Source organism: Streptomyces sp. NPDC002671 (assembly GCF_053592475.1).
The window spans coordinates 1-56,494 of sequence record NZ_JBSFVU010000034.1 but is presented as its reverse complement, the minus strand read 5'-3'; the positions used below and the strand labels follow the sequence as shown (position 1 = coordinate 56,494).

Annotated in this window: 51 protein-coding genes and 2 pseudogenes (1 of these 53 cut by a window edge); 35 read left to right on the top strand and 18 right to left on the bottom strand. The window is 71.4% G+C overall.

Going from position 1 to position 56,494, the window contains the following annotated elements:
- From alr to ACWD35_RS36455, 4 genes are all read left to right on the top strand, one after another.
- Window positions 1–890, top strand: partial view of an alanine racemase gene (alr, locus tag ACWD35_RS36470; RefSeq protein ID WP_451355655.1) — the 3' portion only. 280 nt of this gene lie to the left of the window's left edge; 890 of the gene's 1,170 nt are visible here — the last part of the coding sequence; its start codon lies off the left edge, out of view; it ends in the stop codon at window positions 888–890.
- A gap of 143 nt (window positions 891–1,033) precedes the next feature.
- Window positions 1,034–2,302, top strand: a complete 1,269-nt coding sequence (locus tag ACWD35_RS36465; RefSeq protein ID WP_451355654.1) for an alpha/beta fold hydrolase — start codon at window positions 1,034–1,036, stop codon at window positions 2,300–2,302.
- Window positions 2,259–2,780, top strand: a complete 522-nt coding sequence (gene tsaE / locus ACWD35_RS36460; protein WP_451355653.1) for a tRNA (adenosine(37)-N6)-threonylcarbamoyltransferase complex ATPase subunit type 1 TsaE — start codon at window positions 2,259–2,261, stop codon at window positions 2,778–2,780. Before ACWD35_RS36465 ends, tsaE begins: the two co-directional genes overlap by 44 nt.
- 127 nt (window positions 2,781–2,907) lie before the next feature.
- Window positions 2,908–3,078: a hypothetical protein gene (locus tag ACWD35_RS36455; protein WP_451355652.1), complete on the top strand. Its 171-nt coding sequence runs from the start codon at window positions 2,908–2,910 to the stop codon at window positions 3,076–3,078.
- On the opposite strand, the gene ACWD35_RS36450 is transcribed toward ACWD35_RS36455, so the two are convergent.
- A complete protein-coding gene (locus ACWD35_RS36450) occupies window positions 3,075–3,635 on the bottom strand; it encodes a hypothetical protein (RefSeq protein ID WP_451355651.1) in 561 nt (186 codons plus the stop codon). The genes ACWD35_RS36455 and ACWD35_RS36450 overlap by 4 nt on opposite strands.
- A 122-nt stretch (window positions 3,636–3,757) precedes the next feature.
- Here ACWD35_RS36450 and tsaB point away from each other — a divergent pair, with 122 nt between their 5' ends.
- The 4 genes from tsaB to ACWD35_RS36430 are packed head-to-tail and all read left to right on the top strand — an operon-like array spanning window position 3,758 to window position 6,261.
- Window positions 3,758–4,414, top strand: a complete 657-nt coding sequence (gene tsaB / locus ACWD35_RS36445) for a tRNA (adenosine(37)-N6)-threonylcarbamoyltransferase complex dimerization subunit type 1 TsaB (protein ID WP_451355650.1) — start codon at window positions 3,758–3,760, stop codon at window positions 4,412–4,414.
- Window positions 4,411–4,920, top strand: a complete 510-nt coding sequence (rimI, locus tag ACWD35_RS36440; protein ID WP_451355649.1) for a ribosomal protein S18-alanine N-acetyltransferase — start codon at window positions 4,411–4,413, stop codon at window positions 4,918–4,920. The genes tsaB and rimI overlap by 4 nt, the downstream gene beginning before the upstream one ends.
- The gene (gene tsaD / locus ACWD35_RS36435) at window positions 4,913–6,007 is read left to right on the top strand and encodes a tRNA (adenosine(37)-N6)-threonylcarbamoyltransferase complex transferase subunit TsaD (protein ID WP_451355648.1); all 1,095 of its coding nucleotides are present in this window, start codon (window positions 4,913–4,915) and stop codon (window positions 6,005–6,007) included. Before rimI ends, tsaD begins: the two co-directional genes overlap by 8 nt.
- Window positions 6,004–6,261, top strand: coding sequence for a hypothetical protein (locus tag ACWD35_RS36430; RefSeq protein WP_451355647.1), 258 nt, complete (start codon window positions 6,004–6,006; stop codon window positions 6,259–6,261). The genes tsaD and ACWD35_RS36430 overlap by 4 nt, the downstream gene beginning before the upstream one ends.
- A gap of 187 nt (window positions 6,262–6,448) precedes the next feature.
- Here the strand turns inward: ACWD35_RS36430 and ACWD35_RS36425 are convergent, their stop codons facing one another.
- Window positions 6,449–7,327 (bottom strand): COG4705 family protein, encoded by an 879-nt coding sequence (locus ACWD35_RS36425; protein WP_451355646.1) that lies wholly within the window; start codon window positions 7,325–7,327, stop codon window positions 6,449–6,451.
- Between the two features lie 289 nt (window positions 7,328–7,616).
- Between ACWD35_RS36425 and ACWD35_RS36420 the strand changes: the two genes are divergently transcribed.
- The 3 genes from ACWD35_RS36420 to ACWD35_RS36410 all read left to right on the top strand — a co-directional run bounded on the left by ACWD35_RS36420 (window position 7,617) and on the right by ACWD35_RS36410 (window position 10,538).
- Window positions 7,617–8,660, top strand: a complete 1,044-nt coding sequence (locus ACWD35_RS36420) for an LCP family protein (protein WP_451355675.1) — start codon at window positions 7,617–7,619, stop codon at window positions 8,658–8,660.
- 164 nt (window positions 8,661–8,824) lie between these two features.
- A complete protein-coding gene (locus ACWD35_RS36415) occupies window positions 8,825–9,181 on the top strand; it encodes a YciI family protein (RefSeq protein WP_451355645.1) in 357 nt (118 codons plus the stop codon).
- 46 nt (window positions 9,182–9,227) lie between these two features.
- Complete coding sequence (locus tag ACWD35_RS36410; RefSeq protein WP_451355644.1) at window positions 9,228–10,538, top strand: RNA polymerase sigma factor; 1,311 nt, start codon at window positions 9,228–9,230, stop codon at window positions 10,536–10,538.
- Between the two features lie 10 nt (window positions 10,539–10,548).
- On the opposite strand, the gene ACWD35_RS36405 is transcribed toward ACWD35_RS36410, so the two are convergent.
- A complete protein-coding gene (locus ACWD35_RS36405; RefSeq protein WP_451355643.1) occupies window positions 10,549–11,712 on the bottom strand; it encodes a class I SAM-dependent methyltransferase in 1,164 nt (387 codons plus the stop codon).
- A gap of 90 nt (window positions 11,713–11,802) precedes the next feature.
- Between ACWD35_RS36405 and ACWD35_RS36400 the strand changes: the two genes are divergently transcribed.
- The 4 genes from ACWD35_RS36400 to groL all read left to right on the top strand — a co-directional run bounded on the left by ACWD35_RS36400 (window position 11,803) and on the right by groL (window position 15,829).
- On the top strand, window positions 11,803–12,738 hold the full coding sequence (locus ACWD35_RS36400; protein WP_451355642.1) for a polysaccharide deacetylase family protein: 936 nt from the start codon (window positions 11,803–11,805) through the stop codon (window positions 12,736–12,738).
- Complete coding sequence (locus tag ACWD35_RS36395) at window positions 12,735–13,559, top strand: polysaccharide deacetylase family protein (RefSeq protein ID WP_451355641.1); 825 nt, start codon at window positions 12,735–12,737, stop codon at window positions 13,557–13,559. The genes ACWD35_RS36400 and ACWD35_RS36395 overlap by 4 nt, the downstream gene beginning before the upstream one ends.
- A 218-nt stretch (window positions 13,560–13,777) precedes the next feature.
- Complete coding sequence (gene groES, locus ACWD35_RS36390; protein WP_055493212.1) at window positions 13,778–14,086, top strand: co-chaperone GroES; 309 nt, start codon at window positions 13,778–13,780, stop codon at window positions 14,084–14,086.
- Between the two features lie 114 nt (window positions 14,087–14,200).
- Window positions 14,201–15,829 (top strand): chaperonin GroEL, encoded by a 1,629-nt coding sequence (gene groL / locus ACWD35_RS36385; protein ID WP_451355640.1) that lies wholly within the window; start codon window positions 14,201–14,203, stop codon window positions 15,827–15,829.
- Window positions 15,830–15,895: 66 nt separating this feature from the next.
- On the opposite strand, the gene ACWD35_RS36380 is transcribed toward groL, so the two are convergent.
- The 3 genes from ACWD35_RS36380 to ACWD35_RS36370 all read right to left on the bottom strand — a co-directional run bounded on the left by ACWD35_RS36380 (window position 15,896) and on the right by ACWD35_RS36370 (window position 18,207).
- Window positions 15,896–16,603 carry an ester cyclase gene (locus ACWD35_RS36380; protein WP_451355639.1) on the bottom strand — a complete coding sequence of 236 codons (708 nt, stop codon included), beginning with the start codon at window positions 16,601–16,603 and terminating at the stop codon, window positions 15,896–15,898.
- A gap of 85 nt (window positions 16,604–16,688) precedes the next feature.
- Window positions 16,689–17,462, bottom strand: coding sequence for an SDR family NAD(P)-dependent oxidoreductase (locus ACWD35_RS36375; RefSeq protein WP_451355638.1), 774 nt, complete (start codon window positions 17,460–17,462; stop codon window positions 16,689–16,691).
- A gap of 76 nt (window positions 17,463–17,538) precedes the next feature.
- A complete protein-coding gene (locus tag ACWD35_RS36370) occupies window positions 17,539–18,207 on the bottom strand; it encodes an MOSC domain-containing protein (protein ID WP_451355637.1) in 669 nt (222 codons plus the stop codon).
- A gap of 80 nt (window positions 18,208–18,287) precedes the next feature.
- Between ACWD35_RS36370 and ACWD35_RS36365 the strand changes: the two genes are divergently transcribed.
- Window positions 18,288–19,187, top strand: coding sequence for a LysR family transcriptional regulator (locus ACWD35_RS36365; RefSeq protein ID WP_451355636.1), 900 nt, complete (start codon window positions 18,288–18,290; stop codon window positions 19,185–19,187).
- 93 nt (window positions 19,188–19,280) lie between these two features.
- Here ACWD35_RS36365 and ACWD35_RS36360 read toward each other — a convergent pair whose 3' ends face one another.
- Window positions 19,281–19,610, bottom strand: a complete 330-nt coding sequence (locus ACWD35_RS36360; protein ID WP_451355635.1) for a WhiB family transcriptional regulator — start codon at window positions 19,608–19,610, stop codon at window positions 19,281–19,283.
- A gap of 381 nt (window positions 19,611–19,991) precedes the next feature.
- Between ACWD35_RS36360 and ACWD35_RS36355 the strand changes: the two genes are divergently transcribed.
- From ACWD35_RS36355 to ACWD35_RS36340, 4 genes are all read left to right on the top strand, one after another.
- Window positions 19,992–20,603: a response regulator transcription factor gene (locus ACWD35_RS36355; protein ID WP_003948568.1), complete on the top strand. Its 612-nt coding sequence runs from the start codon at window positions 19,992–19,994 to the stop codon at window positions 20,601–20,603.
- 647 nt (window positions 20,604–21,250) lie between these two features.
- The gene (locus tag ACWD35_RS36350; RefSeq protein ID WP_365187680.1) at window positions 21,251–21,838 is read left to right on the top strand and encodes a sigma-70 family RNA polymerase sigma factor; all 588 of its coding nucleotides are present in this window, start codon (window positions 21,251–21,253) and stop codon (window positions 21,836–21,838) included.
- A gap of 129 nt (window positions 21,839–21,967) precedes the next feature.
- On the top strand, window positions 21,968–23,470 hold the full coding sequence (guaB, locus tag ACWD35_RS36345; RefSeq protein WP_451355634.1) for an IMP dehydrogenase: 1,503 nt from the start codon (window positions 21,968–21,970) through the stop codon (window positions 23,468–23,470).
- A 126-nt stretch (window positions 23,471–23,596) separates the two neighbouring features.
- Window positions 23,597–24,721 (top strand): GuaB3 family IMP dehydrogenase-related protein, encoded by a 1,125-nt coding sequence (locus ACWD35_RS36340; RefSeq protein ID WP_451355633.1) that lies wholly within the window; start codon window positions 23,597–23,599, stop codon window positions 24,719–24,721.
- 128 nt (window positions 24,722–24,849) lie between these two features.
- Here the strand turns inward: ACWD35_RS36340 and ACWD35_RS36335 are convergent, their stop codons facing one another.
- The 3 genes and pseudogenes from ACWD35_RS36335 to ACWD35_RS36325 form a co-directional block, all read right to left on the bottom strand.
- On the bottom strand, window positions 24,850–25,416 hold the full coding sequence (locus ACWD35_RS36335) for a hypothetical protein (RefSeq protein ID WP_451355632.1): 567 nt from the start codon (window positions 25,414–25,416) through the stop codon (window positions 24,850–24,852).
- Window positions 25,417–25,584: 168 nt separating this feature from the next.
- Entirely contained in the window at window positions 25,585–26,793 is a 1,209-nt protein-coding gene (locus ACWD35_RS36330; protein WP_451355631.1) for a nucleotide sugar dehydrogenase, read from the bottom strand.
- A gap of 188 nt (window positions 26,794–26,981) precedes the next feature.
- Window positions 26,982–28,226 (bottom strand): annotated as a pseudogene (locus ACWD35_RS36325) (RNA-guided endonuclease InsQ/TnpB family protein).
- A gap of 241 nt (window positions 28,227–28,467) precedes the next feature.
- Between ACWD35_RS36325 and ACWD35_RS36320 the strand changes: the two are divergent.
- Window positions 28,468–30,177, top strand: coding sequence for a glycerol-3-phosphate dehydrogenase/oxidase (locus ACWD35_RS36320; RefSeq protein WP_451355630.1), 1,710 nt, complete (start codon window positions 28,468–28,470; stop codon window positions 30,175–30,177).
- A gap of 65 nt (window positions 30,178–30,242) precedes the next feature.
- On the opposite strand, the gene ACWD35_RS36315 is transcribed toward ACWD35_RS36320, so the two are convergent.
- The gene (locus tag ACWD35_RS36315) at window positions 30,243–31,304 is read right to left on the bottom strand and encodes a serine hydrolase domain-containing protein (protein WP_451355629.1); all 1,062 of its coding nucleotides are present in this window, start codon (window positions 31,302–31,304) and stop codon (window positions 30,243–30,245) included.
- A 191-nt stretch (window positions 31,305–31,495) separates the two neighbouring features.
- On the opposite strand from ACWD35_RS36315, the gene ACWD35_RS36310 reads away from it, so the two are divergent.
- The 7 genes from ACWD35_RS36310 to ACWD35_RS36280 all read left to right on the top strand — a co-directional run bounded on the left by ACWD35_RS36310 (window position 31,496) and on the right by ACWD35_RS36280 (window position 44,780).
- Window positions 31,496–33,535 carry a serine/threonine-protein kinase gene (locus ACWD35_RS36310; protein WP_451355628.1) on the top strand — a complete coding sequence of 680 codons (2,040 nt, stop codon included), beginning with the start codon at window positions 31,496–31,498 and terminating at the stop codon, window positions 33,533–33,535.
- A gap of 186 nt (window positions 33,536–33,721) precedes the next feature.
- Window positions 33,722–36,277: a protein kinase gene (locus ACWD35_RS36305; RefSeq protein ID WP_451355627.1), complete on the top strand. Its 2,556-nt coding sequence runs from the start codon at window positions 33,722–33,724 to the stop codon at window positions 36,275–36,277.
- Between the two features lie 162 nt (window positions 36,278–36,439).
- Window positions 36,440–38,158 carry a serine/threonine-protein kinase gene (locus tag ACWD35_RS36300; protein ID WP_451355626.1) on the top strand — a complete coding sequence of 573 codons (1,719 nt, stop codon included), beginning with the start codon at window positions 36,440–36,442 and terminating at the stop codon, window positions 38,156–38,158.
- Window positions 38,159–38,251: 93 nt separating this feature from the next.
- A complete protein-coding gene (locus ACWD35_RS36295; protein ID WP_451355625.1) occupies window positions 38,252–40,129 on the top strand; it encodes a serine/threonine-protein kinase in 1,878 nt (625 codons plus the stop codon).
- A gap of 116 nt (window positions 40,130–40,245) precedes the next feature.
- Entirely contained in the window at window positions 40,246–41,190 is a 945-nt protein-coding gene (locus ACWD35_RS36290) for a serine/threonine-protein kinase (protein ID WP_451355624.1), read from the top strand.
- A gap of 127 nt (window positions 41,191–41,317) precedes the next feature.
- A complete protein-coding gene (locus ACWD35_RS36285; RefSeq protein WP_451355623.1) occupies window positions 41,318–42,931 on the top strand; it encodes a succinic semialdehyde dehydrogenase in 1,614 nt (537 codons plus the stop codon).
- A gap of 43 nt (window positions 42,932–42,974) precedes the next feature.
- A complete protein-coding gene (locus ACWD35_RS36280) occupies window positions 42,975–44,780 on the top strand; it encodes a GMC family oxidoreductase N-terminal domain-containing protein (protein WP_451355622.1) in 1,806 nt (601 codons plus the stop codon).
- 664 nt (window positions 44,781–45,444) lie between these two features.
- Here ACWD35_RS36280 and ACWD35_RS36275 read toward each other — a convergent pair.
- On the bottom strand, window positions 45,445–45,702 hold the full coding sequence (locus tag ACWD35_RS36275) for a chorismate mutase (protein ID WP_451355621.1): 258 nt from the start codon (window positions 45,700–45,702) through the stop codon (window positions 45,445–45,447).
- 355 nt (window positions 45,703–46,057) lie between these two features.
- Between ACWD35_RS36275 and guaA the strand changes: the two genes are divergently transcribed.
- On the top strand, window positions 46,058–47,638 hold the full coding sequence (gene guaA / locus ACWD35_RS36270; protein WP_451355620.1) for a glutamine-hydrolyzing GMP synthase: 1,581 nt from the start codon (window positions 46,058–46,060) through the stop codon (window positions 47,636–47,638).
- 18 nt (window positions 47,639–47,656) lie between these two features.
- Here guaA and ACWD35_RS36265 read toward each other — a convergent pair whose 3' ends face one another.
- On the bottom strand, window positions 47,657–48,145 hold the full coding sequence (locus tag ACWD35_RS36265; protein ID WP_451355619.1) for a pyridoxamine 5'-phosphate oxidase family protein: 489 nt from the start codon (window positions 48,143–48,145) through the stop codon (window positions 47,657–47,659).
- A 139-nt stretch (window positions 48,146–48,284) separates the two neighbouring features.
- Here ACWD35_RS36265 and ACWD35_RS36260 point away from each other — a divergent pair, with 139 nt between their 5' ends.
- A complete protein-coding gene (locus ACWD35_RS36260; protein WP_451355618.1) occupies window positions 48,285–49,079 on the top strand; it encodes a class II aldolase/adducin family protein in 795 nt (264 codons plus the stop codon).
- Window positions 49,080–49,331: 252 nt separating this feature from the next.
- On the top strand, window positions 49,332–49,862 hold the full coding sequence (locus ACWD35_RS36255; protein ID WP_451355617.1) for a DoxX family membrane protein: 531 nt from the start codon (window positions 49,332–49,334) through the stop codon (window positions 49,860–49,862).
- A gap of 20 nt (window positions 49,863–49,882) precedes the next feature.
- Here the strand turns inward: ACWD35_RS36255 and ACWD35_RS36250 are convergent, their stop codons facing one another.
- Window positions 49,883–50,083: a hypothetical protein gene (locus tag ACWD35_RS36250; protein ID WP_451355616.1), complete on the bottom strand. Its 201-nt coding sequence runs from the start codon at window positions 50,081–50,083 to the stop codon at window positions 49,883–49,885.
- Window positions 50,070–51,572: a PspC domain-containing protein gene (locus ACWD35_RS36245; RefSeq protein ID WP_451355615.1), complete on the bottom strand. Its 1,503-nt coding sequence runs from the start codon at window positions 51,570–51,572 to the stop codon at window positions 50,070–50,072. The genes ACWD35_RS36250 and ACWD35_RS36245 overlap by 14 nt, the downstream gene beginning before the upstream one ends.
- 197 nt (window positions 51,573–51,769) lie before the next feature.
- On the opposite strand from ACWD35_RS36245, the gene ACWD35_RS36240 reads away from it, so the two are divergent.
- The gene (locus tag ACWD35_RS36240) at window positions 51,770–53,059 is read left to right on the top strand and encodes an ATP-binding protein (protein WP_451355614.1); all 1,290 of its coding nucleotides are present in this window, start codon (window positions 51,770–51,772) and stop codon (window positions 53,057–53,059) included.
- On the top strand, window positions 53,056–53,769 hold the full coding sequence (locus ACWD35_RS36235) for a LuxR C-terminal-related transcriptional regulator (protein WP_451355613.1): 714 nt from the start codon (window positions 53,056–53,058) through the stop codon (window positions 53,767–53,769). The genes ACWD35_RS36240 and ACWD35_RS36235 overlap by 4 nt, the downstream gene beginning before the upstream one ends.
- A 74-nt stretch (window positions 53,770–53,843) precedes the next feature.
- Here ACWD35_RS36235 and ACWD35_RS36230 read toward each other — a convergent pair whose 3' ends face one another.
- The 3 genes and pseudogenes from ACWD35_RS36230 to ACWD35_RS36220 all read right to left on the bottom strand — a co-directional run bounded on the left by ACWD35_RS36230 (window position 53,844) and on the right by ACWD35_RS36220 (window position 54,931).
- Entirely contained in the window at window positions 53,844–54,152 is a 309-nt protein-coding gene (locus tag ACWD35_RS36230) for a helix-turn-helix domain-containing protein (protein WP_451355612.1), read from the bottom strand.
- A pseudogene (locus tag ACWD35_RS36225) lies at window positions 54,152–54,427 on the bottom strand (type II toxin-antitoxin system RelE/ParE family toxin); the annotation flags it as partial. The pseudogene ACWD35_RS36225 and the gene ACWD35_RS36230, both read right to left, overlap by 1 nt.
- 54 nt (window positions 54,428–54,481) lie before the next feature.
- A complete protein-coding gene (locus ACWD35_RS36220) occupies window positions 54,482–54,931 on the bottom strand; it encodes an ATP-binding protein (RefSeq protein ID WP_451355611.1) in 450 nt (149 codons plus the stop codon).
- Between the two features lie 109 nt (window positions 54,932–55,040).
- Here ACWD35_RS36220 and ACWD35_RS36215 point away from each other — a divergent pair, with 109 nt between their 5' ends.
- Complete coding sequence (locus ACWD35_RS36215; protein ID WP_451355674.1) at window positions 55,041–55,892, top strand: helix-turn-helix domain-containing protein; 852 nt, start codon at window positions 55,041–55,043, stop codon at window positions 55,890–55,892.
- Window positions 55,877–56,125 carry a DUF397 domain-containing protein gene (locus ACWD35_RS36210; RefSeq protein WP_451355610.1) on the top strand — a complete coding sequence of 83 codons (249 nt, stop codon included), beginning with the start codon at window positions 55,877–55,879 and terminating at the stop codon, window positions 56,123–56,125. The genes ACWD35_RS36215 and ACWD35_RS36210 overlap by 16 nt, the downstream gene beginning before the upstream one ends.
- Window positions 56,126–56,494 lie beyond the last annotated feature (369 nt).

Here is a 56,494-nt window from a genome sequence, read left to right as displayed (position 1 = left end):
CGGGCGGGCCCTGGCGGGAGGCCGTCGAGGCGGACATCGACGTCTCGCTCAGCGGTATGTGGGCGCTGCGGGAGGTCATGGAGGCCGCCCGGCAGGCGGGCCGGCCCGCGCGTGTGCAGCTCAAGGCCGACACCGGGCTCGGGCGCAACGGCTGCCAGCCCGGCGAGGACTGGGCCGAGCTGGTCCGTGAGGCGCTGCGCGCCGAGGCCGAGGGGCTGGTCCGGATCACCGGGCTGTGGTCCCACTTCGCCTGCGCCGACGAACCCGGGCACCCCTCCATCGACGCCCAGCTCGACCGCTTCCGGGAGATGGTGGCCTACGCCGAGGGGCAGGGCGTACGGCCAGAGGTGCGGCACATCGCCAACTCGCCGGCCACGCTCACCCTCCCCGGGGCCCGCTTCGACCTCGTCCGCACCGGCATCGCCGTGTACGGCATCTCGCCCAGCCCGGAGCTCGGCACCCCGGCGGACTTCGGACTGCGCCCGGTGATGACGCTCAGAGCCTCGCTGGCCCTGGTCAAGCAGGTCCCGGGCGGGCACGGCATCAGCTACGGCCACCACTACGTCACCCCCGGCGAGACCACCCTCGGCCTCGTGCCCGTCGGCTACGCGGACGGCATTCCCCGGCACGCCTCCGGCACCGGGCCGGTGCTGGTCGACGGCAAGTGGCGGACCGTCGCCGGGCGGGTCGCGATGGACCAGTTCGTGGTGGACCTGGGCGGCGACCGGCCCGAGGTGGGCAGCGAGGTGATCCTGTTCGGGCCCGGCGACAAGGGCGAGCCCACCGCCGAGGACTGGGCGCAGGCCTGCGGCACGATCGCCTACGAAATCGTCACGCGCATCGGAACGCGCGTTCCCCGCGTCTACGTGAACGGGGAAGAACTCGGGTAAGCCCGGTCGCGAGCCGTACGGGTACGACGGCTCTGGAGCCGGACTCAGGCGGCACCTGGTTCAGTCGTGCGGTGCTTCGGCCGGTCGGCGAACTGCGGTGCGGCGAATTCGGTGACTTCGGTGACGGTGAAGAGGAGCGGTACGTGAGCGAGAGCAGCACGGAGGCGGTGGCGGACGTCGCCTCGGCGGCCGTCGCCTCCGCCGCCCAGGCGGCCGGGGGCTGGCGCAGGGCGACCGGCGTGGCCGGTGCCGCGATAGGCGTCCTCGCTGCGGGCGCCGCCGCCGGTGTCGCCATCGAGCGGATGACGGTCGGGCGCGGCATGCGCCGCAAGGCCCGGCTGGCGCTGGACTCCGCGGGGCCGTACGGCACCCTGCGCGGCACCCCGGGCAAGGCGTCCGCCGACGACGGCACCGAGCTGTACTACGAGGTCGACGACGTCGAACCCGACCCGCCCGGCCCGAACGTCTCGCCGCGCCGCCGCCGGCTCTTCGGGCGCAAGGCGCCCGCCCCGGTCACCGTCGTCTTCTGCCACGGCTACTGCCTCAACCAGGACTCCTGGCACTTCCAGCGCGCGGCGCTGCGCGGGGTCGTCCGCGCCGTGCACTGGGACCAGCGCAGCCACGGCCGCTCCGGGCGTGGCGTGGCCCAGAGCCAGGACGGCGTGCCCCTCACCATCGACCAGCTCGGCCGCGACCTGAAGGCCGTCCTCGACGCGGCCGTGCCGGACGGGCCGATCGTGCTCGTCGGGCACTCCATGGGCGGGATGACCATGATGGCGCTCGCCGCCCAGTTCCCCGAGCTGATCCGGGACCGGGTCGTGGCCACCGCCTTCGTCGGTACCTCCTCCGGGCGGCTCGCCGAGGTCGACTTCGGGCTGCCCGTGGCCGGCGTCAACGCGGTGCGCCGGATCCTGCCGGGAGTGCTGAAGGCGCTCGGGCAGCAGGCGGAGCTGGTGGAGAAGGGGCGCCGGGCCACCGCCGATCTGTTCGCCGGGATCATCAAGCGGTACTCGTTCGCGGGCCGGGACGTCGACCCCGCGGTCGCGCGGTTCGCGGAACGGATGATCGAGGCCACGCCGATCGACGTGGTCGCCGAGTTCTACCCGGCCTTCACCGAGCACGACAAGGCCGAGGCCCTCGCCTGCTTCAGGGACGTCCCGGTGCTCGTCCTCGCCGGGGTGCGGGACCTGGTCACGCCCAGCGAGCACAGCGAGGCCATCGCCGACCTGCTGCCGGACGCCGAACTCGTGCTCGTGCCGGACGCCGGACACCTGGTGATGCTGGAGCACCCGGAAGTGGTCACCGACCGCCTCGCCGATCTGCTCACCCGCGCGGGTGCCGTGCCCGCAGGAGCTACCGTTATTGGCTATGGAACATCCGGCAGCACCAGCAGCCCCGCACCGCCCCGCTGACACCCTGCTGACGATCACCTCGCCCGAGCAGATGCGGGAGCTGGGCCGCAGCCTGGCCAAGCTGCTGCGCGCGGGCGACCTGGTGATGCTCAGCGGGGAACTCGGCGCGGGCAAGACGACGCTGACCCGCGGGCTCGGCGAGGGTCTCGGGGTGCGCGGTGCGGTCACCTCGCCGACCTTCGTGATCGCCCGTGTGCACCCCTCCCTCGGCGACGGCCCGCCGCTCGTCCACGTGGACGCCTACCGGCTCGGCGGCGGCCTGGACGAGATGGAGGACCTGGACCTCGACGTCTCGCTGCCCGAATCGGTGATCGTCGTGGAGTGGGGCGAGGGCAAGGTCGAGGAGCTGACCGAGGACCGCCTCCAGGTCGTCATCCACCGCGCCGTCGGCGACACCGTTGACGAAGTACGGCACGTCACGCTGACCGGGCTGGGCGAGCGCTGGGCCGAGGCCGGCCTGGAGACGCTGGACGCCTGAAGCCCGAGGGGCTTTCCGACAAGCCGTCGGCAAGATATTGCGCGGTGCCTCCCGGGCGTGGTCACATGGAACCCAGCCCGTGGTTAGGCGTGCCTAACTGCGACCGCCCCCACCTCAGGAGGCGTCCATGACCGCTCCTCGACCCACGGCTCAGGTCCGGCCGCCCGTGCTCACCGGGGTGTCCATGCGCGACCTGCTCGCGTCGTGCGCGGCAGCGGACGCGGTGTCCAGACCCCCGCGCGAGCCCGATCCGGAGACGCCCCGGAAGCCGGTCCGGGGGAACCGCGCAGCCGCCTAACGGATCACGACCACCCGGACGCCGATCGTCGCGAACTTCCACATCGCGTCCCCGTCGGCCCGGTTCTCCCGGATGCCGCCCGTCTTCACACTCGTGTCCGGCACCAGCCCGGAGTCCTCGCTCATGGCCGCGCTGAAGCCGATCACCACGCCGTCCACGCTGGTGAAGCGCACCACGTGCTCGATGGGGATGCCGTCGGTCCCGGTGACCGCGTTCGAGCGGGAGGTGACCCCGTAGACGCCGGGGACCGGGTCGACGCTGCCGGGCTTCACCCGGAACGTGCGCTGGAGGTCGTTCTTCTCGCCGACGAGCCAGACCCGGTCGTCGTCCACCGAGTACACGACCCGCTCACCCGTTCCGGAATCGCTCGGCAGAGCGGTCGGGTTCCGGCCGTCGCGGGGCGCCTTGGAGACCGCCGGCGAGGGGGACGCGCCCGCCGTGGGCCCGCTGCTCAGGTTCGCCGGCACGGTCGCTTGCGCCTGGTAGGCCAGGAAGCCGACGGCTGCGACGGCCGCCGCGGTCAGGCCGGCCACGATCCCCGAGCTGGTCCCTGCCACGTGCGTTCACCCCTGCCTCATGTACCTCATGCGATATGTCGTACTTCGCACAGACCGTAGCAGTGAGTCATCGTCTGCCCCGGACGGCCATGCGGTGGGCGCGGGCGCCGTAGGCTGTTCGCGTGCTCTTGCTCGCTCTGGATACCGCCACACCCGCCGTCACCGTCGCGCTGCACGACGGCACGGACGTCATCGCCTCGTCGAGCCAGGTGGACGCGCGCCGGCACGGAGAGCTGCTGCTGCCGGCCGTCGACCGCATCCTCGCCGAGGCCGGGCTCAAGCTGGACGCCGTCACCGGCATCGTCGTCGGCATCGGGCCCGGCCCCTACACCGGCCTGCGCGTCGGCCTGATGACGGCCGACACCTTCGGCCTCGCGCTCGGCGTCCCCGTCCACGGCGTCTGCACGCTGGACGGTCTCGCCTACGCCGCCGACATCGAGAAGGGCCCCTTCGTCGTGGCGACCGACGCCCGGCGCAAGGAGGTCTACTGGGCGACGTACGCCGACTCGCGCACCCGGCTGACCGGCCCGGCCGTCGACCGCCCGGCGGACATCGCCGAGCGCGTCGCCGGGCTCCCCGCGGTCGGCGCGGGCGCGCTGCTCTACCCGGACACGTTCCCGCGCGTCCACGAGCCCGAGCACGTGTCCGCCGCGGCGCTCGCCTCGCTGGCCGCCGAGAAGCTGGCCGCGGGCGAGGAACTGCCGGAGCCGCGCCCGCTGTACCTGCGCCGCCCGGACGCCCAGGTCCCCAAGAACTACAAGGTGGTCACCCCGAAGTGACGCAGCCGGAAACCCCGCGACTGCGCGAGATGCGCTGGTGGGACATCGACCCGGTCCTGGAACTGGAGAAGGACCTCTTCCCCGAGGACGCCTGGTCCCGGGGCATGTTCTGGTCCGAGCTGGCCCATGCCCGGGGCCCCGAGGCGACCCGGCGCTACCTGGTGGCCGAGGACGAGGGCCGCGTCGTCGGCTACGCCGGCCTCGCCGCCTCCGGCGACCTGGGCGACGTCCAGACGATCGCCGTCGCCCGCAACCTCCAGGGCAGCGGGCTCGGCGCGCGCCTGCTCACCGAGCTGCTTCGGGCGGCGACCGCGTTCGAGTGCGTCGAGGTGATGCTCGAATGCCGGGTGGACAACGTCCGCGCCCAGAAGCTGTACGAGCGCTTCGGCTTCGAGCCCATCGGGTTCCGGCGCGGCTACTACCAGCCGGGCAACGTGGACGCCCTGGTGATGCGACGCATGACCGACCCTTCGACCTCCGTACAAGGAACCGAGAGCAATGGCTGACTCACGCGACGAGCCTCTGGTACTCGGCATCGAGACCTCCTGCGACGAGACCGGCGTCGGCATCGTCCGCGGCAACACCCTGCTGGCGGACGCCGTCGCCTCCAGCGTCGACCAGCACGCCCGCTTCGGCGGCGTCGTACCAGAGGTGGCGTCCCGGGCGCACCTGGAGGCGATGGTCCCGACCATCGACCGCGCGCTGAAGGAGGCGGGCGTCTCCGCGAAGGACCTGGACGGCATCGCGGTCACCGCCGGCCCCGGTCTCGCGGGTGCCCTGCTGGTCGGCGTCTCGGCGGCGAAGGCGTACGCCTACGCGCTCGGCAAGCCCCTGTACGGCGTCAACCACCTCGCCTCGCACATCTGCGTCGACCAGCTGGAGCACGGCCCGCTGCCCGAGCCGACGATGGCCCTGCTGGTCTCCGGCGGCCACTCCTCGCTGCTGCTGTCCGAGGACATCACCTCCGACGTGCGCCCGATGGGCTCGACCATCGACGACGCGGCCGGCGAGGCCTTCGACAAGATCGCCCGCGTGCTGAACCTGGGCTTCCCGGGCGGCCCGGTCATCGACCGGTACGCCCGTGAGGGCAACCCGGAGGCCATCGCCTTCCCGCGCGGCCTGACCGGCCCGCGCGATCCGGCGTACGACTTCTCCTTCTCCGGCCTGAAGACGGCCGTGGCCCGCTGGATCGAGGCCAAGCGGGCGGCGGGCGAGGAGGTCCCGGTGCGGGACGTGTCCGCGTCCTTCCAGGAGGCCGTGGTCGACGTGCTGACCCGCAAGGCCGTGCGCGCCTGCAAGGACGAGGGCGTCGATCACCTGATGATCGGCGGCGGCGTCGCCGCGAACTCGCGCCTGCGCGCCCTCGCCCGGGAGCGCTGCGAGGCGGCCGGCATCCGGCTGCGCGTGCCGCGCCCCAAGCTGTGCACGGACAACGGCGCCATGGTGGCAGCGCTCGGCGCCGAGATGGTCGCCCGGAACCGGGCCGCCTCCAGCTGGGACCTGTCCGCCGACTCCTCCCTGCCGGTGACCGACCCGCACGTGCCGGCGCACGATCATGTGCACGAGGTCAGCAAGGAGAACCTCTACTCATGACCGTCGCCCTGATGTGGGAGGCGCGGGCGGCCGACGGGCGGGGAGCGGAACTCCTCGCCTGGGTACGCGAACAGCGCCTGACGGAAGAGCCGTTGCGGCGGGAGGCCTTCCGCGCGCCGCAGGACCGGGTGCTGGTCATCACCTGGTGGGACGCGTCGTACGACGCGGAGCTGCCCGAACTGCCCGAGCCGGCCGCCGAGTTGGTGACGCGGGCCGTGCACCGGTGGCGGTTCGAGTCGGTGGCCGACGGCTGAGGTTGAGGAGTCCGGCCGGACTGGGCTATGATCATCACACAGCGAACGGCCGGAACACCGGTACGGACGCAGTGCGTTGGTGGTCCAAGGAAAGACGCCCCGCTTCCTGCGGGGAAATGCAGGTGCAAGGCCTGCCCGGCGCTCCAGACGAACCCCGCCCCGGGACTTCCCGGGGCGGGGTTTCGCGTTACCGGCGCCCGGACTCCTGCGGCTGGACCGCCTCCGCCTCGGGGCCCTGGTGCTCCAGGCCCGGCGCCGCCGCCTTCCGGCGCTCCTGCACCTGCGCGTACGCCATCAGGCCGAACAGCACCGCGAGCAGCACCGCCGAGGAACCGGCCGTACCCAGGTCCAGGCCGCCCTTGGCGGTCGGCTTGGTCAGGAAGTCACCGGCCGTCGCGCCCAGCGGGCGGGTCAGCACGAACGCGATCCAGAACAGCAGCACGTTCGGCACGGCCGGGACCTTCATCAGCGCGACCAGCACGAGCAGGATGCCGGTGACCAGGGCCGCGCCGCCCAGGTAGCCGAGGCCCGAGCTGTCGGACAGGAAGTCGCCCATGGAGGTGCCGAGGGTGTTGGAGACCAGGATCGCGCCCCAGAACAGGGCCTCGCCCTTGAAGGTGACGATCTCGGTGATCTCGAACGTCATCCCGCTCAGCTTCCAGGCGAGGAAGATCAGCAGCAGGATCGAGATGAGGATCGCGGCGCCTTCCGGGTAGCCGAGGCCGAGGCCCTGCGGGCCCCAGCCCAGCTTCGTCGCGCCGTTCGAGAGGTACTTGGCGCTGGCGTCGCGGTTCATGAAGTCGGACATCGTGGTGCCGGCCATGCTGGTCGACAGGATGACCGTCCAGTAGAAGAACGGGTTGTACCGGGACGAGCACAGCTGGATCACCAGCGTGACCACGAAGACCAGGAACAGGGCGATGGTGGTGAGGAAGTAGCCGAGCTTCAGCGTCTGCGCGAACAGGTCGCCCGCCGTCTCTCCCAGGGTCGTCGCCGCGATCTTCATGATCCAGAACGCGAGGGTGACCTCGGGCAGCTTCTTCATCACGGACTGAGTCGTCGTCAAGGTTGCTCCTGCAGGCGGGGGGTGGGACAAAATCGACACTGACCCTCTCAGCGGCAACCTGAACGCATCCTGAACACGCGTGTCCTGGGTCTTGCGCAAGCGTTTTCTCTGTGCCATAACCACCTCGCACACCAGCCTCCGCCCGGCCCCCACCACCGGGATGAGAATTTCCCAAGAAACCCGGCTCTCACCGCCTGCACTAACAGTCCCCTAATAATTCGGACTTACGTTCCTGCCCGTGACGCGACACGAGGAGCAAGGCGACGCGGGCGGGCGGGCGTACAGCGCGCTGGGACAGGCGGGACAGCGGGCGGGCCGGCGGTCGAGAGTGCTGAAGGCCGCCGGTCTCGCCCTGGCCGGTGCCCTGGTGCTGGGTGTGGCCACCGCGGGCTGGGCGTACTGGCATCTCAACCACAACATCCGAAGCGTCGACATCGACAGCGCGCTCGGCGACGACCGCCCCGCGAAGGTGCCGGCCACCCCGTCGCCGGGTGCCCCGGCCACCCCCGCCGCCGTGCTGCCGGCCGGCTCGCTGAACATCCTGGTCCTCGGCTCGGACTCACGCAGCGGCAAGGCCAACAAGGCGCTCGGCGGCGGCGACAGCTCCGGCGCCCGCTCCGACACGGCGATGGTGGTGCACATCGACGCGGGCCGCCGGAAGGCCACCGTCGTCAGCATCCCGCGCGACACGCTCGTCCCCCGCCCGTCCTGCCCGCTGCCCTCCGGGGGCTCGACGGCGCCGGCGTACTCGGCGATGTTCAACAGCGCTTATGAGGTGGGCGGTCCGGTGTGCGCGGTGAAGACCGCCGAGGCGGTCACCGGCATCCGCATGGACCACTACATCGAGATCGACTTCTCCGGCTTCGCGAGGCTGGTGGACGCGCTCGGCGGGGTCGACGTCACCACCGCCCAGGACATCGACGACGACAAGAGCCATCTGCACCTGCGGGCCGGGGCCCATCACCTCGACGGCACCCAGGCCCTCGCCCTCGCCCGCACCCGGCACGGCATAGGCGACGGCAGCGACCTCGGCCGCATAGGACTCCAGCAGAGGCTGGTGAAGGCCCTGCTGGAGCAGATCGCGGCCACCGACCTGCTCACCGACCCCGCCAAGTTGTACCGGGTCGCCGACGCGGTCACCGCGAGCCTCACCACCGACACCGGACTGGACTCCCTGGGCGAGCTGACGAAGCTGGGCCAGAGCCTGAAGCACCTGACGGCCGACGAGGTGACGACGGCGATGATGCCGGTCGTGACCGCGCCCTCCGACCCCAACCGCGTGGTGGCGCGGCAGCCCGCGGCGGACGACCTGTGGGCCTCGCTGCGCGGCTGACCGGCTGACCGGCTGACCGGCTGACCGGCAGACCGACCGGCCGACCGGCCGCCGGAAAAAAATCTTGGAAGATTTCCCGGGACCGTGTCGATCCGGGTGTCTCCCGTTCGACGCATGGGTGAGCGGCGGGGAACGGCCCCGCCGCCGCGACCGAAGGAGTCACCATGCCGCGCTACATGTCGATCGTGCACATCGACGAGTCCTCCGCCCCCGCCGAGGGCCCCAGCGAGGAGCTGATGCGGCGGATGGGCGAGCTGATCGAGGAGATCACCAAGGCCGGCGTCATGCTCGATACCGCCGGGCTGACCCCCTCCGCCCAGGGCACCACGGTGCGCTGGCAGGGCGGGCAGATCTCCGTCACCGACGGCCCGTTCACCGAGTCCAAGGAGGTCATCGGCGGCTACGCGATCATGCAGTGCAAGGACAAGGCCGAGGCCCTGGAGTGGACCAAGCGCTTCCTGAAGGTCCACGAGGACTACTGGAACGTCTCGTGCGAGGTGCGGGAGATCGCCGAAGCCTGATCCCGCGTTGGCCCCGGTAGCCGTTCGGGGTGTTGCATGGTGGGCTGTGGAACCGCAGCCCACCGCAGCGCGCCCGACCGAGGCGCCGCACACGAGCGAGACAGCGCACGCGGCCGAGACAGCGCACGCGATCGAGACCGTCTTCCGCCTGGAGTCGCCCCGGGTGATCGCCGGGGTCACCCGGATCGTCCGGGACGTCGGCATCGCCGAGGAACTGGCCCAGGACGCCCTGGTCGCGGCCCTGGAGCAGTGGCCCCGGGACGGTGTGCCCGACAACCCGGGCGCCTGGCTCACGGCCACCGCCCGCCGCCGCGCCGTCGACCTGGTCCGGCGCAAGGAGACGTACGCCCGCAAGCTCGCCGAGATCGGCCGGGACCTGGAGACCACGGCCCCGCCGGAGGAGCCCGCCGACCCCGACGACATCGACGACGACCTGCTCCGCCTGGTCTTCACCACCTGCCACCCGGTGCTGTCCGCCGAGGCCCGCACCGCGCTCACCCTGCGCCTGCTCGGCGGCCTGACGACGGCCGAGATCGCCCGCGCCTACCTCGTCCCGGAGCCGACGATCGCCCAGCGCATCGTCCGCGCCAAGCGCACCCTGGCCACGAAGAACATCGCCTTCGAGGTGCCGTACGGCCCCGACCGCGAGGCCCGCCTCGGGTCCGTGCTGGACGTCATCTACCTGATCTTCAACGAGGGTTACGCGGCCACCGCGGGCGACGACTGGCTCCGCCCCGGCCTGTGCGAGGACGCGCTGCGGCTGGCGCGCGTGCTGGCCGCCCTGATGCCCAAGGAGCCCGAGGTGCACGCTCTGGCCTCGCTCCTGGAGTTCCAGGCCTCCCGCGCCGCCGCCCGCACCGGCCCCGACGGCCATCCGGTGCTGCTCAGGGACCAGAACCGGCGCCGCTGGAACCGCCTGCTCATCGCCCGGGGCATCCGCGCCCTGGGCCGCGCCGACGCCACGGCCACCGGCGCTCCCGGTCCCTACGTCCTCCAGGCCGCCATCGCCGCCTGCCACGCCCACGCCCACACCTACGCGGACACCGACTGGCAGGCCATCGCCGCCCTGTACGGCCTGCTGGCGGCCCGGTCGCCGTCCCCGGTGGTCGAGCTGAACCGCGCGGTCGCCGTGTCGATGGCCGAGGGCCCGGCCGCGGGACTGAGGCTGGTGGACGCCCTGGCCGGCGAACCCGCCCTGCGCGGCTACCACTTGCTGCCCAGCGTCCGCGGCGATCTGCTGGCCCGCCTCGGGCGCACCGCCGAGGCCCGCGATGAGTTCGTCCGCGCGGCCGGGCTCGCCCGCAACGAGAAGGAGCGGGAACTGCTGCTGGGCAGGGCCGCGGAGTGCGGCAAGTGAGCGGATGGGCTCAGGAGGCGGGGGCGCCGATCAGCATGGTCGGCGCCCCCGCCACGCGGGTGAGGAACACGGTCGCCGCGTTCGGCCCCTGCGGCTTGACCTTCCGGCGCAGCTCCTCCGGCTCGACCGCCGACCCGCGCTTCTTCACGGTCAGCGTGCCGACCTCCCGCTCCCGCAGCAGCGCCTTCAGCTTCTTGAGGTTGAAGGGGAGTTGGTCGGTGATCTCGTAGGCGGTGGCGTACGGCGTGGGCCGCAGCTCATCGGCCGTGACGTAGGCGATCGTCGCGTCGACGAGCCCGCCGCCGACCTCCTCGGCCACCTCCGCGACCAGATGGGCCCGGATCACGGCGCCGTCCGGCTCGTACAGATACCGGCCCACCGGCCGCACTCCGGGATCGGGCAGTCCCTTGCCGGGCAGCGTGCGCGGGCCGGGCAGCAGCGTGGCGCGGATGAGGCCCGGCTCGGTCCCGAACCACAGCACGGCCTCCTTCACATCGCCGCCGTCGGAGATCCACTCGGCCTCGGCCTCGGCGGGGATCGCCTCGTGCGGGATGCCGGGGGCGATCTTCAGGGCGGCGCGGGGCGCCTGGAGGGCCGCTGCGACCGCCCAGGACAGCGGCGGCGAGTAGGCCTCCGGGTCGAAGATCCTCCCGCGGCCACCCCTGCGCGCCGGATCCACGAACACGGCGTCAAAACCGGCCGTGTCCACCTCCGTGACGTCCGCCTCCCGCACCTCGATCAGCTCGGCGAGCCCCAGCTCCGCGGCGTTCGCCCGCGCCACGGCGGCCGTCAGCGGATCCCGGTCCACGGCCAGCACCCGGATCCCGGCCCGCGCCAGCGCGATGGCGTCACCGCCGATCCCGCAACAGAGGTCGGCGACCGAGCCGATACCCAGCTCCTTCATCCGCCTCGCCCGGTACGTGGCCACGCTCGTCCGGGTCGACTGCTCGACCCCGTTCGGCGTGAAGAACATCCGCTCCGCGTCCGCCGCCCCGAACTTCGCCGCCGCCCGCTGCCGCAGCCGGGCCTGGCCGAGCGCCGCCGACACCAGCTCCGCGGGGTGCTGGCGGCGCAGCCGGGTGGCGACGGCCAGCTCCTGCGCGGGATCGGTGCCGCGCACCTCGTCGAGGAGGGCACGGCCTTCGGGGGTGAGGAGGAGAGCGAGGTCGTTCACCGGGTCATTGTGGGCCAGTCGGTGGACCGTGCGCCTCCGGCGGCGGTGTCGGCCCGGATCCGGGGCCGGGGCCTGGGAGGATCCGGCACCATGCGAGCAGTCGTACAAAACGATAAAAATCGGTCGCCCTTGCGCGCACTGATCCTCCGCTGCGGCACCGTGGCGCTGGCGTCCGCCGCCGTCGTCTCCGGCTGCGCCGCCCCCAGCTCCGACGCCGTCGCCCACCCGGCTCCGGGCCAGCAGCCCGTCCAGGGCGGCCCCGCCCGCGCCCTGGACTCCTACGCCGACCGTCTCGCCGCCGAGCACGCCCGGGTGGTCGCCGCCGCCCTGCACTGGGGCCTGGCCCGCACCCCCTTGTCCCCGCCGGCTCCGCCCGCCAGGAAGCCGAGGATCACCGCACGCGCCGGCTTCGAGGTCACCGGCCAGGAGGAGGAGAACCTTCCCCCGGTCTTCACGACGATCCCCACCAAGCAGAGGGTCGTCTTCCTCACCATCGACGACGGCGCCGAGAAGGACCCCGCCTTCCTGCGCATGATGAGCGAGCTGAAGATCCCTTATACGGCCTTTCTCAGCAACTACCTGGTCAAGGACGACTACGGCTACTTCCGCAGGATGCAGTCCGAGGGTCACACCCTGAACAACCACACCATGACCCACCCCTACCTGCCCGGCCTGTCCTACGAGCAGCAGAAGGACCAGATCTGCGGCATGCAGGCGGTCATGAAGAGGCAGTTCGGCAAGGCCCCCACCGTCTTCCGCCCGCCGTACGGCAACTACAACGGCGACACGCTGCGCGCGGCCAAGGCCTGCGGGATCAAGTACGCGCCCATCTGGGACGAAGAGGTCTTCGTGGACCACTGGGAGTACCGCGAGTGGGACCGCAGCCTGCACCCCGGCGACATCGTGCTCACCCACTTCCGCGGCCGGGACGACTGGAACGGCACGATGGTCGACGACATGCGCCGCTTCCTGAACAAGGTCACCGCCGAGGGGTACGCCGTGGCCCGCCTGGAGGACTACCTGTGAGGCGCGGAGGAAACCGGCGGGGCCTGTCGGCCGTCCTCGCCTCGGCCCTCCTCCTCACCGGCTGCGCCCAGTCCGTCGACCCCATCGAACGCCTCGGCAAGAAGGCGGCCCAGCGGGTACGGCAGCACGCCTCCGACGACCAGCCCTACCGCCACTGGGGCCTGGCAGCACCCCTGTCCCACCCGGCGCACCCCGCCAGACGCCTGTCCGGCGGCAACCTCGGGGCGACGGGGTCCGCCCTCCCGCCGGTGCTGGACCGCGTCCCCACCCACGACAAGGTCGTCTTCCTCACCTACGACGACGGCGCCGAGAAGGACCCCCGCTTCGCCGACATGGTCCGCGAACTCCGGCTCCCCGTCAGCATGTTCCTGGCCGGCGCCGCGACCGGCCCGGTCCGCGCGCACACCGCCCGGCTGCGCTCGGCCGGCGCCGCCATCGAGAACCACACCCACGATCACCGCGCCCTGCCCGGACTGCCCTACGCCGACCAGCGCGCCGAGATCTGCGCCCAGCAGGACAGACTCCGCACCGGCCTGGGCCTCCACCCCCGCCTCCTGCGCCCGCCCTACGGCACCTACGACCCCACCACCCTGCGCGCGGCAGCGTCCTGCGGCATCTCCGCGGTCATCCTCTGGCGAGCCACCATGGGTGCCCACACCCTGACCTTCGCCCACGGCCCCCGTACCCTCCGCCCCGGCGACATCGTGGCCCTGAACCCGGACGGCACGAGGGGGCGGGCCCTGCGCGAGCGAACGACCCGCTTGCTGAGGCGGGCGCAGGAGAGGGGGCTGACGGTGGGGCGCCTGGAGGACTACCTGTAAATCGGCAGCGGGGTCCGGGGGAACGGGGCCGACGCGCCGTGCGTATTGGCACTCCGCTTGACCGAGTGCTAATCGCAGTCATAGTCTCGGCTCTGGCACTCCCCCCTGGAGAGTGCCAACAAAGCGACGGGCAGGTCCGGCACCCGCGACGACGGATCCACCTGGTCGCCACCTCAGACAGTTAACCCCGTGAGATCTCCGAAGGGGGAGGTCGGATCGTGACGACCGCCAGCTCCAAGGTTGCCATCAAGCCGCTCGAGGACCGCATCGTGGTCCAGCCGCTGGACGCCGAGCAGACCACGGCCTCTGGCCTGGTCATTCCGGACACCGCGAAGGAGAAGCCCCAGGAGGGCGTCGTCCTGGCCGTGGGCCCGGGCCGCTTCGAGAACGGCGAGCGCCTTCCGCTCGACGTCAAGACCGGCGACATCGTGCTGTACAGCAAGTACGGCGGCACCGAGGTGAAGTACAACGGCGAGGAGTACCTCGTCCTCTCGGCTCGCGACGTGCTCGCGATCATCGAGAAGTAAACCTCGGCAACACTTGCCTTGAGCTGCGCCCCTGGCCCCCGCGACCGATAAGTAGCCGGGCGCCCGGGGCGCAGCTTTTTTCACCCACAGATTTCCGAGAGGGCTTCCGCTGTCATGGCGAAGATTCTGAAGTTCGACGAGGACGCCCGTCGCGCCCTTGAGCGCGGCGTCAACAAGCTTGCCGACACGGTGAAGGTGACGATCGGCCCCAAGGGCCGCAACGTCGTGATCGACAAGAAGTTCGGTGCCCCCACCATCACCAACGACGGTGTCACGATCGCCCGCGAGGTGGAGATCGAGGACCCGTACGAGAACCTCGGCGCGCAGCTGGTGAAGGAGGTGGCGACCAAGACCAACGACATCGCGGGTGACGGCACCACCACCGCCACCGTCCTCGCCCAGGCGCTCGTCCGCGAGGGCCTGAAGAACGTCGCCGCCGGCGCCTCCCCGGCCGCCCTGAAGAAGGGCATCGACGCGGCCGTCGCCGCGATCTCCGAGGACCTGCTGGCCACCGCGCGCCCGATCGAGGAGAAGTCCGACATCGCCGCCGTCGCCGCGCTGTCCGCCCAGGACCAGCAGGTCGGCGAGCTGATCGCCGAGGCGATGGACAAGGTCGGCAAGGACGGTGTCATCACCGTCGAGGAGTCCAACACCTTCGGTCTGGAGCTGGACTTCACCGAGGGCATGGCCTTCGACAAGGGCTACCTGTCCCCGTACTTCGTGACGGACCAGGAGCGCATGGAGGCCGTCCTCGAGGACCCCTTCATCCTCATCAACCAGGGCAAGATCGGCTCGATCGCCGACCTGCTGCCGCTGCTGGAGAAGGTCATCCAGGCCGGTTCCTCCCGGCCGCTGCTGATCATCGCCGAGGACGTCGAGGGCGAGGCCCTGTCGACCCTGGTCGTGAACAAGATCCGCGGCACCTTCAACGCCGTCGCCGTCAAGGCCCCGGGCTTCGGTGACCGCCGCAAGGCGATGCTGCAGGACATGGCGATCCTCACCGGCGCCACCGTCATCTCCGAGGAGGTCGGCCTCAAGCTCGACCAGGTCGGCGTCGACGTGCTCGGTTCCGCCCGCCGCATCACCGTCACCAAGGACGACACCACGATCGTCGAGGGTGCCGGCAAGTCCGAGGACGTGCACGGCCGCGTCGCGCAGATCAAGGCCGAGATCGAGAACACCGACTCCGACTGGGACCGCGAGAAGCTCCAGGAGCGCCTCGCGAAGCTGGCCGGCGGCGTGTGCGTGATCAAGGTCGGCGCCGCCACCGAGGTGGAGCTGAAGGAGAAGAAGCACCGTCTGGAGGACGCCATCTCCGCGACCCGCGCCGCGGTCGAGGAGGGCATCGTCTCCGGTGGTGGCTCCGCTCTGGTCCACGCCTCCAAGGTCCTGGAGGGCAACCTCGACAAGTCCGGCGACGAGGCCACCGGTGTCGCCGTGGTCCGCAACGCCGTGGTCGAGCCGCTGCGCTGGATCGCGGAGAACGCGGGCCTCGAGGGCTACGTCATCGTCCACAAGGTCAAGGACCTGGAGAAGGGCAACGGCTACAACGCCGCCACCGGCGAGTACGGCGACCTGGTCAAGGCCGGCGTCATCGACCCGGTGAAGGTCACCCGCTCCGCCCTGGAGAACGCCGCCTCCATCGCCTCCCTGCTGCTCACGACCGAGACCCTGGTCGTCGAGAAGAAGGAAGAGGAGCCGGCCGAGGCGGGCCACGGCCACGGCCACGGCCACGCCCACTGAGCCACGCCGCTCTTGAGCGAAGGCCCGGCACCCCGGAAGGGGGCCGGGCCTTCGCCCTGTACTGCGCTACTGCTCCAGCGCGTCGAGCGCGCCCAGCTGTTGCATCAGGCCCAGCTGGTCGTACTGCCACCAGGTCTCGGCGATCTTGCCGTTCTCCGCGAACCGGAACAGGGTCAGCCCGGTCATGGAGACCTGCCTGCCGGTGGGCGCGATCCCCAGGAAGTCGCCCTTGTGCGTGGCGTTCCAGGTCCACCGGGCGCAGGCCTGGTCGCCCTGCGCGAGCACGCCGTCGACCGTGAACGTGAAGTCGAAGGCGCGGCGCCACATCTCGTACTCGATGCGGATGTTGTCCATCCCGATGGTGTCCTGCGGATTCACCGGGTCGTGGCTGTGGATGTCCTCGTCCAGCAGGTCGTTCAGCGGCGGCAGCTCGCCCGCGACCGCGACCGCGTCGAAGAACCTGCGCACGGTGTCCTCGGCCAGCCGCTCGTCGCGTACGACGTCCAGGTCGGTGAACGTCGGCATCTCGTCGCACAGCGCGACCAGTTCCCGGAAGATCCGGTCGGTCTCCGGGAGGTTCGAGTTCCGCATCGCCTCCTCGTACGAGGGGAACTCCACCACTTCGACGATGTGCGACGCGTCCGAGCGGTCCTTGCCGACCACCGCGTGCGTCGCCGTGCGCTTCCCCTTGGTCTGCGCGACCCAGTCGTCCATGAGCCGGTTCATCTCGTCCAGCCGGCTGGTCTTGCACTCGATGAGCTGTACGAAGGTCATTCGACGCCGCCTCCCGGCCCCCCTGACCCCGTTCCGTCACGCCCATTTTCGCACCGGAGCGGCGGCGTCACCCGCCCGCCGACCGCTACTGCGGCCCGTACTTGCGCCCCGTCTTTGACGAGATTCCGCCGAGGAGCGACCTCGGGGTCACCTTCACCAGGCCCATCAGCGCCTTGTAGCGGGGGTCCGGGATGGACAGAGACCTGCCGCGCGCGAGGTCGGCCAGCGCCGCCGCGACTACGTTGTCCGCGTCCAGCCACATCCAGCCGGGGATGTTGTCCGTGCCCATCCCGGCCCGCTGGTGGAACTCGGTGCGCACGAAACCGGGGCAGAGCGCCATCAGCCGCACCCCCGTGCCGGCGAGGTCCTTCGCCGCGCCCTGCGTGAACTGCACGACCCACGCCTTGGAGGCGCCGTACGTCCCCCGGGGCACGAAGGCAGCCACCGAGGCCACGTTCACCACTCCGCCGCGACCGCGCTCGCGCATCGCCTCGGCCGCCGCCGAGGTCAGCCTCAGCACCGCCTCGCAGTGCACCTTGAGCATCTTCAGCTCGTCCGCCATCGACACGTCGAGATAGCGGCCCTTGTTGCCGAACCCGGCGTTGTTGATCAGCAGATCGACCGGGTTGCGGCGGTCGCCGACCCGCTCCGCCACCGCCTCGATGCCCTTGTCCTCGGACAGGTCGGCGGTGAGCACCTCCGCCTCGATGCCGTGCCGGTCGTGCAGCTCGGTCGCCTGCTCGCGCAGCCGTTTGGTGTCCCGGGCCACCAGGACGAGGTCATGTCCGTCAGCCGCCAGCCGCCGCGCGAACGCGGCACCGATCCCCGCGGTCGATCCCGTAATCAGAGCCGTTGTCATGGCCCAAGGGTAGTGACCCGGACCGACAGAGTCCGCTGTCCGCCGGGCCCGTCCCGAAGACCGGACTGACGGCCGATCAGCCCCCGTACCTGTCCACGTACTTGCAGGCCGCGGCCAGCGTCTCCGGGTGCAGCGCCTCGCCCGCCACGAGCAGCTGCGGCAGCAGTTCGCGCTCGGTGGTGACCGCGCGGAACTCCATCGCCGTCGTCACCGAGTGGTCCGGCCGGTGCACGATCTCGATCCGGTCGCCCGCCTGTATGGAGCCCGGTTCGATCACCCGCAGGTAGGCACCCGTTGCGCCCTTCAGGGTGAACCTCTTCACCCAGCCCTGTTCGCCCAGGTGGCCCTGGAACGTACGGCACGGCACACGCCCCGAGGTCACCTCCAGAATCACCTCGGAACCGATCCGCCAGCGCTCGCCGATCAGTGCCCCGGAGACGTCGAGTCCCTGCGTCGTGAGGTTCTCGCCGAAGCAGCCGTTGGCCAACGACCGGCCCAACTCGCGCTTCCAGTCGTCGAGGTCCTCGCGCGCGAAGGCGTACACGGCCTGGTCGTCCCCGCCGTGGTGCCGCAGGTCGCACACCGCGTCCCCGGCGACCCCGCTCGCCCCCACACCCTTGGGCCCGGGGGCCGCCACCCGCACCGGACCGTCGACGGGCTGCTTGTCGATGCCCGTCAGGCCGTCCGGCTGGTCCGTGTACGGCACCGGACGGGGACGGCCGAGATTGACAGAGAGAAGCTTCATGTACGCACGGTACGGGACCGCCCCTCAAAGCATCGGCGCATTATCGGGCGTCGCATCCAAGGCTGCCTTATGATTCAAGGGTGATCGAGGCCCGTCATCTCCGCGTCCTGCGCGCCGTCGCCACCACCGGCTCCTTCTCGGCGGCGGGGCGTGAACTGGGCTGCACCCAGCCCGCCGTCAGCCAGCAGATGAAGGCCCTGGAGGCCTCGGTCGGCACCCCGCTGCTGGTCCGCAGCGGCCGGGAGATGCGCCTCACTCAGGCCGGCGAGGCCCTCGTCCGGCACGCCTCCGGCATCCTTGCCGGGCTCACCGCCGCCGAGGAGGAGGTCGCCGCGATCGCGGGCCTCAGGGCCGGCCGGGTCCGGCTGGTCTCCTTCCCGAGCGGCAGCTCCACGCTGGTCCCCACCGCCCTGGCCGCCCTGCGCGCCGCCCACCCCGGTACCCGTGTCTCGCTGGAGGAGGCCGAGCCCCCGAGGTCCGTCGAACTGCTGCGCGGCGGCGACTGCGACGTGGCGCTGGCCTTCCGCTACGAGGGTGCCGCGCTCGTCGAGGACTATGACGACCTCGTCGTACGGCCCCTGCTGACGGACCGTCTGGTCGCCCTGGTGCCCGAACGGCACCGGCTCGCGCACGCGGAGTCCGTCGCCATAGGCGAACTGGCCGAGGAGCCCTGGATCGCGGGCTGCCCGCGCTGCCGCGGCCAGCTGGTGGAGGCGTGTGCGAGCGCCGGGTTCACCCCGCGCATCGACTTCGCCACGGACGACTATCCGGCGGTGGTCGGCCTGGTCCGCGCGGGTCTCGGGGTCGCGGTGCTGCCCCAGCTCGCGGTGGAGTCGGTACGACCCACGGGAGTCCGGGCGGTGCGGCTGGAACCGGCGGTACGGCGGGAGATCGTCGCCCTCACCCTGCCCGACCTGGCACCGGTGCCGGCCGTGGCGGCGACGCTGGAACAGCTGGCCCGGGCGGCCGGGCACGTGTAGGAGCCCCCTCGCGGGGTCGGCGCAGGGGCCCGCACAGGGTCATGGGCACGCGGCGCGCGTGCCCGGTGTGGGTTGGATTGAAGAAACGTTCCTTCAGGCGTTCGGGGCTGTCTCCCCGCTGGTGGTCGAAGCCGACACCAGGCGGTTTCGGGCCCGTCCCATCAACTCTTCGCGCTCGTCCTCGGTCAGGCCGCCCCACACGCCGTACGGCTCACGCACCGCCAGCGCGTGCGCGGCGCACTCCGCACGGACCGGGCACCTCATGCAGACCTCTTTGGCCGAGTTCTCACGAGCGCTCCGAGCCGCCCCGCGCTCGCCCTCCGGGTGGAAGAAGAGCGAGCTGTCCACCCCGCGGCAGGCAGCGAGCAACTGCCAGTCCCACAGGTCCGCGTTCGGTCCGGGAAGGCGGGAGAAATCTGCCATTACGTGACCCCTTGTAGCCGTTCTGGGCGGATACGGTGCCATCGACCGTACATCTCCGGTCTAAGGAGATGAAAATATGACTCATTGCGAATCTAGCCCCGGACACTGCGAAACGGGAAGAAAATCGGCTAAATGGGGCATAGGTTGTGATGAAAAGTTGAGGGTCCGTCGGGCATGTCTGCATCGTGTTGGCTCCCTCACGTAGAGTGCCGAAGACGGCGTGCGGCCCCGTAACTCTTTCGAGTGACCGTCGTTGAGAGTGCGGAGGCGGTTGAAAAAACAAGCGCTCGGGCAGGCGTCCGAGACGGTCGACCGCACAGGTGACGATTCCGTACCAGCCTGGAGGCTCAAGGTGACGCGCATCAGCTGCGGAGGGCGGTCATGACATCCGTCCTCGTCTGCGACGACTCCCCGCTTGCCCGAGAGGCGCTGCGCCGCGCGGTGGCGACCGTGCCCGGCGTCGAGCGCGTGACCACGGCGGCCAACGGCGAGGAAGTCCTCCGCCGCTGGGGCGCCGACCGCTCCGACCTGATCCTGATGGACGTACGCATGCCCGGCCTGGGCGGCGTCGAGACCGTGCGCCGGCTGCTGTCCGCCGATCCGGGCGCGCGCATCATCATGCTCACCGTCGCCGAGGACCTCGACGGCGTGGCCCTCGCGGTCGCCGCCGGCGCCCGGGGCTACCTGCACAAGGACGCCTCGCGCGCGGAGCTGCGCGCCACGGTGACGCAGGCCCTCGCCGACCCGACCTGGCGGCTCGCCCCGCGCCGCCTGCGCTCGGCGGAGATGGGCGCCGCGCCCACGCTCACCGCGCGCGAGATCCAGGTGCTGGAGGGCATGAGCCACGGCCGCTCCAACGCCGAGATCGGCCGGGAGCTGTTCCTCTCCGAGGACACCGTCAAGACGCACGCCCGCCGTCTGTTCAAGAAGCTCGGCGCCTCGGACCGGGCCCACGCGGTGGCGCTCGGCTTCCGCTGGGGACTGGTCCGGTAGGAAGTGCGCCACGGCGGGGCAGCGGTCCGCCGACCGGATTCCCCCGCCTGCCACGCCGCGGGCGGGGCCGGCCGACACCGGAACACTCCGTGCGCCGGGCGCGCTCCTGACGTCGGGCGCGCTCCCACCGCCCGGGCGGGTCGACCGGGAGCCGGTCTCTCCGGCCGCGCCCCGGGGGCGCGTCGGCGGATGTCGCTCTGTGCTGCGGCCCCGGATGCGAGGGGTGAGCGGGGCCGCGGGGCGGCTCACCTTGCGCGGACCGTGAGCGGAGGGTGCGTCTGCCACGGGATCCCCGGCTGTTCGCACGGGATTCCCGGCCGCATTCGCGGGATCCCCGGCTCTGCTCGCGGAATTTCCGGCCGCTTCTCTGACCTGCCGCGTTGCCCATCATCCCGGGGTGCGGACCCGCCAGTTGCCGTCCCGTGGCCCCTTCCCGGAGCGCGGGATGCGGGCTGCCCGTCGGACGGCCGATGCTCGTTTCGCCGCGGATGCCGCATCCTTGAGATGTGGAGTCTCTCGGGGACGAGTCGGTCGAGCGGAAGGGGAGGGCGCAGGAGATGAGTGCCGGCGCACCTGCTCATAACGCTTCGGTGCACAACCAAGAGCACGTTGCGACGGACCGGACGGCCGCAGGGCACCATGGACCGATGCGCGACGACGAGGCGGGCACGGCCCAGGGGGCGATCGGTGCCCTGGTGCACCGTGCCGTCGACGGGGACGCGCAGGCCACGCACGATCTGCTCGCGCACGTCCACCCGCTGGCGCTGCGCTACTGCCGCACCCGGCTGTCCCGGCTCCCCGGGGACGCGCGCCACTTCGTGGAGGACCTCGCCCAGGAGGTCTGCGTAGCCGTCCTGCTCGCCCTGCCGCGCTACCGCGACACCGGCCGCCCCTTCGAGGCGTTCGTCTTCGCCATCGCCTCCCACAAGGTCGCCGACCTCCAGCGCGCCGCGATGCGGCACCCGGGCTCCACGGCGGTGCCGTCCGACGAGATGCCGGAGCGGCCCGACGACTCCCTCGGCCCCGAGGAGCGCGCCCTGCTCAGCAGCGATGCCGAGTGGGCCAAGAAGCTGCTGGCCAACCTCCCGGAGAACCAGCGCGAACTGCTGCTGCTGCGTATCGCCGTGGGCTTGACCGCGGAGGAGACCGGGCAGATGTTGGGAATGTCACCCGGGGCGGTCCGGGTCGCCCAGCACCGCGCCCTGAGCCGGCTGCGGGCGCTGGCCGAGCAGTAAGAACAGGCGCGGCAACAGTTTCGTACGAACATACGAAGCCGAAGGCGATCTCGAACCGTGGAATTTGCTGGCCACGCTTCCCGTTAGCATGGACATCCGCACCGATCAAGGCCATTTGGGGAAGGTGTCATGACTGCCAACGTCGACGGAGTGCCCGGAAAATTCGCGACACTCGGGCTGACCTACGACGACGTGCTGCTGCTGCCGGGCGCATCCGAGGTGCTGCCCAACGCGGTCGACACCTCGTCCCGCATCTCCCGCAATGTCCGGGTCAACATCCCGCTGCTGTCCGCGGCGATGGACAAGGTGACCGAGTCCCGCATGGCGATCGCGATGGCCCGCCTGGGCGGCGTCGGCGTGCTGCACCGCAACCTCTCCGTCGAGGACCAGGTCAACCAGGTCGACCTGGTGAAGCGGTCCGAGTCGGGCATGGTCACCGACCCGATCACGGTGCACCCGGAGGCCACGCTCGCCGAGGCGGACGCCCTGTGCGCCAAGTTCCGCATCAGCGGCGTCCCGGTCACCGACCCGGCCGGCAAGCTGCTCGGCATCGTCACCAACCGTGACATGGCCTTCGAGAGCGACCGCACGCGCCAGGTGCGCGAGGTCATGACCCCGATGCCGCTGGTCACCGGCAAGGTCGGCATCTCCGGGCCCGAGGCCATGGAGCTGCTGCGCCAGCACAAGATCGAGAAGCTTCCGCTGGTCGATGACGCGGGCGTCCTCAAGGGCCTGATCACGGTCAAGGACTTCGTCAAGGCCGAGCAGTACCCGAACGCCGCCAAGGACTCCGAGGGCCGGCTGATCGTCGGTGCCGCCGTCGGTGCCAGCCCCGAGGCGCTGGAGCGCGCCCAGGCGCTCGCCGCGGCCGGTGTGGACTTCCTGGTCGTCGACACCTCGCACGGCCACAACAGCAACGCCCTCAGCTGGATGTCGAAGATCAAGTCCAGCGTGAACGTCGACGTGATCGGCGGCAACGTCGCCACCCGCGACGGCGCCCAGGCGCTCATCGACGCCGGTGTCGACGGCATCAAGGTCGGTGTCGGACCCGGCTCGATCTGCACCACCCGCGTGGTCGCCGGCATCGGCGTCCCGCAGGTCACCGCCATCTACGAGGCATCGCTCGCCGCCCGCCCGGCGGGCATCCCGCTGATCGGCGACGGCGGTCTGCAGTACTCCGGCGACATCGGCAAGGCGCTCGCCGCCGGTGCGGACACGGTCATGCTGGGCAGCCTCCTCGCCGGCTGTGAGGAGTCGCCCGGCGAGCTGCTCTTCATCAACGGCAAGCAGTTCAAGTCGTACCGCGGCATGGGCTCGCTGGGCGCCATGCAGTCCCGCGGCCAGGGCAAGTCGTACTCGAAGGACCGCTACTTCCAGGCCGAGGTGACCTCGGACGAGAAGCTCGTGCCCGAGGGCGTCGAGGGCCAGGTGCCCTACCGCGGCCCGCTGTCCAACGTGCTGCACCAGCTTGTCGGCGGCCTGCGCCAGACCATGGGCTACGTGGGCGCCGCCACCATCGAGGAGATGGAGTCCAAGGGCCGGTTCGTGCGCATCACCTCGGCGGGCCTCAAGGAGAGCCACCCGCACGACATCCAGATGACGGTCGAGGCGCCGAACTACAGCAGGAAGTGACGCACACGCGCGCGTGAAGCCCTTCAAGGCGTGATCGACGGCGGCCCCGGAACCTCCGGGGCCGCCGTTGTCTTACCCGTCGGCGATACTGGAAGGCGCTGCAACGCAAACGGAAAGGCCACCATCGTGACTGAGATCGAGATCGGGCGCGGCAAGCGCGGGCGGCGGGCGTACGCCTTCGACGACATCGCCGTCGTCCCCAGCCGCCGTACGCGGGACCCGAAGGAGGTCTCGATCGCCTGGCAGATCGACGCCTACCGCTTCGAGCTGCCCTTCCTGGCCGCCCCCATGGACTCGGTCGTCTCCCCGGCCACCGCGATCCGCATCGGCGAGCTGGGCGGCCTCGGCGTGCTCAACCTCGAGGGCCTGTGGACGCGGTACGAGGACCCGCAGCCGTTGCTGGACGAGATTGCCGAGCTGCCCGACGAGCAGGCGACCCGCCGCCTGCAGGAGATCTACGCGGCCCCCATCAAGGAGGAGCTGATCGGCGCGCGCATCAAGGAGGTGCGCGACTCCGGCGTGGTCACGGCGGCGGCGCTCTCCCCGCAGCGCACCGCGCAGTTCTCCAAGGCGGTCGTGGACGCGGGCGTGGACATCTTCGTCATCCGCGGTACGACGGTCTCGGCGGAGCACGTCTCGTCCTCGCACGAGCCGCTGAACCTGAAGCAGTTCATCTACGAGCTGGACGTCCCGGTGATCGTCGGCGGCTGCGCCACGTACACCGCCGCCCTGCACCTGATGCGCACCGGCGCGGCCGGCGTCCTGGTCGGCTTCGGCGGCGGCGCCGCGCACACCACGCGCAACGTGCTCGGCATCCAGGTCCCGATGGCCACCGCGGTCGCCGACGTGGCCGCCGCCCGCCGCGACTACATGGACGAGTCCGGCGGCCGGTACGTCCACGTGATCGCGGACGGCGGCGTCGGCTGGTCCGGCGACCTGCCCAAGGCGATCGCCTGCGGCGCCGACGCGGTGATGATGGGCTCCCCGCTGGCCCGTGGCACGGACGCGCCCGGCAAGGGCCACCACTGGGGCATGGAGGCGGTCAACGAGGAGCTGCCCCGCGGCAAGAAGGTCGACCTCGGCACGGTCGGCACGATCGAGGAGATCCTCACCGGCCCGTCCCACACCCCCGACGGCTCGATGAACGTCTTCGGCGCCCTGCGCCGCGCCATGGCCACCACCGGCTACAGCGAGCTGAAGGAGTTCCAGCGCGTCGAGGTGACGGTCGCGGACAGCCAGCACCGTCGCTGACCCGTACGACGCCAAAGAGGGCGGCCCGTCCACGTGAGGTGGACGGGCCGCCCTTTTCGTGCTGCCGGATCAGAGCTCGGTCACGCCGGCCAGGACCAGGACGGCCCCGCACAGGCCGAAGGGCACGGTCAGGCCGCGGCCTTCTTGGTGCCCGAGAACGCGGCGAACGCGGCGATGGCGATGAACACGAAGGTCAGCGGGTCCGCGTCCTCCTTCCAGGCCTTCTGGACGATGTCGAGGTGGTCGAAGAACACCTCGGAGAAGCCCACGTGCACCAGCTTGGCGATGATCATGGCCTCGCCGACGAGCTGGCCGAGGTAGACCGAGCCGACCGCGAGCAGGGCGGCGGCGATCGGGACGACGGGGTTGCGGCCACCCGCCTTGCCCGCGGCGAGACCGATGACGAAGCCGACGCCGACCGCGGCCCAGCCGATCTCGTGCTTGGTGAGGCCGATGATCACGCCGTACAGGCCGCCCACGACCAGGGCGGCGGCCACGGCGGCGAGCAGGCCGACGACCAGGTTGTCCCGGCCCGGCGCGGGCGGCACCGGCGGAGCGAACGCGCCCGGCTGCGGCGCGTACGGCGCTCCGGGGGCGCCCGGGGCGCCGGCCGGGGGCTGCTGGCCGTACGGGTTGCCGTCCGCCGGACCGTACTGCGGCTGCTGCGGCTGCTGCGGCGGGTATGACTGGCTCATGACAGGAAATCCCCCGTGTTGTGGCACAACTGGATGAACTGGACGAAGAAGGTGGCTGACGCGCACATGCGCGTGTGTGAAGAGCCCGGGGGAGACTAACAGCCGGGGACGACAGCGCCCCCGGCGTTTTCCGCTTGAGACCGCCTCGAGATCCACTCGGGACCGAAGCTACAGCCGGTGCGCCGCCCCCGTCGGCGTCGCTCCCCGGGTGTCCAGCAGCAACTGCGCCTTCACCGACAGCCCCTGGAGGTCGTACGTGCGGTGCTGCTGGACCAGGATCGTGAGGTCCGCGGCGGCGGCAGCTTCGTACAGCGAGTCCGCGCGCGGGACCGGCCGCTCCAGGACGCTCCACGCGGGCACATACGGGTCGTGGTAACTGACGGAGGCGCCCAGTTCCATCAGCCGTACGGCGATCTCGTGCGCCGGGGTGCCCTGCTGGTCGGCGAGGTCGGCCTTGTAGGTGACGCCGAGCAGCAGTACGCGCGCCCCGCGGGCCGACTTGCCGTGCTCGTTGAGGAGGGCCGCGGCGCGCTGGACGACGTACCGGGGCATGCGGTTGTTGACCTGCTGGGCCAGTTCCACCATGCGCAGGGTGCGGCCCGCGTGGCCGGTCAGGTCCTGCGGGACGGCGGGCCCGCCGACGCCCGGGCCGGGCCGGAACGCCTGGAACCCGAACGGCTTGGTCTCCGCGCAGCGGACGACGTCCCACAGGTCGACGCCCAACTCATGGCACAGGACGGCCATCTCGTTGACGAGCGCGATGTTGACGTGCCGGTAGTTGGTCTCCAGCAGCTGCACGGCCTCCGCCTCGCGCAGCCCGCGCGCGCGGACGACCTTGTCGGTGAGCCGCCCGTAGAAGGCGGCTGCCGATTCGGTGCAGGCCGGGGTGAGGCCGCCGATGACCTTGGGGGTGTTGGCCGGGGTGTGCTCGCGGTTGCCGGGGTCGACGCGGCTGGGCGAGTAGGCGAGGTGGAAGTCGCGCCCCGCGCGCAGTCCGGAACCCTTCTCCAGCAGGGGGCGCAGGAACTCCTCGGTCGTCCCGGGGACCACAGGCGACTCCAGGATCACGGTGGTGTGCGGGCGGAGCCGTTCGGCGAGCGTGCGGGCCGCCGCCTCCACCTGGCCGAGGTCTAGCCCGCCGTCGGCGCCGCGCGGGGTCGGCGCGCAGATCACCGCCGTGCGCACCCGCCCGAGCTGGGCGGGATCGGTGGCCGGCCGGAACCCCGTGGCGTGCATCCGGCGCAGCTCGGCGGGGCTGAGCGAGCCCGCCTCGGGACCGGTGGCGTAGCCGATGGTGGGGATGCCCGCGGCCACGGCGGCCTGGGCGAGCGGCAAACCGTAGGGGCCGAGTCCGATGACGGCGAGGTCTGCGGGCATGGCGTGGGCCGTCCTTCCCAATAACCGAAGCGGGACAGGTGCGCAACCGCTGTGGACAAGACGAGCGAGCGCACTGTCACACTAGGAGTAAATATGACCCTTATGTGGGATTGCGTTCGTGTGTCTTCCGGGGGATGCGCGCGAGTTGTCCACAGGTTGGAAGCGCGTGGTGGGTCAACTGTCCGTCGCTAAGGCGATGGGCTTGCACAACGGGCGTCACTGGCTGTGGCGCTGCGTTTGCGTCCAGCCCCGTTCCGGCGCGTGTGCACGGGTGGTGGGGCAGGGGCCGTTGACGCGGCCCCGCGTCGCCACAACTCCCACGCTCTGGCGCGGATGTTGCGGGAGCTGTTCCGATCAGCGTGATCAACGAATCCACAGGACCGGCACGCGAACCAGGCCTGCGAGACCCGGTTCGCTTTGTCGATGTGGCCGCACTCGGCGCAGGTGCGCGAGGTGTACGCCGGATCGATGTACACCACCGGCACCCCCGCCCGGCGGGCCTTGTATGCGATGAACGCCCCCAGCTGGTGAAATCCCCAGCTGTGGAGGGTGGCCCGTTGGGGCTTGCGAAGCCGTACCCGTTCGCGGATGCCTGTGAGGTCTTCCAGGGCGATGCCGCGACCGGTGCGTTCTGCCTCGGCCACCACGTGTTTCGCGATCTTGTGGTTGATGTCCTTGGCCCGCCGAGCCTCCTTGCGTCTGCGCTTCTTCATGCGGCGTTTGGCGGACGGGGTGTTCTTCTTCTGCAGCTTGGTGCGCAGCCTTCGTTCCCGCAGCCGGACCCGGTTCAACTCGCGCCCGGCCATGATCTCGCCGTCGCTGGTGGTGGCGATGTTGACGATGCCCAGGTCGATGCCGAGGAAGTCCGCCGGATCCGTGTTCGGCGGCGCTTCTGGCACCTCGCAGGTGGCCAGCAGAAACCACATCCCGTCCCGGCTCACCAGGTCGGACTCGCCCTTGCGGTGCAGCGCCAGGGTGGCAAGCTGCTCGGGGGAGGCAGGGAACGCCACGTCCTTCACCCGCCCGCGAACGGTCCGGATCGACACCCGGCGCTCGGCGATCTGCCAGGACAGCATCCGGTCGTCGTACGGCTGCGCACCCTTCGGCCGGAACACGATCGGCTTCTCCGAGGCTCGCCGGTACCGCTTCGAGCCAGGCCTGCCCAGGTTCCCGGCCTTCAGATTCGCCTTCAGGGTGGCGTACGCGTCGCAGGTCTTCTTGATCGCATGCTGGGCAGCCTGTGCGCCCAGCCCTCACTGCGCCTTGATCTTGCTGTAGGTGTGCTCGCGCAGCGCGAAGTTCCTCTTTGCATCCTTCTCGAAGGCAACCTCGCTCGCCCAGCTGGCGGCCTCGTTGCACGCGCGCAGCGTCGCCTCCAGTGCCGCCGCCTGCTCAGGCGTCGGAAGCAGCCTGACCTGCACCGCCAGCTTCACGATTACCGAACGTATGCACCTGTTCGATGTCCCGCTGAACGTTCCCTGCTCGTCACTCGATCGGATGAACCCTGTCACCACAAGGATGCGATCTCGTCCAGTGCTGAAACTCGGGGGGTCTTCGCAAGAAGCTGCTGAAGTCGGGCAAGCCGGTCAGAATTTGGGCATGAGGAGGGGATGAACCGGGCTTCGCCCACCGGGTGCGGCCGACGCGAGCGATCTGCGACAGCGGGAGGCAGCGGTGAGGACAGCGACACTGGGGCCGGAGCAGCGCGCCGAGGCACTGGCGGCGATGGCCGAGCGCGAGCTGGACGTACTGGTGGTCGGCGGCGGGGTCGTCGGCGCGGGTACGGCACTGGACGCCGTCACACGCGGCCTGTCCACCGGACTGATCGAGGCCCGCGACTGGGCGTCCGGCACCTCCAGCCGGTCCAGCAAGCTCATCCACGGCGGCCTGCGCTATCTGGAGATGCTCGACTTCGCGCTCGTCCGCGAGGCCCTGAAGGAGCGCGGCCTGCTCCTGGAGCGGCTCGCCCCGCACCTGGTCAGACCGGTGCCGTTCCTGTACCCGTTGCAGCACAAGGGCTGGGAGCGGCTGTACGCCGGCTCGGGCGTGGCCCTGTACGACGCGATGTCCATGGCCCGCGGGCACGGCCGGGGGCTGCCCCTGCACCGCCACCTGACCCGCCGTCACGCCCTGCGCATCGCCCCCTGTCTGAGGAAGGACGCCCTGGTCGGCGCCCTGCAGTACTACGACGCCCAGATGGACGACGCCCGCTTCGTGGCCACCCTGGCGCGCACGGCCGCCGCGTACGGCGCGAAAGTCGCCAACCGCGCGCGCGTGACGGGCTTTCTGCGCGAGGGCGAGCGGGTCGTCGGCGCCCGGGTGCAGGACGTGGAGGGCGGCGGGGAGTACGAGATCCACGCCAAGCAGATCGTCAACGCCACCGGGGTGTGGACCGACGACACGCAGGCCATGGTGGGGGAGCGCGGCCAGTTCCACGTCCGCGCCTCCAAGGGCATCCACCTGGTCGTGCCGAAGGACCGCATCCACTCCACCACCGGTCTGATCCTGCGCACCGAGAAGTCCGTCCTGTTCGTCATCCCGTGGGGCCGGCACTGGATCATCGGCACCACCGACACCGACTGGGACCTCGACAAGGCCCACCCGGCCGCGTCCAGCGCGGACATCGACTACCTGCTGGAACACGTCAACTCGGTGCTCGCCGTGCCGCTGAGCCGCGACGACGTGGAAGGCGTGTACGCCGGTCTGCGTCCGCTGCTGGCCGGCGAGTCCGACGCCACCAGCAAGCTGTCCCGCGAGCACACCGTGGCGCATCCCGCGCCGGGCCTGGTGGTCGTGGCGGGCGGCAAGTACACGACCTACCGGGTCATGGCCAAGGACGCCGTCGACGAGGCGGTGCACGGCCTCGACATGCGTGTCGCCGAGTGCGTGACCGAGGAGATCCCGCTGCTCGGTGCGGAGGGCTACCGGGCCATGTGGAACGCGCGAGCGCGGATCGCCGCCCGCACCGGACTGCACGTGGTCCGCGTGGAACACCTGCTGCACCGCTACGGCTCGATGGCCGAGGAGATCCTGGACCTCATCGCCGCCGACCCCGCCCTCGGCGAGCCGCTGACCGGCGCCGAGGACTATCTGCGCGCCGAGGTGGTGTACGCCGCCTCGCACGAGGGCGCCCGGCACCTGGACGACGTCCTCACCCGCCGCACCCGCATCTCCATCGAGACCTTCGACCGGGGTACTCGCAGCGCCCGCGAGGCCGCCGAGCTGATGGCACCCGTCCTCGGCTGGGACAAGGACCAGGTCGAGCGCGAGGTCGAGCACTACGAGAAGCGTGTGGAGGCCGAGCGGGAGTCGCAGCTCCAGCCGGACGACCTGACCGCGGACGCGGCGCGGCTGGGGGCGCCGGACATCGTTCCGCTCACCTGACCCGGCGCCGGATATCACCCGAACGAGTGTCCCCGGCCGGGATCTCTGTCCGGGTCCCGGCCGTTCTACCAAGTGCGAGGGCAGAACTCGGCGGCGAGCAGGGCCGGTTCGAGCCGGGGGTCTGCGATCGCGTCCGTGTTCACGCGGAAGGTGAGGACACGCCGGCCGTCGACGGTGGCTGCGGTGCGCACGTAGCTGCCGGATATCCGGCCGTTGTGCCCCCACACCGTGATGCCGCACGGGAGCCTTGTCGGAAAGATCCCCATGCCGTACAGGCCGTGTGCGGCACGGGTGTCGAGCATCTCGCGCAGCCAGTGCGGGGGCAGCAGCCGGCCGCCCAGCAGGGCCGCGTAGAAGCGGTCCATGTCGGCCAGCGTGGTCACCAGCTCGCCCGCGGCCCCGGCCACCCGTGGGTCGAGTCGGGTGACGTCGGAGCCGTCGGCGGAGAAGGCGCGGCCGTGCGGCGAGGGCAGCGTGGTGCGGGCGCCCGGGAAGGAGGTGCCTGTCAGACGGAGGGGAGTGATGATGCGGCGCCGGGCCTCGTCGGCGTACGAGCGGCCGGTGACCCGGTGGATGACCAGTCCGAGCAGGACGTAGTTGGTGCTGGAGTAGGAGAAGCGGCCCGCGCGGGCCGGAGGGAGGGCGAGTGCGATGCGTACGGCCTGAAGCGGGGTCAGGGGGACGATGCCCCGGGTGCCCTGGGCGAAGTCCGGGAGCCCGCTGGTGTGGGTGAGCAGAGCGCGCAGGGTGATGCGCCGGCCGTCGGTGCCGTGCCCGCGGAGTAGTCCGGGCAGGTACCGCTCCACCGGATCGGACAGGGAGAGCCCGTGCAGCGAGGCCAGTTGCAGGACGACCGTCGCGATGAAGGTCTTGGTGACGCTGCCGGCGCGGAAGTGGTCGGCGCGGGCGATGCCGTGGCCGGCCGCCGCGTAGCGGGAGCGGGTGCCGGAGAAGGCCAGCAGGGCCGCCGCGGGCGCCTTGCCCCGGCCGGTGAGCAGCGGCAGGACCGTCTCCGTGGCGCCGGCCGCGGAGGTGGCACCGGCCGCGGTGGTGGCACCGGACGCGGTGGTGGCGAGCAGCAGGGCCAGGAGCACCGGTACGGCCAGGACTGTCCGAAGCGTCGGCATCCGGGCTCCTTACTCGGCGCGGTCGGCTCGGGCTCGTCCGCAGGTCATCAATCCGACAAGCGGAACACATCATTCACCCTGCCCCGTGGTGCACGGACCATGCGTCGCGGCCGGGGACACCCTGGACGTTGCCCACTTGTCGAGTGAGAGACAATGGAGGCTCTGTCAGGGCGGGTTGTTTGAGGGGACGCATGTCGGAGGCGGAGCGGGCGGGGACATCTCGTCAGGAGACTCGGCAGGGCGCGAGCAGTGGTCGTCTCCTCGCCGGGCGGTACCGGCTGGGAGACGTGCTGGGCCGTGGCGGCATGGGCACGGTCTGGCGCGCCGAGGACGAGACCCTCGGCCGGACGGTCGCCGTCAAGGAGCTGCGGTTCCCGTCGAACATCGACGAGGACGAGAAGCGGCGCCTGATCACGCGCACCCTGCGCGAGGCCAAGGCGATCGCCCGGATCCGCAACAACAGCGCGGTGACGGTCTTCGACGTGGTCGACGAGGACGACCGGCCGTGGATCGTCATGGAGTTGGTCGAGGGCAAGTCGCTCGCCGAGGCCATCCGCGAGGACGGCCTGCTGGAGCCGAAGCGTGCCGCCGAGGTCGGGCTCGCCATCCTCGACGTGCTGCGTTCCGCGCACCGCGAGGGCATCCTGCACCGGGACGTGAAGCCGTCCAACGTGCTCATCGCCGAGGACGGCCGGGTCGTGCTCACCGACTTCGGCATCGCACAGGTCGAGGGCGACCCGTCCATCACCTCCACCGGCATGCTCGTCGGCGCCCCCTCCTACATCTCTCCGGAGCGCGCCCGCGGGCACAAGCCGGGTCCCGCGGCCGACCTGTGGTCGCTGGGCGGCCTGCTGTACGCGGCGGTCGAGGGGGTGCCGCCGTACGACAAGGGCTCGGCGATCGCCACGCTCACCGCGGTGATGACCGAGCCCCTGGAGGAGCCCAAGAACGCGGGCCCCCTCCGGGACGTCATCTACGGCCTGCTCACCAAGGACCCGGCCAAGCGGCTCGACGACGCCGGCGCCCGCGCCCAGTTCAACTCGGTGATCCGCGCGCCCGAGCCGGAGTCGATGGAGGCCACGCGGGTGGTTCCGCTGCCTGCGGAGCCCGGCGGGTCCGAGGGCAAGCGGGGCGAGGAGGCGGCGGAGAAGCTGCGCGGGGCGCTGCGCTCGGTCCGCAAGGCGGCGGGCGCGGCCGGTGCCGCGTCGGCCACGCGGCCGAAGAGCGGGGGCGACGCGACCGCGCCGGGCGCCGGCGGGGCCACGGGTGCCGGTGGTGCCGCGGGTGCCGGTGGTGCCGGTGGCGCCGCGGGCAAGGCCTCCGGTGGCGCGGGCGTGGCGGGCTCGGCCTCTGCGGGGGCCGGTGCCGGTGCCGGTGCCGGTGCCGCGGGGAACTCCGCGGCGGCCAAGCCGAGTTCCGGGTGGCCCGTGGTGCCGCCGCCGGACCTGGACCTGCCGCCGCGGTCGGTGCCGAGGGCGCCGCTCACCGATGTGGTGCCCAAACGCACGCTGGTGATCATCGCCGTGGTGGTCGTCCTGGCCGTGATCGGCACCGTGCTGGCCATCGCGCTCAGCGGCGGCGGCAAGGGGGACAAGAACAGCGGCGGGGCCAAGGCGGCGACGAGCGCCAGTGCCTCCGCCAAGAGGGACAAGGGCAACGGCAAGAACCAGGGCGGCGGGAACGGCGGGAAGCAGGCCGACGGCAAGGCCTCGGCCTCCGCCGGCACCGGCTCGGAGGCGAGTCCTGGCGCGTCCGCGCCCAACTCCGGTTCGACCGGGGGCAAGGGCGGCGGGAGCGCGCCGGTCGTGTCGACCCGCAAGGGCGGCCAGGGCTACTCCATCGGGCTGCCCAAGGGATGGACGTACCAGTCCACCGGCGCCGCCGGGGACCGCTACACCGGGCCCGACGGGCAGAAGCTGCTCATCGGCTGGACCGGCACGCCCAAGAGTGACCCGGTGGCGGACTGGAGGACCCAGGAGCACTACATGGTGCGCCCCCAGTACACGAAGATCCGCATCGAGAAGGTGGACTATCGCGGCTGGAACACGGCCGACTGGGAGTTCACCTATGTCGACGGCGGCACCAAGTACCGTTCCATCGACCGGGGTTTCGTGGTGAACGACCAACTCGGCTACGGGCTGATGTACACCGCGAAAGCCTCGAACTGGGACAGTGCGCTGCGCAAGGACACCTGGGAAACGCTGCAGAGGTCGTTCCAGCCCAAGCCGTGAGGTGAGGGCGGGCCCGGTCGGGCCCGGGCCGCGGTCGGTTGAATGCCGGAGAATCCGGCATCCACTCAATGCGCGTTGCCTCCGGCACGTATCGTGAATGGTTGCGGACCGTATGCAGCCGATGTGGATGCGGAACGGGCCGCGAGGCGAACGGATTTGAGCGACCGGACGGCCGGGGGAGGCAACATGGACGACTACGCGGGTCGGGTGCTCGCCGACCGCTACCGCCTGCCTTTGCCGCCCTCCGACGAGTACGAACTGACCGAGACCCTCGCCTTCGACACCTACAGCGGTCAGGAAGTGCTGGTGCGGCAGGTGCCGTTGCCGGAGGTCGTCGAGGCCGAGGTGCTCGACGCGGAGGGGCTGCCCGAGGGGTTCACCGCCCGTGAGCGCGGGACACGCCGGGCGCCCGCGGCCCGGTCCGCGACCCGCCGGCCCACCGATCCCGCCGTGCGGCGCGCCGTCGAGGCCGCGCAGGCGGCGGCCCGCATCCCCGACCACCCGCGCCTCGACCAGGTCTTCGACGTGTTCGCCGAGGGCGGTTCGCTGTGGGTGGTCAGCGAGTCGGTGGCGGCGCGTCCGCTGGCCGCGCTGCTGGCCGAGCAGCCGCTGACGCCGTACCGGGCGGCCGAGGTCGCCTCCGACGTGCTCATGGCGCTGCGGGTGCTGCACGCCCACGGCTGGGTGCACCGCAACATCACCGCCCGCACGGTCCTCGTCTGCGACGACGGCCGTGTGATGCTGACCGGCCTCGCGGTCGGTGCGGCGGAGGAGGCGCTGTGCGGGTACGACCCGGTGCCGGTCCAGGACGGGCCGGAAGGACCGGGAGGGCCGGGAGGCCCGGAGGGACAGTCCGGGGGCGGCCAGGGGTTCGGTCACGCCGGAGGAGGACCCGGCACTCCCGGCGCCGCACCCGCACCCGTACCCCCGCCCGGTGCCGATCCCGACCCCGAGGCCGCCCGGCGTGCCGCCATCCAGGCGCGGGCGGCCGGTGGTCTGCCGCTGCCGGGCGCGAACGGGGCCTCCGACGGCGGCGGGGTGCCCGGTGTGTCCGGGGCGCCGGAGCGGCGGGCGCTGACGACCGGCGAGGACATCCGTGCCGCCCGGGCCGGAGCCATCGCCGCCTACCGGGCGGGAGCCCGGGCCGCCGCCCAGGTGAACGAGACCCGGCAGAGCGGGCGCCCCGCCCTGCCCGGCGCCCGGCCGCCCGCCGAGGGCGACACCGGCGCGGGTACGGGCGACGGCACGGTGCAGCCGCCGAACCCCGCAGGACCGGGCGGCGGCAACACGCCCCCCGGCCAGATAGCCGACCCCTACGGAGTCCACGGCGCCCCCTGGCACGGCGCCACACCGCGCACCGGCCGGTCGCCCCTGCCCGCCCAGCTTCCCCCCGACTCCGGTCAGCCGGGAAGCGGCGGTGTGTCCCTTCCCGCGCAGGCCGCTGCGCCGTCCCGTTGGGACGAGGGCGACGGTGGCGGCGTGGTCCGGCGTGGGCCCGCGAGCGCGCTGGGGGCCGAGCGGGCCCGGCAGGTGCGGATGACCGTGGTGGGACCGGTGACCGAGCGCTGGGCGCCCGAGCAGGCGGGGCCCGTGCACGAGAACTGGCAGCTGGCGGCGCCCATCGGGCCGGCCACCGACCTGTGGGCGCTCGGGGCGCTGCTGTTCAGGGCGGTGCAGGGGCATGCGCCGTACCCCGAGGAGTCCACCGCCGAGCTGGTGCAGCTGGTGTGCGCGGAGCCGCCCGCGTTTGCCGAGGAGTGCGGGCCGATCCGGCCGGTGGTCGAGTCGCTGCTGCGTCAGGACCCCACCGACCGGCTGGACTTCGAGGAGCTGGGCGGCTGGCTGCGCTCGCTGGTGCGGTCCGCGCCCGAGCCGGACGCCGGCAGCCAGGTCGTCACCGTTCCGCCCGCCGACCCGGCCCGGCTGCCGATCATCCGGCGCCGGGGCGAGCTGATGCGGTGGCGGCGACGGCGCGCCGAGCCGCCCGCCATGCATCCGCACGGCCGGCACAAGCGGGCCCCGGAGCAGGCCCGTTCGCCGCGCAACCTCGGCCGGACGCTGCTCCTGCTGATCCTGCTCCTGCTGGCCGGCGCGGTGGCGTACGCGATGCTGTTCATGCCGAAGCAGGGCGGGAGCGGCGCGGCGGACGGGGACCGTACGGGCGCGGCCGGTGAGGTCAGTGCCGCCCCCTCGCCCTCGCCACGGCCGTCCTCCGGGCAGTCGGCGGACGGCAGCCCCTCGGCGTCCGCGCCCGTCACCGAGCCCCAGACGGGCGGCAACCCCTCCGTCGCCGGCGGCTTCACCCTGCGCACGGACCCCGACGGCTTCCAGGTCGCCGTCGCCAAGGGCTGGTCCCGCACGCCCAAGAACGGCAGCGGCCAGGTGGTGTACGCGCAGGGGAACTTCGAGCTGCTCGTCGTGCCGGGAAGGGACGGCGCGGCGACGTACGGCAGCGACCCGATGGTCTACCAGCGGGACAAGGAGGCCGAGCTCCAGCCGTACCGGAACTCCAGCTGGGCCACCGCCAGCGGGCTGCGCACCATCGAGGTGGGCGGACGCACCATGGCCGAGGGGCAGTTCACCTGGACCGATGCCCAAGGCCGCGACCTGTTCGTGCGCAACATGGCGATCCTGCTGAACGGCCGCTACCACATCGTCCAGGTCCGTGGCCCGGAGGCGGAGCGGGACGAGGTGACGCGGCTGTACGACCAGGCCACGGCGACGTACCGCTACACGGGTTGAGCGCCGCGTGAACGGAGCGGGCGGCGCACCGTTCGGTTCCCGTCCGCGGGCAGAAGCGACAACCGTCACAGTGCGGTCTCCTTGGGACCCTGCTTGTTCCCTGCGGGCAGACCGGTCCTTAGTCTGACCCTGTCAAGACCATTGCGGGGCAACGTGAATCAGATGCAGGGCCTGCTCATAGCGGGCCGCTACCGGCTCGCCGATTCGATCGGCAGCGGCGGCATGGGCCGGGTGTGGCGCGCCCACGACGAGGTGCTGCACCGGACGGTGGCCGTCAAGGAGTTGACCGCAGCGCTCTACGTCTCCGAGAGCGACCAGGCCGTCCTGCTGGCCCGCACCCGGGCCGAGGCGCGGGCCGCCGCTCGCATCAACCACTCCGCCGTCGTCACCGTGCACGACGTCCTTGAGCACGACGGCCGTCCCTGGATCGTGATGGAGCTGGTCGAGGGCAACTCGCTGGCCGACGCGGTCAAGGACCGGGGCCGGATCGACCCCCGGGAGGCCGCACGGATCGGGCTGTGGGTGCTGCGCGCGCTGCGGGCCGCGCACTCGGCCGGCGTACTGCACCGGGACGTCAAGCCCGGCAACGTGCTGCTCGGCCGGGACGGCCGGGTCCTGCTCACCGACTTCGGCATCGCCCAGATCGAGGGCGACACCACCATCACGCGTACCGGCGAGGTCGTCGGCTCGGTCGACTACCTCGCGCCCGAGCGGGTGCGCGGCCACGACCCCGGCTCGTCCTCCGACCTGTGGGCGCTGGGTGCCACGCTGTACACGGCTGTCGAGGGCCGCTCGCCGTTCCGCCGCACCTCGCCGCTGAGCACCATGCAGGCGGTCGTCGAGGAGGAGGCCGACGAGCCGGGCCACGCCGGTCCGCTCGGCCCCGTCATCGCCGCGCTGCTGCGCAAGGAGCCGACCCAGCGGCCGGGCGCGGAGGAGGCGGAGCAGATGCTCGCCGAGGCGGCGGAGGGCCGCCGGCCCAGCTCGGCACAGGCGTTCGTGCCGACGCAGGGGGCGGGCGTGGACCGGGGAGGGCAGCCGTACGGCACCGGTACGACGGCCACCGGCGGCTCGGGTTACGGGCCCGGGACGGGCACTTCCGGGTACGGCTACGGGCCGGGTGGCCCGGGTGGCCCGGGCCGTTCCGCCACCGGGCCGACGGCGATGGGGCCCACCATATTGGGCCCGGCCGCGGGTCCGCCGGCGGTCCGCCCCCGGCGGCGGCTGCGCACGCTCGCGCTGGTCGTCGCCGTCGCGGCCGTGCTCGGCGGCGGTGCGGCGGTGGCCTACCAGGGGTGGGCCGGGATGGAGCAGACCACCGTGTCGTCGGGGGGTACGGTCCCGGCCCCGACGCCCTCGGCCGACGCCGGCCCTGGCGCCGGCCCCGGCCAGGAGGGCCCCGTCCCGGACAGCTGGCAACGGTACGACGACCCGCTCGGCTTCAGCCTCTCCCTGCCCAAGGGCTGGACGCGGAAGGTCTACGGCATCCAGGGCGCCCTCAAGCAGATCGACTACTCGCCCGACGGCGGCAAGCACTTCGTCCGCATAGCCGTCGACAGCTCACCGGACTTCGCCGACGCCTACCAGCACCAGAGCGACCTGGAGGAACAGCTCCAGCGGCTCGTCGACTACCACCGCGTGACGATGAAGCCGAACACCTACCGCGACCGCAATGGCTCGCTGTGGGAGTACACCTGGACCGCGCTGAAGAAGGACCCGCCCTACGTTCCCGGGCCGCGCCACGCCATCGAGGAGACGTACTACTCGCGCGCGGGCACCGAGTACGTGATCTACATGTCCTCGCCGGCCGAGGACTGGGCGACGACAAGCAGGCAGTTCAAGTGGGTGCTGCAGAGCTGGCAGCAGCCGAAGACGGGCTGATACGCATCAGGCCAACCCGGCCGGTCGCTCACCCGGCGTCTTGGCCGATCACCGTGCCGGAGCGGATGGGTCCGGTGCGGCATGATGGGGCGCATGGGGACCGAGGGCGCCGACATCCGTGTGATCGCGGGCCGTTACCGCCTTGAGGCGCGTATCGGGCGCGGCGGCATGGGCGTCGTGTGGCGGGCGAGAGACCAGGTGCTGGGCCGCCTGGTCGCGGTCAAGGAACTCCTTGCGGACGACTCGCTCCCCGGCGACGACACCCGCCGCCGTCGTGACCGTACCTTCCGCGAGGCGCGGGCGGTCGCCCAGTTGCGGCACCCGAACATCATCGTCGTCCACGATGTCGTGGAGCAGGACGAACGGCCGTACCTCGTCATGGAGTTGATCGAGGGAAGCTCGCTCGCCGACCGGATCGCCACGCACGGTCCGGTCGACGCCGCGGAGGCCGCCCGGATCGGCATCGCCCTGCTGGGCGCGCTGCACACCGCGCACGAGGCGGGCGTACTGCACCGGGACATCAAGCCCGCGAACGTCCTGGTCGAGTCCGGCACCGACCGGGTCGTGCTCACCGACTTCGGGATCGCACAGGTTGCGGGCGCGACGACCCTCACCGAGACCGGCTCGTTCGTCGGCTCGCCCGAATACACCGCCCCGGAGCGGATGTCCGGCACCAGGACCGGGCCCGAGTCCGACCTGTGGTCGCTGGGCGCCCTGCTGTGCACCGCGCTCAGCGGCGAGTCGCCGTTCCGGCGCGACTCGCTCGGCGGCATCCTGCACGCCGTCGTCGCCGCCGAGATCCGGCCGCCCGTGGAGGCGACGCCGCTCCTGCCCGTCGTACGGGGGCTGCTGGAGCGCGACCCGGACCGGCGGCTGGGCGCGGCGGACGCCGAGCGGATGCTGCGGGTGTACCTGGAGACCGGGCGGACACCACCCGCGCCGGGCGGCGGCACGGGTTCCTCGGGAACGCACGGCACGGGGCGGATCCACAGGATCGGCGTGGGGCGCGCACACAGGGCGGGAAGCGGCGGGGGGCGTACGCCGGAGTCCGGTGCGGGCGGGGAGAGTTCGGCGCATCCCGTGGTGCCGGACGGCGACCGCGCAGTGCCGGATTCCGCAACGCATTCCGCACCGGCCGGTGGCGACAGCCGTGCGACCGAGTCCGACGTGCCCTCGGCGTCTTCGCCGACGCCGACGCCGTACACCCCGACCGAGCGGGACGTACCGCACGCCGGCACCGGCACAGGCGTGCGGCAGCCCGACGCGCCCGGGTCCACCCCGGCCCGGCCGTCCACCCGCGCCGTACTGCTCGCGGCGCTGCTCGTCGCCGCGCTCGCCGGGGCGGGCGTGTCGGGGGCGGTGCTGCTGATGGACCGCGGCGGACACGGGGGCGGTGGCACGCCGGGCGGTACGGCCACGAGCCCGGCGACACGCACCAGTTCGAGCGCGTCGCCGTACCCGACAGCCACCACACCCCGGCCCCCCGGAGTGACCGGCCCCTCGCACGTGGCCGACTCGCACACGGCACCCTCCGGTTACCGCACCGCTCAGGACCCGGCCGGCTTCACCCTCGCCGTACCGGAGGACTTCAAGCGCAGCGCGCAGGGCGAGCGCGTCTTCTACCTGTCCTCCGGTGAGACCTTCCGCCTCGGCATCAGGGTCGCCGAGCCCGAAGAGGGCGGCCCGACGGCCGTGATGAACCGGGCGGCGGCCGACGGGCCGAGCACGAACCCCGGTTACCACGACGGCCGGGTCACCCGGACCGCGCACGCCGGACACCCCGCCGCGCTCTGGGAGTTCAGCTGGAACGGCTTCAGCGCGGCGGAGGGCCCGCGCCACACCTACGACATCTGCTGGGAAGAGAAAGGGCGGTTGTACGACGTGTGGGTGTCGGCGCCGGTCGGGAAGGTACGCGAGGCCCGGGAGTACTTCGACGTGGCCGTGGACACGTTCTCGGCCACGCGCCGGTGACCGGTTTGTGCCCGTGCTGGATGTCCGCGCACTCGGCGCGACATGGGCAGCCCGCCAAGTCGTAAGTTCTACCTGCCGCTTCGACAACGACGCGGTGCGCACGATACTCATGTGACATGACTTCAGACGGCGAACACCCGGCCGACGGACGTCTGATCGGCGGACGCTACCGGCTCGTCGAACGGATCGGGGCCGGACCGACCGGAACCGTCTGGCGCGCCCGGGACGAACAGGGTCAGGGGTACGTCGCCGTCAAGGAGCCCGCGCTGCCCGGCGATCCGGCCGACGACGAGGAGAGCCGGCGGCTCGCACACCGGCTCTGCACGGAGGCGCGGGCCGCCGCCCGGGTGCGGCACCCCTCGGCCGTCACGCTGCACGACGTCGTCACGGAGGCGGACGGACTCCCCTGGATCGTCATGGAGTTGGTCGAGGGAGAGTCGCTGCGGGAGACCGTCCGGCGCGGCCCCCTTACGCCCGCCGAGGCCGCCCGCGTCGGGCTCGCCGTCCTCGGGGCGCTCAGGGCCGCGCACGCCGTGGGGATCGTGCACCGCGACATCAAGCCCGCCAACGTCCTGATCGAGTCCGGCACCGGGCGGGTCGTCGTCACCGACTTCGGTATCGGGGACGGCCACGCCAAGGACGCCCCCGCCGGATTCGTCGCCCCGGAACGGGCCACGGGACGCGGCGCCGGCCCCGCCTCCGACCTGTGGTCGCTGGGCGCGCTGCTCGACGCGGCGACGGGCGACGCGGACACCGGCCTGCTGACGCCGCTGCTCGCCCGGCTGCGCGCACCGCTCCCCGAGGAACGGCCGCACGCCGAGGAGGTCGCGGCGGCGCTCGCGGACTACCTCGGCATCACCGCCGCGGAGGCGGGCTTCTACGGCACCCCGTCGGCACCGGAGCCGGTACGCGAACGGCGCCTGCCCCCGGCCTCCGCACCTGAAGCCGATCCCGCCCCGGACCCCGCCCCGCAGCCCCGCCGCCGCACCCCGCTCGCAGCGCTGGGCCTCCTCCTGGCGAGAAAGCCCGGGGTCGCGTCGGAAATCACCGGAACCGAGTGATCGTCACCCCGACAACGCCCTGATCAGCGCATTTGCTGCCAGTGATCGCTGGCGTCATGTGAGCACTCCGTGAATCCCCATTACCGCCGGGTACACAAAGTCTCCGCTCCGGCATACCCTGCGCGTCATGACGGACTCGCAGGACAAGGACAGCACCGGCACCAACCCGCTCGCGCCCGCCCCGCAGGGCGCCCGCACCGCCGCCGACGTGGTCACCCCGGAACTGGTGGCACAGCTCACCAAGGGAGTCGTCGGTTCCGGCCGTACGGCCAACCACACTCCGTTCACCGGCGAGAAGCTGGCCGACCTGCCCGAGTCCACCCCCGAGGACGTCCTCCGGGCGTTCCAGGCCGCCCGCGCCGCGCAGTCCGTGTGGGAGAAGACCCCGGTACGGCAGCGGGCCGCGGTGCTCCTGCGCTTCCACGACCTGCTGCTGGAGCGGCAGGCGGAGGTCCTCGACCTCGTCCAGCTGGAGACCGGCAAGGCCCGCCTGCACGCGCACGAGGAGGTGCAGGCCGTCGCCGTCGCCGCCCGCCACTACGGCCGCCGGGCCGCCGCCTACCTCCGGCCGAAGCGGCACACCGGCGCCATACCGACCCTGACGAAGGTCACCGAACTGCGCCACCCGCGCGGTGTCGTGGGCCAGATCGCCCCCTGGAACTACCCGCTGGAGCTGTCGGTCGGCGACGCGCTGCCCGCCTTCGTCGCCGGCAACGCGGTCGTGATGAAGCCGGACACGGAGACCTGCCTCACCGCGCTGTGGGCGCGCGACCTGCTCATCGAGGCCGGCCTGCCCGAGGGCGTGTTCCAGGTCGTGCTCGGCGAGGGCCCGGTCGTCGGCCCGGAGGTCGTCCGGCACGCCGACTACGTCTCCTTCACCGGTTCCACCCGCACCGGCCGCGAGGTCGCCCAGGGCGCCGCCGCCCGCCTGGTCGGCGTGTCCCTCGAACTCGGCGGCAAGAACGCCATGCTGGTGCTCGACGACGCCGACATCGAGAAGGCCGCCGCCGGTGCCGTCCGCGCCTGCTTCTCCTCCGCAGGGCAGCTCTGCATCTCCATCGAGCGGCTGTACGTCCACGAGTCCGTCGCCGACGTCTTCCTGGAGCGCTTCGCCGCCCGCACCAGGGCTATGCGGCTCGGCAACTCCCTCGCCTACGGCGCCGACATGGGCTCGCTGGTCGGCGAACGCCAGCTGAAGACCGTCGCACAACACGTGGAGGAGGCGGTCGCGAAGGGCGCGAAGGTCGTCGCCGGTGGTGTGGCCCGCCCGGACATCGGCCCGTACTTCTTCGAGCCGACCATCCTCGACGGCGTCGAGGACTCCATGGCCGTCTGCGAGGAGGAGACCTTCGGACCGGTCGTCTCCGTCTACCGCTTCAAGACCGACGACGAGGCGGTCGAGCGCGCCAACGCCACGCCGTACGGCCTGAACGCGTCCGTGTGGACCAAGAGCCCCCGACGCGCCCTGGACATCTCCGCCCGGCTGCGCACCGGCACGGTCAACGTCAACGAGGGCTACGCGCCCGCCTACGGCAGCGCGCAGTCCCCGATGGGCGGCATGAAGGACTCCGGGCTCGGCCGCCGCCACGGCTCCGAGGGCATCCTGAAGTACACCGAGGCTCAGACGGTGGCCCGGCAGACGCTGCTGCCGATGGCGCCTTCGCTGGGCATGGACGACGAGAGCTACGCCCGGTTCATGAGCCGCAGCCTCCGGCTCATGAAGACCTTCCGGTTCCGCTAGACGACCCCGTTTCCGTCAACCCAGTTCCCGACAAGGAGAGCACGTGTCGCAGGAGAAGTCTGTCCAGGCCCGGGACGAGGGCGAGTACGACTACGACGTCATCGTGGTCGGATCGGGGTTCGGCGGTTCCGTGTCCGCCCTGCGCCTGACCGAGAAGGGCTACAAGGTAGGCGTTCTGGAAGCCGGCCGCCGCTTCACCCGCGACAGCCTGCCCAAGAACTCCTGGGACCTGAAGAACTACCTCTGGGCCCCCAAGCTCGGCATGTACGGCATCCAGCGCATCCACGTGCTGGGCAACGTCATGGTGCTGGCGGGCGCGGGCGTCGGCGGCGGCTCGCTCAACTACGCCAACACCCTCTACGTACCGCCGAAGCCCTTCTTCGAGGACCCGCAGTGGCGGGACATCACCGACTGGCACGAGGAGCTGAAGCCGTACTACGACCAGGCGCAGCGCATGCTCGGCGTACGGCTCAACCCGACCATGACCCCCTCCGACGTGCACCTGAAGGCGGCGGCCCAGCGGATGGGCTTCGGTGACACCTTCCACATGGCGCCGGTCGGGGTGTTCTTCGGCGACGGCAAGGACGCCGACGGCAAGACGAAGGCCCGGCCGGGCGGGGAGGTCGCCGACCCGTACTTCGGCGGGGCGGGGCCCGCGCGCAAGGCGTGCACCGAGTGCGGCGAGTGCATGACCGGCTGCCGGCACGGCGCGAAGAACACGCTCAACGAGAACTACCTGTACCTCGCCGAGAAGGCGGGCGCGGTGGTCCACCCCATGACCACGGTCGTCTCCGTCACGGACGACTCGCGCGGCGGGTACGCGGTGGCGACCCTGCCGACCGACCAGAAGAAGAAGGGCAAGGGGCGGATCTTCACCGCTCGCAGGATCGTCCTGGCGGCCGGCACCTACGGCACTCAGACGCTGCTGCACCGCATGAAGGCCGGCGGCCAGTTGCCGTACCTCTCCGCCCGCCTCGGCGACCTCACCCGCACCAACTCCGAGGCGCTGGTGGGCGCGCAGACCGACAACCGCCGCTACCGCAAGGCGCACGGCGCGCCGAAGGTCGACTTCACGCAGGGCGTGGCCATCACGTCCTCCGTCCACCCGGACGAGAACACCCACATCGAGCCGGTCCGCTACGGCAAGGGGTCCAACTCGATGGGCGGCCTGACCGTCCTTCAGGTGCCGTACGCGGAGGGCTCCTCGCGCCTTCTGGGCTTCCTGGCGAGCGCGGTCCGGCACCCGATGCTGGTCCTGCGCTCCCTGTCCAACCGGCGCTGGTCGGAGCGGTCCATCATCGGCTTGGTCATGCAGTCGCTGGACAACTCGCTGACGACGTACCTGAAGCCCGGCGGCGTCGGCAAGGGCCTGCTGACCGCGCGGCAGGGCCACGGCGCCCCGAACCCCACGCAGATCAAGGCCGCCACCGACGCCGCCACCGCGATCGCCGAGGAGATCAACGGCTTCGCGGGCAGCAACGTCGGCGAGCTGATAGGCACCCCGCTCACCGCGCACTTCCTGGGCGGCTGCCCCATCGGCGACTCCGCGGAAACCGGTGTGATCGACCCATACCACCGCCTGTACGGCCACCCCGGCATCTCGGTGGTGGACGGCGCGGCGGTCTCGGCGAACCTGGGTGTGAACCCGTCCCTGACGATCACCGCGCAGGCCGAGCGGGCCATGTCGTACTGGCCGAACAAGGGCGAGGCGGACCCGCGCCCGGCGTCCGGAGCGGTGTACGAGCGCCTGAAGCCGGTGGAGCCGCAGAACCCCGCGGTCCCGGCGGAGGCCTTCGGCGCACTGCGGCTGCCGTTCCTGGGGATGCCGGCGGTACCGCCGAAGAAGTAGCCGGACACAGCAGCGAGGGACCTGCATCCCCCTCCGAACGCAGGTCCCTCGGTTCTTGCCATCTACCGTCTGCTTGATCCGGTACGAGGTTGGATCAACGGACGGCCCGAAGGGTTGCGGGCAGACGCGGAAATGTCGTGTGGCGTGAGTCACATGCAGAGGCGTGAGTCACATGCAGAGGCGTGAGTTGCATGGAGAGGCTGAGTCGCATGTAGATGGGTGTGACTGCGCATGGGCATGCCGAAGGGCCCCGCGGGAGTGAGGCCGCGGGGCCCTTCTTCCGTCAGCACCGACGTCAGAGCAGCGCCGGTGCCTGGGTGCGGCGCCGGGGGGTTGCGCCGCTTGCTCTGTGTGCTCTGTGTGTGCCCTGTGGGGGTGCCTGGCACGGGTGCCTGTGTGCGGTGTACCGCCGGTCGGCCCCGGGCGTCCCCGGAGCCGACCGTTCTCTTGGGTGACCGGGCTGCTGTCCCCTGCCGTCCGGTCACTTACCTGGAGCGAGGTCCCACGGCGCACGGCACGACCCGTACGCCTCACGCTCCAGTGAGCCACGCGTGGTTCTGTCGGGCCCGCCCCTGGCTGGCACGGACATCCCGCTCAACGAAGCGGTCCGCGGGCCGGTCACGCGCCGTACGGGTGAGAGCTCGACCGAACTCGGATGCGACCTTCAGATGCGGCCCCGGCACAGCTCCAGGAGAGTCATCGCGAGGCCCGTGCCCGGCTTGCCCAGGGCGTCCCGGTAGCGGCCGAGGATCTGCATCTCGCGGGCGAGGTGCACGCGCCGGCCGCCGGAAGCGATGCGGGTCTGCTGGACGACGGTGGAGACGGCCATCCGCTCCTGGATGAGGCCGATGATCCGGTCGTCGAGCGAGTCGATGCGCTCGCGGGCCTCGGCGATGGTCTGTTCCGGGGTGATGGTGGTCATGGTTCCGGGCTCCTCGGGAGGTGAGTGCCCCGGCACGACAGGTCCCGGAAAACGACAGGCGCCCCGGGCCTTGTCGGCCCGGGGCGCCTGGGAAGTCGCTTGGCGGTTGGCTCAAGCAGCACGACCATGGCAGCCGGCGGGCCGGGTGCCATAGGTAAAGAGGAAGGTCGAGTGCTTGAGCATGCGGCCAGTATGCCACGGACGCTCCCGCCCCTCCGAGCCGATCAGCCGCACCGGGCGGGCCGTGGGCCCGGGGGTCTGGGGGCGGAGCCCCCAGAACGACGGCCGGGTCATCCACGACCGCCCCGTTAGAATCGGAAGCACAGACCCCCGCCCGACCACCAGAAGGCACCCCGTGTCATCAGCGACTCCCACTGCCGCCACCCCCGACACCGTCCTGGTCGTCGACTTCGGCGCGCAGTACGCCCAGCTCATCGCCCGTCGCGTCCGCGAGGCGCGGGTCTACAGCGAGATCGTGCCCAGCAACATGCCGGTCGCGGAGATGCTCGCCAAGAACCCCGCGGCGATCATCCTCTCCGGCGGCCCCTCGTCCGTGTACGAGGAGGGCGCCCCCCGCCTGGACCGCGCGATCTTCGAGGCCGGCGTCCCCGTCTTCGGCATGTGCTACGGCTTCCAGCTGATGGCGCAGAGCCTCGGCGGCACCGTCGACAACAACGGAGCCCGCGAGTACGGCCGTACCGACCTGCACGTCTCCCGCACCTCCTCCACCCTCTTCGAGGGCACCCCGGCCGAGCAGCACGTGTGGATGTCGCACGGCGACGCCTGCTCCGCCGCCCCCGAGGGCTTCACCGTCACCGCGTCCACGGACCTCGTCCCGGTCGCCGCGTTCGAGAACGACGAGAAGAAGCTCTACGGCGTCCAGCACCACCCCGAGGTGATGCACTCCACGCACGGCCAGCAGGTGCTGGAGCACTTCCTGTACCGCGGTGCGGGCCTGAAGCCGGACTGGACGACCGGCAACGTGATCGAGGAGCAGGTCGCCGCGATCCGCGAGCAGGTCGGCGACAAGCGCGCGATCTGCGGCCTGTCCGGCGGTGTGGACTCCGCCGTCGCCGCCGCCCTCGTGGCCCGCGCCATCGGCGACCAGCTGACCTGCGTGTACGTCGACCACGGCCTGATGCGCAAGGGCGAGACCGAGCAGGTCGAGAAGGACTTCGTGGCCGCGACCGGCGTCAAGCTGGTCGTCGTCGACGCGGAGGAGCGCTTCCTGACCGCTCTCAAGGGCGTCAGCGAGCCCGAGGAGAAGCGGAAGATCATCGGCCGCGAGTTCATCCGCGTCTTCGAGCAGGCGCAGGCCGAGATCATCGCCGACGAGGGCCCGGCGGTCGAGTTCCTCGTCCAGGGCACGCTCTACCCCGACGTGGTCGAGTCCGGCGGCGGCACCGGCACCGCCAACATCAAGTCCCACCACAACGTCGGCGGCCTCCCCGAGGACCTCGAGTTCAAGCTCATCGAGCCGCTCCGGAAGCTGTTCAAGGACGAGGTCCGCATGGTCGGCCAGGAGCTGGGCCTGCCGGAGGAGATCGTCCAGCGCCAGCCGTTCCCGGGCCCGGGCCTCGGCATCCGCATCGTCGGCGAGGTGACGAAGGAGCGTCTGGACCTCCTCCGCGACGCCGACGCCATCGCCCGCGAGGAGCTGACCGCGGCCGGCCTGGACCGCGACATCTGGCAGTGCCCGGTGGTCCTGCTCGCGGACGTCCGCTCCGTCGGCGTCCAGGGCGACGGCCGCACCTACGGCCACCCGATCGTGCTGCGCCCGGTGTCCTCCGAGGACGCCATGACCGCCGACTGGTCCCGGCTGCCGTACGAGGTCCTCGCCCGCATCTCGACCCGCATCACCAACGAGGTCCGGGACGTCAACCGGGTCGTCCTCGACGTGACCTCGAAGCCGCCGGGCACCATCGAGTGGGAGTAGTCCCGCCCGCTGTGAAGGTCATGTCCGCCTGAGAGTGCGCACCGGCTCTCCGGGCTTCCAGACCTGGACGACGAGGTACTTGTCGTCCTCGACGTAGGTCCGTACGACCTCCGTCAGTTCGGTGCGGAAGAGGTGGAACGGCTGCGGCGGTTCCACCTCTTCGACGTACGCGGCCTTGACCGCGCCGTCCTCGACCTCGTACGCCCGCCCGCTGATCCGTACGTCCCCGCCGGTCATGTCCGTGCCCTCACCGGGGTTGGACTGGAGCGCGAAGCGCGGGTCGCGGAGCAGGTCGAGGGCCTTGAGGGAGTTCGTCATCATGCCGAGCCACAGCTCTCCGTGCAGGAAACGGACCTCCAGTCCGCTGGTGCGGGGGGAGCCGTCCCTGCGCAAAGTCGCGAGGACGTGGTGGCGGTGGGCACCGAAACGCTCCTCGGCGATCGCTGCCAGTTCGGGTGCCGCGGTGGTGAGGGATGCCCAGTTCGTCGACCGGTTCGCTTGCGTCATGCGCGCCAGTGTCACAAGCAAACCGGACAACCTCTGTCGGGTATTCGATGCGTACGTCATCTTTACAGCACAGCTCTGCCCTTTTGCGCTGACCGGCGGTAACTTCCGGCCGTAAAGCAAACTCAGCGCTGGAGTACGTATGCAGGGACACACCCCGCCGCTGCCGCTGCCCACCGACCAGCTGCAGTTCGCCATGCCGCCGATGCACGACTCGGTCGAGGACGAACGCCGGCACCGCAAGGAGCGCCTTGCCGGTGCCCTGCGGATCTTCGGGCGGAAAGGGTTCGAGGACGGGGTGTCGGGGCACATCACCGCACGCGACCCGGAGTTCACCGACTGCTTCTGGGTCAACCCGTTCGGGATGCCGTTCAGGCATGTCACCGTCGGCGACCTCGTCCTCGCCAACCAGGACGGCCAGGTCGTCGAGGGCCGCTACCACGTCAACCAGGCCGCCTTCACCGTGCACGTCCAGGTGCACGCGGCCCGCCCCGACGTCGTCGCCGTCGCCCACTGCCACTCCGTGCACGGCCGGGCCCTGTCCGCGCTCGGTGACCTCCTCGACCCGATCACCCAGGAGAGCTGCGCCTTCTACGAGGACCACGCGCTCTACGACGCCTACACCGGCGTCACCGTCGACGCCGAAGAGGGCCGCCGCATCGCGACCGCGCTCGGCTCCCGCAAGGCGCTCGTGCTGCGCAACCACGGGCTGCTCACGGTCGGCGACTCGGTGGACGCCGCGGCCTGGTGGTTCCTGTCGATGGAGCGGTCCTGCCAGGTGCAGCTGATGGCGAAGGCCGCCGGCCGCCCGGTCCTCATCGACCACAAGCAGGCCGTGGCCACCCGCGAACAGCTCGGCGGCGACCTGGTGGCGTGGATCAACTACCAGCCGCTGTGGCAGGACATCAGCCGCAGCGAACCGGATCTGCTCAGTTAGCGCACCGGTGGAGATCCACGTGGTAACCGCCGCCGGGGTGGCCGGCAACCGGTGCATCGTCCAGGTGACGGAGTAGACGCGAACGGCGGAGCGGACGCGAACGGCGGGCCGGCGGCATCCGCGCAGCGAGGCCCCGCAAAGACGCTTCACAGAACCGGCCGGGAGAGTATGGGCGAGGATTGAACCGACCCCGCTCGTCGTACGTATCGTCGGGTGAGGGCCCGGCACGGCGGCGAGAGGCGGTTACCAGCGATGACTCACAGTATTCGAACGGACACGCACACCGGTCATGTTCACGGTCGCCGCGACTGGCGGGACAGTGCCGCCCACTACGCTCTCCTTCCCCTCCGCGTCTTCCTCGGCGTCACCTTCATCTACGCCGGCCTGGACAAGCTCACCGACAGCGCCTTCATGAAGTCCGGCGGCGCCGGCTCCATCGGCGAGACGATGCGTTCGGTCCGCGACACCGCCGCCATTCCGGCCCTGGTCGACCTGGCCCTGAAGAGCCCGGTCGGCTTCGGATACGCCATCGCCCTGGGCGAACTGGTCGTCGGCATCGGGACCCTGCTCGGACTCCTCGGCCGCCTGGCCGCGCTCGGCGGCGCGCTGATCTCGCTCAGCCTGTGGCTCACCGTGAGCTGGACCAGCACCCCCTACTACTACGGCAACGACCTCGCCTACCTGATGGCCTGGCTGCCCCTCGTCCTCGCCGGCGCGCCCTACCTCTCCGTCGACGCGGCCTGGCGAGCCCGGCGCCGGCAGCGGACGGGCGGCTACCGCTAGCCGCCCCGGGCCCCTGCGGCCTAGGCGCCGCGTCGTCTGCGTATGCCCCGGGCCACGGCGGCCGTGACACCGGCCAGGAAGAGGCCGCCCACGACCAGCGGCACGGCCACGACCCACGAGGTCTCCCACAGGCCGCCCGCGGCTCCGGCGAAGACGGCGGCGGTGGCGGTCAGGGAGAGCCCGGCGACCAGCTTCCCGGGCTGGAACTCATGACGCAGCACGGCTCACCTCCACGCGTCCCAGTCCGACCTCGAGATCGACTTCCAGCGTGCCCGCGTCCTTGCCACCCTTGACCGGTGACAGCGTCGCCGTTCTGTGCCGGCCAGGCTGCACGTCCACGTCCTTTCTGCTCTGGCCCGGCAACCGGATGTCGCCCAGCCCCACGTCGATGTTCATCCGGACGGTCGCGTCCGCCGGCACGATCAGCTTCAGCCGCCCCGCGCCCACCCGGGCGTCAGTGGCGAGGGACTGCCCCTTGGCGAGGTGCAGACCGGTCAGGTCCAGGGTGCCGTCGCCGGTGCCGAGTTCGTACGCGGACCGTACGTCCGCCGCCGTCGCGGGCTTCCAGGATGTGTGTATCCAGTGCGTCGTGATGTCCCTGGGCAGAGCCGCCGACCCGGCGAGCAGCACCGCCGTGACGAGCGCCAGGAACACCGACCCGGCGCCCGTACGCCCCAGGAACGAGCTGACCGTGATGCCCAGCCCGAAGGCCGCGAGCGCACAGGCCAGGCCCATCTGCAGGCTGGTGCCCAGCGGATGCGTGTCCCACGTCAGCCCGGTGCCCAGGCCGCCCGCCGCCAGGGCCAGCAGGAACACCCAGCCGCCGATCCAGCGCGGGCCGCGCGGTCTCGGGGGCGTGGTGCTCGGCGGCCGTGTGGACCCGTGGTGCGTCCAGGGGGTGGCGATGCCGACGTCGAGGGCCGAGACGACGTCCCGGTCGCGGGTGTCGCCGGGGCCCCACAGATAGCCGGTGCCGCCGAAATGGGTGCCGTCCTTGACGATCGGGTCCCGCCACCACGAGGGATAGCCGGTGAAGACCGGGGGTGCCTGCGCCTCCGGCGGGGCGTCGGCCGCCGCCTGCGCCGCCAGCGGGTCCGTCTCGGCGGCGCCGCGCCGCCGGGACCAGTACCCGGCACCGGCCAGCAGCAGGGAGAGCACGACGGCGAAGGTCAGCACGCCGCCGTTTCTCAGCATCGTCAGGAACACCCCGCAGCCGACCAGAGCGAACAGCACGGCGGCCAGCGCCTGACCGTCGACCCGGCCCGTCAGCAGCTTGCGGACCTCGTTCTCCTCCTCGTCCTCGTACGGAATGACGAGCCAGGCGAACCCGTAGAAGATGAGGCCCAGGCCTCCGGTCGCGGACAGCACGGCCAGGGTGATCCGGAAGATCACCGGGTCCATGTCGGTCTGCCGCCCGAGTCCCGCGCACACGCCGGCGATCATCTTGTGCCGGCGGTCGCGCCGGAACCGGTCGGGGGCCTCGGCGGCGTCCTGCTGTTCCCGCTCCCGCTCCCGCTCCCGCTCCCGCGCCTGCTTGTCTGCGCCGGCGCCGGTGTTGGTGCCGGCGGTCGCGTCGGTGTCGCTGCTCGTGCCGGCCGCTCCCGTCTTTCCCGTCGCGGCGGGCCCGGCATCCGTCGGTCCGGTGCCCGGGGCCGGGCGCGGGCCGGTGCCGGGTCCCGGACCCGTCGCGGCGTGCTCGTGATCCGTCATGCGTCCATGGTGACGGCCCGGCCGCCGCGACGGCAGTCGGGACGACCCTGGGCGAACCCTGAAATCGGCCCTGAGACGGGACCGGGAAGCGTTCGACGAGCGAAGACCGGCCGGGCCGGGCGCCCCCGAGGAAGATCAGGGGAGTCTTAGGGCAGACCCTGATGCCCGGCGCCGTCGGCCATGTGACCATCGATGGCATGCCGGAAGCCGCAGCACTGCCACTCGACGACCCGCGGCCACCGCGCAAGCTCTACCGCAGCAGCGACGGACGCTGGTTGGGGGGAGTGGCGCGGGGCCTCGCCGGGCATCTCGGGCTGCCCGTGATCTGGGTGCGGCTCGTCTTCGTCGGCCTGTTCATGGCCCATGGCTTCGGCGCGCTGCTGTACGCGGCGTTCTGGTTCTTCGTCCCGCTCGGCGTCGGCGGTGTCGGCGCGGAGAAGCACTCGCTGGTCGGCACCGAGACCGCGCCGGACGGCCGCCGGAAGCTCGTGGCCCGCAAGCCGGACAAGGGACAGCTCGTCGCGCTGCTCCTCATGGTCATCGTGTCCGTGGTCTTCGTGAGCAGCGTCAACCTGGGCGGCGCCGCCAAGGTGTATCTCGTGCCCATCGTCCTCGTGGCGGCCGGTGTCGCCCTGGTCTGGCGCCAGGCGGACAACGCCCGCCGGGCCCGCTGGGTCGAGGTCGGGCGCAAGCGCCACACGCTCACGCTGCTGCGCGCCGGCGTCGGCGTCCTGCTCGTCACGGCGGGCGTCTCCGCCATGTTCTGGCTGCAGGGGTCGGCCGCCCACCTCGGCGCGGTCCTCCAGGCCGCGCTCGCCGTCCTCGTCGGCATCACGCTGCTCGCGGGTCCCTACCTCGTCCGCATGACGCAGGACCTGTCCGAGGAACGCCTGATGCGCATCCGCGCCCAGGAGCGCGCCGAGGTCGCCGCCCACGTCCACGACTCGGTGCTGCACACCCTCACCCTGATCCAGCGCAACGCCGACAACGCCAACGAGGTCCGCCGCCTGGCCCGCGCCCAGGAGCGCGACCTGCGCACCTGGCTGTACAAGCCGGAGGGCACGGGCAAGGACGAGGCCGACGAGCCGGACACCGTCGCCGAGGCGGTCCGGCGCAACGCCGCCGAGGTCGAGGACAAGCACGGCGTGCCCATCGAGGTCGTCGTGGTCGGCGACTGCCCGCTGGACGAGAGGACCGGCGCACAGATGCAGGCCGCGCGCGAAGCGATGGTGAACGCCGCCAAGTACGGTGGCGAGGGCGGTGCCGTACAGGTCTATGCGGAAGTCGAGGGCAGGACGGTCTTTGTGTCCGTGCGCGACCGCGGTCCGGGCTTCGACCCCGACTCGATACCCGCCGACCGCATGGGCGTTAGAGAATCGATCATCGGCCGCATGGAACGCAACGGCGGTACGGCCCGGCTGCGGTCGGTGCCGGGCGGTGGTACGGAGGTCGAGCTGGAGATGGAGAGGGCGGAGAAGACGTCATGAGCGACGCGACCGAGGCGAACGGCACGAACGGCACGGCGGAGACGGGCGGCCGGCATGTGCGGGTGGTGCTCGTGGACGACCACCGTATGTTCCGCGCCGGTGTCCAGGCCGAGATCGGCCGGACCGCCGAGACCGGTGTCGAGGTGGTCGGCGAGGCCGGTGACGTCGACCAGGCGGTCACGGTCATCACCGCGACCCGGCCCGAGGTGGTCCTCCTCGACGTCCATCTGCCGGGCGGCGGCGGGGTCGAGGTGCTGCGCCGGTGCGCGGCGCTGATGGCGGACACCGAGCGGCCCGTGCGCTTCCTCGCGCTGTCCGTGTCGGACGCGGCGGAGGACGTGATCGGCGTGATCCGCGGCGGCGCCCGCGGCTACGTCACCAAGACCATCACCGGCACCGACCTGGTCGACTCGATCTTCCGCGTCCAGGAGGGCGACGCCGTCTTCTCCCCGCGCCTGGCCGGCTTCGTCCTGGACGCCTTCGCCTCCACCGACGCCCCGCCGGTGGACGAGGACCTGGACCGCCTCACCCAGCGCGAACGCGAGGTGCTGCGACTGATCGCCCGGGGCTACGCCTACAAGGAGATCGCCAAGCAGCTGTTCATCTCGGTGAAGACGGTCGAGTCCCACGTCTCGGCGGTCCTGCGCAAGCTCCAGCTCTCCAACCGCCACGAACTGACCCGCTGGGCGACCGCGCGCCGGCTGGTCTGACCGCCCCTTGCGAACTCCGGAGACTCAGACAGGGGCTGAGTGACGACCGCCGGTCCGAGAGGCCCACGCCAGGACTATGCGGCGTGGGCCTCGAACCACAGGGAACCAAGATCGTGCCCTGCCGTGAGCCGGACATCGGAGTCAAGGGCAGCGGCCAGGGTGCGCAGCAGGCCGATGGTTGGTGTGGTTCCGCCTTCCTCGATGCATTCGATGTCGTCCTGGGTCATCCCGGCCCGTTCGGCCAGTTCCACCGAGGTCAGTCCCAGGGCCGTCCGTCGGTCGTACAGTGCCTTGCCGAAGGCCAGTGCCTCCCGGATGGCGATCCGTTCCGGGTCGTCGGTCTCGGCACCTGACGGTGCCCAGCGAACGTGTTCGCCAGCCATCACGCCTCCCTCGTGTACGTGTCGGTCGCCACTCCATGATGCTCGTTTTCGCAGAGCTTCTGGGCACTCACGGCTCGGTCGATCTGGGCCTGGTCGTGTTGCCTCGTTTTCCGGAAGACGGTCAGGAGCACGATGGTCCGGTTCGGGGCGAACCAGTACGTGATGCGTGGAGCGATGTCCCGGAAGCGGAGTCGCAGCTCTCGTACCGGTCCCTCAAGGTGATCGGACCACGGTCCGCGGAGGCCGGGACCCATCTCTGCCAGCAGCCCGACGACCTCGTCGACGCGCTTGAACTCGTGGGGGTGTCCAACGTCGTCCGACGTGTTGCGTCACTGCATGTCCCCGTGGGCGTCACCGGGCTTGTGCGAGATTTCAAACCAGACCGTCTTGCCGATGCCGCAGGTGCGGGGCTCCGCGCCCCAGTTGTCTGCCAGCGCTGCCACCAGGTGCAGGCCCCGGCCGGTCTCGTCGTCCGCTGACGCTTCCCGCGGAGTTGGCAGACGGTCGTTCGCGTCAGCCACCGACACGCGGAGGCGGTCTGTCTCCAGGATGACCCGGGTCCAGATTTCGCGGCCCGGGGAGACCTTCGCGTGGCGGTAGGCGTTCGTCATCAGTTCGCTGAGCAGCAGGACCGCCGTCTCCGTCACCTCGTCCGGGAGTTTCCAGGAGGTGGCCTGTTCGCGGAGGAGGGTCCGGGCCCGGCTCACGCTGCGGGCGTGGCGGGGGAGGCGCCACTCGATGTCCTTGGGGAGCCCGGGGGTCGTGGGCGGCGTCGGCATGCGCGGTTCGTTCCTTGCGTGTGGTTCTCCGTCATTTGGCCAGCCCAGGCTGGTGGTTCGCGCGTAGCCTCGGGAGTAGCGGAACGGGTACACAGCGTGCTTGTACACGGTGTGGCAGCGGGAGGCGGGTGGGTGCGTGGCTTCGGGGGACTCCCAGCAGGCGCAGCAGAACTGGCGGTACTGCGGTGGCCAGGTCAAGTTGTGGCGGGAGGAGGCGGGGGTCAGTCGCCAGGCCCTGGCTGACGAGGCCGGGTACGACTACGAGTACGTCAAGTCGATGGAGTGCGGGAGGCGGCGGCCGACGCTGAGGTTGTTGCAGGTCGCGGACCAGCTGTGCGGGGCGAGGGGAAAGTTGACTGCGGCGCACGAGTTTCTGAAGCCGGAGAAGTACCTCTCGTACGCGGAAGAGTACGTGCAGCACGAGGCCGAGGCCGCTGTCCTGAGCTCTTACCAGCCTCTGCTGATTCCAGGGCTGTTGCAGACTGAGGAGACGGTTCGGGCCCACCTCAACGCACACTTTCCTCCGCTCGACGACGAGACGATCGAGGAGCGGGTCGCGGGTCGGATGGAGCGCCAGTTGTCGCTCGAACAGCGAACCAAAGCCTTCAACTTCGTCATTGGCGAGCTGGCGCTAAGGAACCGGGTTGGTGCCGTGGAGGCTCACCGGAGGCAACTGTGCCGGTTGGTGGAGACAGGGAAGGCTCGCAACATCACAGTCCAGGTCCTGATGTTCTCAGGGTCTGGGCCCGAGCTTGACGGGCCCTTCGTAATGTTGGAGACGGCCGAACACGAAACACTGATCTACGAGGAGGGGCAGGCAACGGGAAGGCTGTATGGCGACCCGGATAGGGTCAGCATCGTTGCCCAGCGCCATGCGATGATCCTTCGGAAGGCTTTCAGCCCTGACGAGTCGGCGCGCTTCATTGAGAAGTTGGCGGAGGAGCTATGCCCACCGAGCTGATGTGGTTCAAGTCCAGCTACAGCAGCACCGGCGGCGGCGAATGCCTCGAAGTCGCCTACACCTGGCGCAAGTCCAGCTACAGCAGTGAAGCCGAGGACGCCTGCCTCGAAGTCGCCGCCTGCCCCCACACCATCCACGTCCGCGACTCGAAGCTCGGCGCTCGAAGCCCCCGCTTCGGGGTGCCCACGGATGCCTGGGCCGCCTTCGTCACCTACGCAGGCCGCGAGGTCTGAGCCCCGAGCTTCGGGCTTCGAGACCCGAGCCCTCTTTTCAAGGAATGGGCGGAAAGAAACAACCCACCCTCCCGCCCTCCCCGTGTCCAACGGCCGCGTATACCAGCCGACATGACTTTTCGTGATCGGCTTGCAACGCGCCGTCGCGAACCTCTAGCGTTCGCAGCAACAAACAACCCCGGTCGGGTGCTACCAACACCCGCCGGGGTCTCACCTCAAGATCGAACAGGACGATCTCGTGGCTTACGAAAACTCTAGCGCCGCCCCGCCCGCGCCCGCATCGCATCCCATGGCCAAACCCGGCTACGGCAAACGCAACGCCCCCGATCAGCTGCCGCCCCGGCCCGGCGACTTCGCTCACCTCCCGGC

Excerpts from the sequence above, each read along its gene's own strand:
- tsaE (WP_451355653.1), top strand. The coding sequence starts at position 2,259 with ATGGAACATCCGGCAGCACCAGCAGCCCCGCACCGCCCCGCTGACACC.
- ACWD35_RS36455 (WP_451355652.1), top strand. The coding sequence starts at position 2,908 with ATGACCGCTCCTCGACCCACGGCTCAGGTCCGGCCGCCCGTGCTCACC.
- tsaD (WP_451355648.1), top strand. The coding sequence starts at position 4,913 with ATGGCTGACTCACGCGACGAGCCTCTGGTACTCGGCATCGAGACCTCC.
- ACWD35_RS36430 (WP_451355647.1), top strand. The coding sequence starts at position 6,004 with ATGACCGTCGCCCTGATGTGGGAGGCGCGGGCGGCCGACGGGCGGGGA.
- ACWD35_RS36415 (WP_451355645.1), top strand. The coding sequence starts at position 8,825 with ATGCCGCGCTACATGTCGATCGTGCACATCGACGAGTCCTCCGCCCCC.
- ACWD35_RS36400 (WP_451355642.1), top strand. The coding sequence starts at position 11,803 with ATGCGAGCAGTCGTACAAAACGATAAAAATCGGTCGCCCTTGCGCGCA.
- groL (WP_451355640.1), top strand. The coding sequence starts at position 14,201 with ATGGCGAAGATTCTGAAGTTCGACGAGGACGCCCGTCGCGCCCTTGAG.
- ACWD35_RS36380 (WP_451355639.1), bottom strand. The coding sequence starts at position 16,603 with ATGACCTTCGTACAGCTCATCGAGTGCAAGACCAGCCGGCTGGACGAG.
- ACWD35_RS36375 (WP_451355638.1), bottom strand. The coding sequence starts at position 17,462 with ATGACAACGGCTCTGATTACGGGATCGACCGCGGGGATCGGTGCCGCG.
- ACWD35_RS36370 (WP_451355637.1), bottom strand. The coding sequence starts at position 18,207 with ATGAAGCTTCTCTCTGTCAATCTCGGCCGTCCCCGTCCGGTGCCGTAC.
- ACWD35_RS36360 (WP_451355635.1), bottom strand. The coding sequence starts at position 19,610 with ATGGCAGATTTCTCCCGCCTTCCCGGACCGAACGCGGACCTGTGGGAC.
- ACWD35_RS36355 (WP_003948568.1), top strand. The coding sequence starts at position 19,992 with ATGACATCCGTCCTCGTCTGCGACGACTCCCCGCTTGCCCGAGAGGCG.
- ACWD35_RS36350 (WP_365187680.1), top strand. The coding sequence starts at position 21,251 with ATGCGCGACGACGAGGCGGGCACGGCCCAGGGGGCGATCGGTGCCCTG.
- guaB (WP_451355634.1), top strand. The coding sequence starts at position 21,968 with ATGACTGCCAACGTCGACGGAGTGCCCGGAAAATTCGCGACACTCGGG.
- ACWD35_RS36335 (WP_451355632.1), bottom strand. The coding sequence starts at position 25,416 with ATGAGCCAGTCATACCCGCCGCAGCAGCCGCAGCAGCCGCAGTACGGT.
- ACWD35_RS36330 (WP_451355631.1), bottom strand. The coding sequence starts at position 26,793 with ATGCCCGCAGACCTCGCCGTCATCGGACTCGGCCCCTACGGTTTGCCG.
- ACWD35_RS36315 (WP_451355629.1), bottom strand. The coding sequence starts at position 31,304 with ATGCCGACGCTTCGGACAGTCCTGGCCGTACCGGTGCTCCTGGCCCTG.
- ACWD35_RS36310 (WP_451355628.1), top strand. The coding sequence starts at position 31,496 with ATGTCGGAGGCGGAGCGGGCGGGGACATCTCGTCAGGAGACTCGGCAG.
- ACWD35_RS36305 (WP_451355627.1), top strand. The coding sequence starts at position 33,722 with ATGGACGACTACGCGGGTCGGGTGCTCGCCGACCGCTACCGCCTGCCT.
- ACWD35_RS36300 (WP_451355626.1), top strand. The coding sequence starts at position 36,440 with ATGCAGGGCCTGCTCATAGCGGGCCGCTACCGGCTCGCCGATTCGATC.
- ACWD35_RS36295 (WP_451355625.1), top strand. The coding sequence starts at position 38,252 with ATGGGGACCGAGGGCGCCGACATCCGTGTGATCGCGGGCCGTTACCGC.
- ACWD35_RS36290 (WP_451355624.1), top strand. The coding sequence starts at position 40,246 with ATGACTTCAGACGGCGAACACCCGGCCGACGGACGTCTGATCGGCGGA.
- ACWD35_RS36285 (WP_451355623.1), top strand. The coding sequence starts at position 41,318 with ATGACGGACTCGCAGGACAAGGACAGCACCGGCACCAACCCGCTCGCG.
- ACWD35_RS36275 (WP_451355621.1), bottom strand. The coding sequence starts at position 45,702 with ATGACCACCATCACCCCGGAACAGACCATCGCCGAGGCCCGCGAGCGC.
- ACWD35_RS36265 (WP_451355619.1), bottom strand. The coding sequence starts at position 48,145 with ATGACGCAAGCGAACCGGTCGACGAACTGGGCATCCCTCACCACCGCG.
- ACWD35_RS36260 (WP_451355618.1), top strand. The coding sequence starts at position 48,285 with ATGCAGGGACACACCCCGCCGCTGCCGCTGCCCACCGACCAGCTGCAG.
- ACWD35_RS36255 (WP_451355617.1), top strand. The coding sequence starts at position 49,332 with ATGACTCACAGTATTCGAACGGACACGCACACCGGTCATGTTCACGGT.
- ACWD35_RS36245 (WP_451355615.1), bottom strand. The coding sequence starts at position 51,572 with ATGACGGATCACGAGCACGCCGCGACGGGTCCGGGACCCGGCACCGGC.
- ACWD35_RS36240 (WP_451355614.1), top strand. The coding sequence starts at position 51,770 with ATGCCGGAAGCCGCAGCACTGCCACTCGACGACCCGCGGCCACCGCGC.
- ACWD35_RS36235 (WP_451355613.1), top strand. The coding sequence starts at position 53,056 with ATGAGCGACGCGACCGAGGCGAACGGCACGAACGGCACGGCGGAGACG.
- ACWD35_RS36230 (WP_451355612.1), bottom strand. The coding sequence starts at position 54,152 with ATGGCTGGCGAACACGTTCGCTGGGCACCGTCAGGTGCCGAGACCGAC.
- ACWD35_RS36220 (WP_451355611.1), bottom strand. The coding sequence starts at position 54,931 with ATGCCGACGCCGCCCACGACCCCCGGGCTCCCCAAGGACATCGAGTGG.
- ACWD35_RS36210 (WP_451355610.1), top strand. The coding sequence starts at position 55,877 with ATGCCCACCGAGCTGATGTGGTTCAAGTCCAGCTACAGCAGCACCGGC.